This window comes from Canibacter zhuwentaonis, from assembly GCF_018531145.1.
GTDB classification, from domain to species: Bacteria; Actinomycetota; Actinomycetes; order Actinomycetales; family Microbacteriaceae; genus Canibacter; species Canibacter zhuwentaonis.
In genome coordinates, this window is sequence record NZ_JAHDSZ010000010.1 from 1 (window position 1) to 57,671 (window position 57,671).

Annotated in this window: 52 protein-coding genes, 1 tRNA gene, 1 other RNA gene and 1 pseudogene (1 of these 55 running past the window's edge); 18 read left to right on the forward strand and 37 right to left on the reverse strand. The window is 53.5% G+C overall.

All coding sequences use genetic code 11. The features are described 5' to 3' along the window. The 3 genes from KJY78_RS05015 to KJY78_RS06810 form a co-directional block, all read right to left on the reverse strand. Positions 1-897: hypothetical protein (locus KJY78_RS05015; protein ID WP_214337517.1), on the reverse strand; the 897-nt coding region annotated here is incomplete at its 3' end. Positions 898-1,228: 331 nt separating this feature from the next. Beyond that, the gene (locus tag KJY78_RS05020; RefSeq protein ID WP_284676001.1) at positions 1,229-2,584 is read right to left on the reverse strand and encodes a SpaH/EbpB family LPXTG-anchored major pilin; all 1,356 of its coding nucleotides are present in this window, start codon (positions 2,582-2,584) and stop codon (positions 1,229-1,231) included. Positions 2,585-2,689: 105 nt separating this feature from the next. Next, on the reverse strand, positions 2,690-4,369 hold the full coding sequence (locus tag KJY78_RS06810; RefSeq protein WP_214337519.1) for an LPXTG cell wall anchor domain-containing protein: 1,680 nt from the start codon (positions 4,367-4,369) through the stop codon (positions 2,690-2,692). Between the two features lie 239 nt (positions 4,370-4,608). Between KJY78_RS06810 and KJY78_RS05030 the strand changes: the two genes are divergently transcribed. From KJY78_RS05030 to KJY78_RS05050, 4 genes and pseudogenes are all read left to right on the forward strand, one after another. Then, entirely contained in the window at positions 4,609-5,964 is a 1,356-nt protein-coding gene (locus KJY78_RS05030; protein ID WP_214337520.1) for a SpaH/EbpB family LPXTG-anchored major pilin, read from the forward strand. Between the two features lie 654 nt (positions 5,965-6,618). After that, positions 6,619-6,783: a helix-turn-helix domain-containing protein gene (locus KJY78_RS06600; RefSeq protein WP_250544733.1), complete on the forward strand. Its 165-nt coding sequence runs from the start codon at positions 6,619-6,621 to the stop codon at positions 6,781-6,783. A 13-nt stretch (positions 6,784-6,796) separates the two neighbouring features. Next, on the forward strand, positions 6,797-7,651 hold the full coding sequence (locus KJY78_RS05040) for a DNA adenine methylase (protein WP_214337521.1): 855 nt from the start codon (positions 6,797-6,799) through the stop codon (positions 7,649-7,651). A gap of 18 nt (positions 7,652-7,669) precedes the next feature. Next, positions 7,670-8,947: pseudogene (locus tag KJY78_RS05050) on the forward strand (type II restriction enzyme); the annotation flags it as partial. Positions 8,948-9,315: 368 nt separating this feature from the next. Here KJY78_RS05050 and purD read toward each other — a convergent pair. Beyond that, positions 9,316-10,563 (reverse strand): phosphoribosylamine--glycine ligase, encoded by a 1,248-nt coding sequence (gene purD, locus KJY78_RS05055; RefSeq protein ID WP_214337565.1) that lies wholly within the window; start codon positions 10,561-10,563, stop codon positions 9,316-9,318. A gap of 38 nt (positions 10,564-10,601) precedes the next feature. Further along, the gene (locus KJY78_RS05060) at positions 10,602-11,750 is read right to left on the reverse strand and encodes an SRPBCC family protein (protein WP_214337524.1); all 1,149 of its coding nucleotides are present in this window, start codon (positions 11,748-11,750) and stop codon (positions 10,602-10,604) included. Between the two features lie 65 nt (positions 11,751-11,815). On the opposite strand from KJY78_RS05060, the gene KJY78_RS05065 reads away from it, so the two are divergent. The 3 genes from KJY78_RS05065 (at position 11,816) to purQ (ending at position 13,847) form a co-directional block, all read left to right on the forward strand. Continuing rightward, positions 11,816-12,697 carry a phosphoribosylaminoimidazolesuccinocarboxamide synthase gene (locus tag KJY78_RS05065; RefSeq protein WP_348771202.1) on the forward strand — a complete coding sequence of 294 codons (882 nt, stop codon included), beginning with the start codon at positions 11,816-11,818 and terminating at the stop codon, positions 12,695-12,697. Between the two features lie 191 nt (positions 12,698-12,888). Further along, the gene (locus KJY78_RS05070; protein ID WP_214337525.1) at positions 12,889-13,140 is read left to right on the forward strand and encodes a phosphoribosylformylglycinamidine synthase subunit PurS; all 252 of its coding nucleotides are present in this window, start codon (positions 12,889-12,891) and stop codon (positions 13,138-13,140) included. Next, positions 13,140-13,847, forward strand: a complete 708-nt coding sequence (purQ, locus tag KJY78_RS05075; RefSeq protein WP_214337526.1) for a phosphoribosylformylglycinamidine synthase subunit PurQ — start codon at positions 13,140-13,142, stop codon at positions 13,845-13,847. The genes KJY78_RS05070 and purQ overlap by 1 nt, the downstream gene beginning before the upstream one ends. 141 nt (positions 13,848-13,988) lie before the next feature. Here the strand turns inward: purQ and KJY78_RS05080 are convergent, their stop codons facing one another. Next, positions 13,989-15,137 (reverse strand): hypothetical protein, encoded by a 1,149-nt coding sequence (locus KJY78_RS05080; RefSeq protein WP_214337527.1) that lies wholly within the window; start codon positions 15,135-15,137, stop codon positions 13,989-13,991. Between the two features lie 273 nt (positions 15,138-15,410). Here KJY78_RS05080 and purL point away from each other — a divergent pair, with 273 nt between their 5' ends. Then, a complete protein-coding gene (gene purL, locus KJY78_RS05085) occupies positions 15,411-17,717 on the forward strand; it encodes a phosphoribosylformylglycinamidine synthase subunit PurL (RefSeq protein WP_214337528.1) in 2,307 nt (768 codons plus the stop codon). 132 nt (positions 17,718-17,849) lie between these two features. Here purL and tmk read toward each other — a convergent pair whose 3' ends face one another. From tmk to sp36, 9 genes are all read right to left on the reverse strand, one after another. Then, positions 17,850-18,488 (reverse strand): dTMP kinase, encoded by a 639-nt coding sequence (gene tmk / locus KJY78_RS05090; protein WP_214337529.1) that lies wholly within the window; start codon positions 18,486-18,488, stop codon positions 17,850-17,852. Between the two features lie 8 nt (positions 18,489-18,496). Continuing rightward, a complete protein-coding gene (topA, locus tag KJY78_RS05095) occupies positions 18,497-21,265 on the reverse strand; it encodes a type I DNA topoisomerase (protein WP_214337530.1) in 2,769 nt (922 codons plus the stop codon). A 213-nt stretch (positions 21,266-21,478) separates the two neighbouring features. Beyond that, entirely contained in the window at positions 21,479-21,787 is a 309-nt protein-coding gene (locus tag KJY78_RS05100; protein ID WP_214337531.1) for a helicase, read from the reverse strand. Between the two features lie 135 nt (positions 21,788-21,922). Continuing rightward, positions 21,923-22,375, reverse strand: a complete 453-nt coding sequence (locus KJY78_RS05105) for a TadE/TadG family type IV pilus assembly protein (RefSeq protein ID WP_214337532.1) — start codon at positions 22,373-22,375, stop codon at positions 21,923-21,925. Positions 22,376-22,380: 5 nt separating this feature from the next. Continuing rightward, complete coding sequence (locus KJY78_RS06815) at positions 22,381-22,767, reverse strand: DUF4244 domain-containing protein (protein WP_348771203.1); 387 nt, start codon at positions 22,765-22,767, stop codon at positions 22,381-22,383. Positions 22,768-22,914: 147 nt separating this feature from the next. Continuing rightward, the gene (locus tag KJY78_RS05115; RefSeq protein WP_214337533.1) at positions 22,915-23,787 is read right to left on the reverse strand and encodes a hypothetical protein; all 873 of its coding nucleotides are present in this window, start codon (positions 23,785-23,787) and stop codon (positions 22,915-22,917) included. After that, a complete protein-coding gene (locus tag KJY78_RS05120; protein WP_250544201.1) occupies positions 23,784-25,244 on the reverse strand; it encodes a TadA family conjugal transfer-associated ATPase in 1,461 nt (486 codons plus the stop codon). The genes KJY78_RS05115 and KJY78_RS05120 overlap by 4 nt, the downstream gene beginning before the upstream one ends. Before the next feature lie 294 nt (positions 25,245-25,538). Beyond that, the gene (locus KJY78_RS05125) at positions 25,539-26,018 is read right to left on the reverse strand and encodes a RidA family protein (RefSeq protein WP_214337534.1); all 480 of its coding nucleotides are present in this window, start codon (positions 26,016-26,018) and stop codon (positions 25,539-25,541) included. A gap of 2 nt (positions 26,019-26,020) precedes the next feature. After that, the gene (gene sp36, locus KJY78_RS05130) at positions 26,021-26,179 is read right to left on the reverse strand and encodes a Sp36 family protein (protein ID WP_214337569.1); all 159 of its coding nucleotides are present in this window, start codon (positions 26,177-26,179) and stop codon (positions 26,021-26,023) included. A gap of 273 nt (positions 26,180-26,452) precedes the next feature. On the opposite strand from sp36, the gene KJY78_RS05135 reads away from it, so the two are divergent. Both KJY78_RS05135 and KJY78_RS05140 read left to right on the forward strand, forming a co-directional pair. After that, the gene (locus tag KJY78_RS05135) at positions 26,453-29,017 is read left to right on the forward strand and encodes a transglycosylase domain-containing protein (RefSeq protein WP_214337535.1); all 2,565 of its coding nucleotides are present in this window, start codon (positions 26,453-26,455) and stop codon (positions 29,015-29,017) included. An 81-nt stretch (positions 29,018-29,098) separates the two neighbouring features. Then, a complete protein-coding gene (locus tag KJY78_RS05140) occupies positions 29,099-30,127 on the forward strand; it encodes a metallophosphoesterase (RefSeq protein WP_214337536.1) in 1,029 nt (342 codons plus the stop codon). Between the two features lie 45 nt (positions 30,128-30,172). On the opposite strand, the gene KJY78_RS05145 is transcribed toward KJY78_RS05140, so the two are convergent. The 4 genes from KJY78_RS05145 to KJY78_RS05160 all read right to left on the reverse strand — a co-directional run bounded on the left by KJY78_RS05145 (position 30,173) and on the right by KJY78_RS05160 (position 35,775). Then, a complete protein-coding gene (locus KJY78_RS05145) occupies positions 30,173-31,225 on the reverse strand; it encodes an aspartate-semialdehyde dehydrogenase (protein WP_214337537.1) in 1,053 nt (350 codons plus the stop codon). A 36-nt stretch (positions 31,226-31,261) separates the two neighbouring features. After that, positions 31,262-32,542, reverse strand: a complete 1,281-nt coding sequence (locus KJY78_RS05150; RefSeq protein WP_214337538.1) for an aspartate kinase — start codon at positions 32,540-32,542, stop codon at positions 31,262-31,264. Between the two features lie 279 nt (positions 32,543-32,821). Next, positions 32,822-33,415: a recombination mediator RecR gene (gene recR, locus KJY78_RS05155; RefSeq protein ID WP_214337539.1), complete on the reverse strand. Its 594-nt coding sequence runs from the start codon at positions 33,413-33,415 to the stop codon at positions 32,822-32,824. 14 nt (positions 33,416-33,429) lie between these two features. Then, positions 33,430-35,775, reverse strand: a complete 2,346-nt coding sequence (locus tag KJY78_RS05160) for a DNA polymerase III subunit gamma and tau (RefSeq protein WP_214337540.1) — start codon at positions 35,773-35,775, stop codon at positions 33,430-33,432. Between the two features lie 101 nt (positions 35,776-35,876). On the opposite strand from KJY78_RS05160, the gene pta reads away from it, so the two are divergent. Together pta and KJY78_RS05170 are read left to right on the forward strand one after the other, a co-directional pair. Further along, the gene (gene pta / locus KJY78_RS05165; protein ID WP_214337541.1) at positions 35,877-38,030 is read left to right on the forward strand and encodes a phosphate acetyltransferase; all 2,154 of its coding nucleotides are present in this window, start codon (positions 35,877-35,879) and stop codon (positions 38,028-38,030) included. 95 nt (positions 38,031-38,125) lie between these two features. Continuing rightward, positions 38,126-39,319, forward strand: coding sequence for an acetate/propionate family kinase (locus tag KJY78_RS05170; RefSeq protein WP_214337542.1), 1,194 nt, complete (start codon positions 38,126-38,128; stop codon positions 39,317-39,319). Between the two features lie 111 nt (positions 39,320-39,430). Here the strand turns inward: KJY78_RS05170 and ffs are convergent. The 7 genes from ffs to KJY78_RS06735 all read right to left on the reverse strand — a co-directional run bounded on the left by ffs (position 39,431) and on the right by KJY78_RS06735 (position 43,691). Beyond that, positions 39,431-39,527: signal recognition particle sRNA small type (ffs, locus tag KJY78_RS05175), an RNA gene on the reverse strand. 112 nt (positions 39,528-39,639) lie between these two features. Next, positions 39,640-40,380 (reverse strand): M15 family metallopeptidase, encoded by a 741-nt coding sequence (locus KJY78_RS06605; RefSeq protein ID WP_214337543.1) that lies wholly within the window; start codon positions 40,378-40,380, stop codon positions 39,640-39,642. Positions 40,381-40,563: 183 nt separating this feature from the next. Beyond that, positions 40,564-40,636: transfer RNA gene (locus KJY78_RS05185), tRNA-Arg, on the reverse strand. Between the two features lie 77 nt (positions 40,637-40,713). Next, entirely contained in the window at positions 40,714-41,403 is a 690-nt protein-coding gene (gene rplA, locus KJY78_RS05190; protein ID WP_214337544.1) for a 50S ribosomal protein L1, read from the reverse strand. Between the two features lie 11 nt (positions 41,404-41,414). Beyond that, entirely contained in the window at positions 41,415-41,846 is a 432-nt protein-coding gene (gene rplK / locus KJY78_RS05195; RefSeq protein ID WP_214337545.1) for a 50S ribosomal protein L11, read from the reverse strand. Positions 41,847-42,008: 162 nt separating this feature from the next. Continuing rightward, a complete protein-coding gene (locus KJY78_RS05200) occupies positions 42,009-42,728 on the reverse strand; it encodes an NlpC/P60 family protein (protein ID WP_214337546.1) in 720 nt (239 codons plus the stop codon). 252 nt (positions 42,729-42,980) lie between these two features. Continuing rightward, complete coding sequence (locus tag KJY78_RS06735; protein WP_214337547.1) at positions 42,981-43,691, reverse strand: metal-dependent transcriptional regulator; 711 nt, start codon at positions 43,689-43,691, stop codon at positions 42,981-42,983. Between the two features lie 110 nt (positions 43,692-43,801). Between KJY78_RS06735 and KJY78_RS05210 the strand changes: the two genes are divergently transcribed. The 3 genes from KJY78_RS05210 to KJY78_RS05220 are packed head-to-tail and all read left to right on the forward strand — an operon-like array spanning position 43,802 to position 46,849. Then, the gene (locus KJY78_RS05210; protein ID WP_214337548.1) at positions 43,802-44,995 is read left to right on the forward strand and encodes an aminotransferase class V-fold PLP-dependent enzyme; all 1,194 of its coding nucleotides are present in this window, start codon (positions 43,802-43,804) and stop codon (positions 44,993-44,995) included. A gap of 22 nt (positions 44,996-45,017) precedes the next feature. Next, the gene (locus KJY78_RS05215; protein ID WP_214337549.1) at positions 45,018-46,454 is read left to right on the forward strand and encodes an NAD(P)H-quinone dehydrogenase; all 1,437 of its coding nucleotides are present in this window, start codon (positions 45,018-45,020) and stop codon (positions 46,452-46,454) included. A 20-nt stretch (positions 46,455-46,474) separates the two neighbouring features. Continuing rightward, positions 46,475-46,849 (forward strand): cupredoxin domain-containing protein, encoded by a 375-nt coding sequence (locus KJY78_RS05220; RefSeq protein WP_214337550.1) that lies wholly within the window; start codon positions 46,475-46,477, stop codon positions 46,847-46,849. Positions 46,850-47,106: 257 nt separating this feature from the next. Here KJY78_RS05220 and KJY78_RS05225 read toward each other — a convergent pair whose 3' ends face one another. The 5 genes from KJY78_RS05225 to proC all read right to left on the reverse strand — a co-directional run bounded on the left by KJY78_RS05225 (position 47,107) and on the right by proC (position 50,830). Continuing rightward, positions 47,107-47,430: a glutaredoxin family protein gene (locus KJY78_RS05225; protein ID WP_214337551.1), complete on the reverse strand. Its 324-nt coding sequence runs from the start codon at positions 47,428-47,430 to the stop codon at positions 47,107-47,109. A 51-nt stretch (positions 47,431-47,481) separates the two neighbouring features. Further along, positions 47,482-47,580, reverse strand: a complete 99-nt coding sequence (locus KJY78_RS05230) for a 30S ribosomal protein bS22 (RefSeq protein ID WP_005504750.1) — start codon at positions 47,578-47,580, stop codon at positions 47,482-47,484. Between the two features lie 124 nt (positions 47,581-47,704). Next, positions 47,705-48,652 carry a nucleoside hydrolase gene (locus KJY78_RS05235; protein WP_214337552.1) on the reverse strand — a complete coding sequence of 316 codons (948 nt, stop codon included), beginning with the start codon at positions 48,650-48,652 and terminating at the stop codon, positions 47,705-47,707. A gap of 7 nt (positions 48,653-48,659) precedes the next feature. Further along, positions 48,660-49,187, reverse strand: coding sequence for an ArsR/SmtB family transcription factor (locus KJY78_RS05240; protein ID WP_250544202.1), 528 nt, complete (start codon positions 49,185-49,187; stop codon positions 48,660-48,662). 752 nt (positions 49,188-49,939) lie between these two features. Next, positions 49,940-50,830 (reverse strand): pyrroline-5-carboxylate reductase, encoded by an 891-nt coding sequence (gene proC, locus KJY78_RS05245; protein ID WP_214337553.1) that lies wholly within the window; start codon positions 50,828-50,830, stop codon positions 49,940-49,942. A gap of 64 nt (positions 50,831-50,894) precedes the next feature. Here proC and KJY78_RS05250 point away from each other — a divergent pair, with 64 nt between their 5' ends. Next, positions 50,895-51,206: a hypothetical protein gene (locus KJY78_RS05250; protein WP_214337554.1), complete on the forward strand. Its 312-nt coding sequence runs from the start codon at positions 50,895-50,897 to the stop codon at positions 51,204-51,206. 122 nt (positions 51,207-51,328) lie between these two features. Here the strand turns inward: KJY78_RS05250 and KJY78_RS05255 are convergent, their stop codons facing one another. Further along, positions 51,329-51,814 (reverse strand): nucleoside deaminase, encoded by a 486-nt coding sequence (locus KJY78_RS05255; RefSeq protein ID WP_348771204.1) that lies wholly within the window; start codon positions 51,812-51,814, stop codon positions 51,329-51,331. Between the two features lie 195 nt (positions 51,815-52,009). Here KJY78_RS05255 and upp point away from each other — a divergent pair, with 195 nt between their 5' ends. Next, complete coding sequence (upp, locus tag KJY78_RS05260; RefSeq protein WP_214337555.1) at positions 52,010-52,645, forward strand: uracil phosphoribosyltransferase; 636 nt, start codon at positions 52,010-52,012, stop codon at positions 52,643-52,645. Positions 52,646-52,664: 19 nt separating this feature from the next. After that, positions 52,665-53,003 (forward strand): PGPGW domain-containing protein, encoded by a 339-nt coding sequence (locus KJY78_RS05265; RefSeq protein ID WP_214337556.1) that lies wholly within the window; start codon positions 52,665-52,667, stop codon positions 53,001-53,003. A 129-nt stretch (positions 53,004-53,132) separates the two neighbouring features. Here KJY78_RS05265 and KJY78_RS06820 read toward each other — a convergent pair whose 3' ends face one another. From KJY78_RS06820 to KJY78_RS05290, 5 genes are all read right to left on the reverse strand, one after another. After that, positions 53,133-53,831, reverse strand: coding sequence for a winged helix-turn-helix domain-containing protein (locus KJY78_RS06820; protein WP_214337557.1), 699 nt, complete (start codon positions 53,829-53,831; stop codon positions 53,133-53,135). A 335-nt stretch (positions 53,832-54,166) separates the two neighbouring features. Next, complete coding sequence (locus KJY78_RS05275) at positions 54,167-55,363, reverse strand: hydroxymethylglutaryl-CoA synthase (RefSeq protein ID WP_348771205.1); 1,197 nt, start codon at positions 55,361-55,363, stop codon at positions 54,167-54,169. A 1-nt stretch (position 55,364) separates the two neighbouring features. Beyond that, positions 55,365-56,414, reverse strand: a complete 1,050-nt coding sequence (locus KJY78_RS05280) for a hydroxymethylglutaryl-CoA reductase (RefSeq protein ID WP_214337558.1) — start codon at positions 56,412-56,414, stop codon at positions 55,365-55,367. After that, positions 56,411-57,520 (reverse strand): type 2 isopentenyl-diphosphate Delta-isomerase, encoded by a 1,110-nt coding sequence (gene fni / locus KJY78_RS05285; protein WP_214337559.1) that lies wholly within the window; start codon positions 57,518-57,520, stop codon positions 56,411-56,413. Before fni ends, KJY78_RS05280 begins: the two co-directional genes overlap by 4 nt. After that, positions 57,510-57,671 carry the final stretch of a phosphomevalonate kinase gene (locus KJY78_RS05290; protein ID WP_214337560.1) on the reverse strand. 924 nt of this gene lie beyond the right edge of the window, so only the last 162 of its 1,086 coding nucleotides appear in the window; its start codon lies beyond the right edge, outside the window — the gene reads right to left on this strand; its stop codon occupies positions 57,510-57,512. The genes fni and KJY78_RS05290 overlap by 11 nt, the downstream gene beginning before the upstream one ends.

Sequence of the window (57,671 nt, forward strand, 5' to 3'; positions counted from 1 at the left end):
AACATCACCCCTTACAACAACCTGTCCTTCAGTAAGCCCCACAGGCTGAAACGAAGCCTTCAACACCGTTTTACGAGAAACAATTGTAAACATGGCTTGAGAGGGAGTGGCGGTGAAAGATTCTGAATGGGCAACACCACCAAGTTTGCCGATAGGAAACTCAATCACTCCGTCAGCGGTAGTCCTAACCGTGTGAGACCCAATATGGTTTGTTGCAGTACCTTTTATTAGAACAGTGTCATCAAACAACTGTGCCGCGCCGTCGTCCTTACTGTGATAAGAACGTAAACTACCAGTTAGCGTACGTGACTGTTGGTTATAGTTCCATTGAAAACCAGACAATGTGCAAGCAAGCTGGTTTGTGCAATTCCTCGTTTTGAAGGGGCCTTTGGTGAGTGTTTCTTGTGATATTGTAAACCCGGTGGGTAGTTGAACACTGAAGTTAACGTTAATAGTATAAAAACTTGATGCATCATTTATCTGCTCAACCATCCGGTACGCCGTATTGTTATACCTGAATGACACTTGGATGCTAGCTGCTTCACCGGGGTAGTATTCTGTTTTGTCGGTTGTTGTTGTGGTTGTGACTAGATCCGTGATGGTGGTGCGGTTTATTCCGGCTGGTAGTTGTGTAGTGTGCGGGGGGTTTGTTGCTGGTTTGGTTTTGCTTGTGTTGTTTGCACCAGTGTTGCCTGGTTGTAGGCTGGTGGTAGTTGTGGTGGGTTTAACAGGTTTATCACCTGCTACTTGCAGCAGCGTGTTTTGCCCTGTTGCAACACCCACCCCAACGGTTTGACCTGTTTGTACGCTAGCTAGTGTGCTGAACACCAGCGCTAGTGTGAGAATGTTTGAAACAACACCCCGTGCCTGCAACAGCAAAGAAACCACACCAGTCAAAACAACCTCCAAACAAACACCCCTAAAACCCCCTATATAAGATATAAGAGCTTCAGACCCTAGCATCCAAAATAAACCACCATTAAAACTACCCCCCCCCCCCCCGGAAAAGTCAAACCAAACAACCCCCTACACACCACCAACACCCCCCAAACCCACTAAAACAAAACCCCCAATACACGCAAACAGCAAAATAAACACTAAACCGACACAAAACCACACCGTATAAAGTTTTAACTCCACGAAAACTAAACCCCGAAAGAAACCTTTTAACACCAAAGAACCATGCAATCCAAGCAGTTCCAACCTATTAGTGAGTATAGGAAGTTTGTTAATGTTGCATATTGTTTTTGTTTGCGGTGAGTTTTCGTTTCCTGTGTACTATAGCAACGGTTATTAGGCCTGTAGCTATGAGTATTCCACCGGTTGTTAGCATGATTGTTTGACCTTGTGCGCCGGTTAGAGGAAGCGCAGGAACTGTGACTTTGCTGTTGTAAACAGTTACTGTTGCAGGGTTAGTTAGAGTGTTATTTTCACCCACGGTAACTGGCATACATGTATCGTTAAGCACGTATCCGGTTGGGGCTTTAATTTCTTTTATGCTGTATTTGCCGGCTTTAACCGCAATGGGTGAAACCAGTTTACCCGTATCGCGTGTTACAAGCATTTCTTGTAGGTCTACTTTAGTTGTGCAGTCGTTACCGGTGTAGAGTTCGAAGGTTGCGCCTGATATTGCGATCATGGTGTCTTTAACATATTTTTGAATATCAAAATACCCGTAGATGAGAGTTGGTGCGCCACCCGGACCACCACCCGGCACAGGGTCTGGTGTTGACTGTGTGGTATCTCCTCCACCAGAGGTTTTGATTCTAACGTTGGCGGTGTTTACAATCTTCCCGGGATCGTTTACTGTGGTTGTGATTTTGAATGTAACAGTCTGACCTCCTCTAAGGGTTGTTGTGTCATCTAAGCTGCCTGCTAGGGTTCGGTTTCCGTTTCCTGTGGCGGTAACGGTTACACCAACCTCCATGCCGTTAACCTGCGCGGTAGTTTCAACGTAGCCTAGGTTTTCGGCAAGCTGGTCTGTGAAGCTTACCTCTGTGAATGTTTCACCATTTTGGAGTTCTGGTAGTACTTGTGTGATAGTCCAGGTGACACTATCACCGAGTTTTGTAGCACCCTTATCGTCTAGGGTTTTAGTTGGTTTAGCGCTAACAGTGTTTTTTGGGTAGACGTGTACGTTATAGTTCCACGCGTTGCCGTTTGGGTGGGGTACGGTAACAATAAAAGGCGCAGCCTTTTTAACCACACCAGCAGGAGCATTGGTTTCTGTAACCAGATAAGCACCAATATCAAGATCACTGAATGTGGCTTCCCCGTTATCGTCTGTTGTTCGGGTAGTTTCAGACCCCGCTGCTACCCTGTTTTTAGCTTGATCAGCGGTTAGGGTTTTAAGCGTCATCCAGTCGGTGTCTTGTGTGAGATCAAGATTGAGTTTTTGAATCTTAAACTCTACCCCAGCAATCGCAACCCCCGCAGGGTTTTCAATCTGTCCTGTGCCGGGGTTGCCTTGAAGGGTTTGCTGTTTGTGTTTATGCACAATAATCGAACCCCGCTGGCTTGTGTCAATATCACCGGGCGCGGCGGCGTTAGCCGGTTGTGTAAGGATCAACCCACCCGCAACCAACAGCTTACTAAAACAACCACACCACCCGCCGGTGTTAGCCAGCCTGCAGGGGCTGACACCCGAGCGGTGAAACCACTTGCCGCCTGTTGCTTCTGCTTGTGGGTGTTACACGCGAGCCCGTAGCCGTCTGCGTGCTACAAGCCCCGCCGCAACACCAACTATCAGTACACCTGCTCCTGCTAGATATAGCCAGTCGGTTGCGATTCCGCCGGTGAGTGGCAGCGGTGGTGCTACGGCCATGAATTTGCGTTGTAAACGAACTGTGTGTTGAACTGTTTCGTCCATCATAACCTGTTGCAGTTGATACACCGACGGGGTTTGGCTGGTGAACTCCCAACCATCAGGGGCTGTCATGTTGCGTACTGTTACTGTGCAATTACTGCCAGCCCATACTATTTTATGTATAACTTGGGGCGCTCCTGCGCCGTTAACAAGCGCAGCGTAGTTTAGCGTGTACGTGAACGTAGCGTTATGCTTAAACGGGGTAACACAGTTGATACTACCCGACACTGTCACAACACCACTAGCGGGGTGTTCTCCTTCGGGTTTTACAATGAGTGAGACTGTGACCCTTTTGTTTGTGACATTAAAACTTGCTCTTGAAGTGTTATTGTTTTGGTTAGCGTCTGTAAACGTCGCGCTGGTGGTTGCAGTGAAACTACGGCTGTTAGCATCAAAGAACCCTGCTTTGCCTGTAACGGTTACTTTAATGCTGCCTCCGGCTGGAATAACCGGTATTGTTGCTGTTACCGTGTGACTAGCTGCGTTGTACACCCACTGGGCAGGACACATAGCACCACGCCCTGTGGTGGTGCATGTTGAGTTTACTGTGGCGGCAGTGTTTACAAACCCGCCCTTTGGTAGTTGGATTGTGACGGGGATGTTACGCGCCTCATAGCCGCTGGCTGTGATTGTTGATATTACCTGTACCGGCTGGCCTGCGGCTACTGTTGGTGTGGGGGTGGTTGTTTCGGTGGATACTTCGATTGGTATTTTTTCAACCTCCAGCCGTATTGTGCTGGTGCGTGAGCTGGTGATGTTTGATTCTGTTTGGGTGATACGGTCGGGTGTTTTCCATCTCCAGCCTGCTGGAACAGCGCCCTTAACAATGGTTATCACACAGGTGCTACCTGCATCAACCATGTTGTTTAATTCTCTGTTCCATTTGCCGCCTACTAGCTGGTTGTGTTTTAGAGTAAACCTAAGATTAGTACGCCTGTCTGATTGGCCTTGGGGGTTAATGCATAAAACCTCGCCTGTTACAACAACCTGTCCTTCGGTGAGCCCTACAGGCTGAAACGAAGCCTTCAACACCGTTTTACGGGGTACAATCCGAAACACCGCTTGAGAGGGAGTGGCGGTGAAAGGTTCTTGCACATCATTAACACGAGAATTGGTTTTGTCGATGTAGGTAAAATCTAAAAGCCCGTTAGCGGTAGTCCTAACTGTGTGGGATGTGTTGGGTGTGCCTGTTACTGTTCCTGTTATGTTAAGTTCCTCAAAAAGCTGGTACTCACCGCCGTACTTATAGTGGGGGGTGGGTGTGGGGAAACTACCGGTGAGCCTGCGTGACTGTTGATTGTAACTATATTCAAAACCATCCGCCATACATGCCCGCTGATCAGTGCAGTCTCTTGTGAAGGGGCCTCTGGTTAGTGTGTCTGGTGAGATTGTAAACCCGGTGGGTAGTTGAACCCTGAAGTTAATTTTAACAGTATACGAATCCTGATCGGATTGAATATACTGCACCTCCTGGTATGCCACCTCGTTATACCTGAATGACACTTGGATGCTAGCTGCTTCACCGGGATAGTATTCTGTTTTGTTTGTTGTTGTGCTTGTGACTAGATCCGTGATGGTGGTGCGGTTTACCCCGGCCGGCAGCTGTGAAATATGTGGGGGTTTTGTGTTTGTTGCTGGTTTGGTTTTGCTTGTGTTGTTTGCACCAGTGTTGCCTGGTTGTAGGCTGGTGGTAGTTGTGGTGGGTTTAACAGGTTCACCACCAGCTACTTGTTGCGGGTGGGTTGATCTTTACACAACCGGCTAACGCCGCCGCGCCCGGTGATATTGACACAAGCCAGCAGGGTTCGATTATTATGCACAAACATAAACAACAAGGCCCTCAAGGCAACCCCGGCACAGGACAAATTGAAAACCCTGCGGGGGTTGCGATTGCTGGGGTAGTGTTTAAGATTCAAAAACTCAATCTTGATCTCACACAAAACACCGACTGGGAAACGCTTAAAAATTTAACCGTTGATCAAGCTAAAACCAGGGTAGTTATGGGGTCTGAAACTACCCAAACAACAGACAACAACGGGGAAGCCAGATTCAATGGTCTAGCTGTTGGTGCTTATCTGGTTACAGAAACCAATGCTCCCGATAATGTGGTTAAAAAGGCTGCGCCTTTTATTGTTACCGTACCCCACCCAAACGGCAACAACACGTGGAACTATAACGTACACGTCTACCCAAAAAACACTGTTAGCGCTAAACCATCTAAAACCCTAGACGATAAGGGTGCTACAAAACTCGGTGACAGTGTCACCTGGACTATCACACAAACACTACCAGAACTCCAACAAGGTGAAACATTCACAGAGGTAAGCTTCACAGACCAGCTACAGGAAGGCCTAGAATACGTTGAAACTACCGCGCAAGTTGACGGCCGTGAGGTTGGTGTAACCGTTGCTGCCACAGGAAACGGAAACCGAACCCTAACAGGTCACTTAGATGACACAACAACCCTCAGGGGAGGTCAGACTGTTACATTCAAAATCACAACCACAGTAAATAAACCCGGGAAGATTGTAAACACCGCAAACGTTAGAATCAAAACCTCTAATGGAGGGGACACCACACAGCAAACCCCAGACCCAGACCCGAATGGTGGCCCAGGTGGTGGCCCGGGTGGCGCACCAACTATCTTTTTCGGGTATTTTGATATACAAAAATATGTTACAGGCACCATGATCGTAATATCAGGCGCAACCTTCGAACTCTACACCGGTAACACCTGCACAACTAAAGTAGACCTACAAGAAACCCTTATAACACGCGATACGGGTAAACTAGTTTCACCCATCCCGGTTAAAGCCGGCACATACAGCATAAAAGAAATTAAAGCCCCAACCGGATACGTGCTTAACGATACATGTACGCAGGTTACCGTGGGTGAAAATAACACTCTAACTAACCCTGCAACAGTAACTGTCTACAACAGCAAAGCCATTGTTCCTGCGCTTCCTCTAACCGGCGCACAAGGCCAAACAATCATGCTAACAACCGGTGGAATACTCATAACAGCTGGAATAGCAGCCGTTGCTATAGTACACAGGAAACGAAAACTCACCGCAAACAAAAACAATATACAACATTAACAAACTTCCTATACTCACTAATAGGTTGAACCAAAAAAGCAAGTGGGTGCTGTGTGATTAGATTCACACAACACCCACCCTTTCACACCCACCACCAAACACCCATTTTTTGGGTGTTTAAATCGCCTGGTTCTCTAGCGTTAAAAGATTTCTTTCGAAACTTGTGTTCTCGTGTGGATGGGTTTTGCGGGTTTGAAACTGTCTGTAATGTCTGGTTCTCTAGGGTTAAAAGTTTCTTTCGAAACTTAGTTCTCGTGGAGTTAAACTTTATACAGTGTGGTTTTGTGCCGGTTTAGCATTTATCATGCCAGTTGTACAAGAGTAGTGAGGTTGTGGGGTTTAACGCTCCAGGAGGAGTGATAGAACACCACACCAATGATAAAATAAGTATATAGAAAAAGTTGTGTCCACGGAGCAACAGTAGGAAGACAGGGAAATAATCGAAGAAACAAGTCGATGTGTATTTTAATTTTATAGGCAACTGTTAAGTACCACAGAATAAAAAAATAATACCTAAAATTTTATAAAAATAACCTTTTGAACCACACTTAAAACTTGTGATTTTACAAGTTTTTTGTTATTGTTAATTAAACTTGAGGGGTATAAAATAAATGCATCTTATCAACCGTTTCGGAAGATTTTAGGAGATAAAAAATGAAGAAAAAAGGCTTGATTGAGATAGTAAACATTTCAAGGAATTGTGCTGCTCATATGGGTAATAATAAATATATTTCAATGGCAAATATTAACCGTATATGTGAAGCTTTAGAGTGCATCCCAAATGATGTATTTCAGTTCTGTGTAAGTGATAAAAGATAAGGAGAATAAGACTATGACTAAAAATTCAAGAAAAAAGAATGTCGTTCTTTCTCCTGTAGTAAAGTGGGTTGGTGGCAAAAGACAGCTACTAAGTGATATAGTTCCACTTATTCCAAAGACATTTTCCACTTATGTTGAGCCTTTTGTGGGTGGAGGAGCAGTCATATTTGATATTCAGCCTAAAAAAGCAGTTATAAACGATTTTAATAGTGATCTGATAAATATTTATAAGGTAATTAAAGACAAACCTAATGAATTAATTTCAGCTTTAGAAAATCATGAACGACTTAATTCAGAGGAATATTTTTATGAAGTTAGGGCATTAGATAGAAATGAAAACTATAGTGTAATGACAGATATAGAAAAAGCCGCAAGAATTATCTATCTAAATAAAACATGTTTCAATGGGTTATTTAGAGTAAACCAAGCAGGACAATTTAATTCACCTTATGGAAAATATGAAAATCCTAATATAGTTAATATGCCTGTTGTATTAGCCATGTCAAAATATTTTAATGAAAATAATATAAAAATAATTAATGGGGATTATAAAAAACCTTTAAAAAACTTGACAAGAGGTGCATTTGTATATTTTGACCCACCATATATGCCGATTTCATCTTCATCATCTTTTACGGGTTACACGGAAAATGGATTTGATAAGAAGCAACAAATCGAACTAAAGGAAGAATGTGATAAATTAAACTCTAAAGGGATTAAGTTTTTATTGTCTAACTCAGATCATCCTTTTATTAGAGAGTTATACAAGCATTATGAAATTATTACTGTAAAAGCAAAACGTTCAATAAATAGGAATGGAAATAAACGTGGAGAAATAAATGAAGTGTTGGTAAAGAACTACGCATAAAATGAATATTGATGAAGCTTGGACTAAACTTTTTGAAAAATATGATATTTTTAGCGAAATTAAGAGCGAAGGAGCCTTTTATATTACTGCTAGTCAAATAAAATTTTTTAAAGAACCAAGATTAATGGCAAAATGGGATAGCTCCGAAAATTTACCGAGTATTTTCAAAAAACACAATATCAACATCTTACCCATTAGCCGAACAAAATATATTTTAAGTGATTTTAAGTTGTATGAACCAATTCCAGAATTGGGAGAACATATAACTGAAATGCAAAAAGTGGAAATTCCTGAATATGAAACGATTGATATTGGAAACATATCATCAGAAGCAAATGCAATTAATGTTCTAATGCTTTCAAAAATATTAGATGATTTTTAGATGAAGATAATAATATTGCTACATTTAATGGCAGAATGGGTACAGGTGTTTTCAGTTTTCGTGTAGATAGACATCGAGGAACTGCATTTCAAGTTGATGTTGAAAATGCACAATGTGAAATTGATGGAGGAATGGAAAATGATAATTCAGTTGTTATTTTAGAAGCAAAAAATGTTGTTCATCCAGATTTTCATGTAAGGCAACTTTATTATCCGTATAGATTATGGGCAAGTAAAGTTAATAAGCCTATTAGACTTGTTTTTTCTATTTATTCAAACCAAATATATAGATTATTTGAATATGAGTTTGAAGATAAAAATAACTATTCATCAATAAGATTGGTAAAATCTAAAAACTATTCTTTACAAGATACGGATATTTCTTTAAATGAGATTTATGATGTGTATTCTAATGTAGAAGTTGTTTATGATGATAATCAAAATAAAACCGATATCCCTTTTATACAAGCTAATTCTTTTGAAAGAATTATATCGCTTATGGAATTACTTTTCGAGGAAGAAAGAACGGCGGAAAATATAGCTGAAAAAATGGAATTTGATTTAAGGCAATCTGATTATTATCACAATGCAGGTAGGTATCTTGGATTATTCGAGAAGAAAGCTGTTAAAGAAGAAGATGGAAAAAAAGTAAAAAAAGTTTTTTTATCTAGATTGGGGAGGGACACAGTAAAACTTAGATACAAAGAACGTCAATTGAAATTGGTTAGTTTGATTTTAGAGCATGAAATATTTAATAAGCTATTTCTAAAGGTTTATAATGGTGGAGAGTTGCCTACCAAAGAGGAAATTCAAAATATTATGAGAGAAAATAATGTGTGTAATGATCAACAGATAGTTAGACGTTCCAGTTCGGTTTATTCATGGCTTAAATGGATATTTAACTTACAAAATATATAAACCACAAAAGTGTATTTTTATGTAGTACATACAGAAGTTTATTGTCGAGATAGCAGAAATGTTATCTCTTTTTTTGTTGTTCAAAACAGAAAAGGGAAACAGAAAATGAAAAATATATAGAAAACTTTTAATGACAGAAGAAGAAATCAAGCAGTTACAAAACAAAAAGAAAGGCACATCATTCAGCAGCAACAGGAAGTAAACAAAAGAGCAAGAAACACCTTTATGAAAAGGAGCAGTCTTTGAAAGTATCTTTAATGAAAGCAGTATTCTACCAAAAAGTAAAATTGGCAATAGCAAAAATCACGCACAAACAAAAGGAGGGTGCGAGCTAAACCAAGCTCGCACCCTCCTTAAAAACAGTCTCAGCGCCCAGCCGCAATATCTGTACGATACTGCCCGCCCGCAACTTGCAGCTTGGCAATTCCCGCATAAGCGCGCTCCCTAGCAGCTGCAACATCCGCCCCTAAACCAACAACGCCCAAAACACGCCCGCCAGCCGTGCGCCAAACCCTGCCGCACTTGCTCACAGTTCCCGCATGTACCAGGTGCACTCCCTGCTGCTGCACAGCCTCTTCAAGCCCCTTAATCTCATCGCCGGTGCGCGCCTCCGCCGGATACCCCGCGCTAGCTAAAACAACAACCACCGCCGCTCTATCGGAGGCAAACTCTGGCTCCGGCAAGCTCTCAAGCTCACCACGAGCGCTCGCCAACAGATACTCGCTGAGCGGGCTAACCATACGCGGTAACACAACCTGAGTTTCGGGGTCACCAAAGCGGGCGTTAAACTCGATTACTTTTAAGCCCGCATCAGTGACTATCAGCCCGCAGTAGAGCAACCCAATAAAAGGCGTGCCGCGCGAAGCAAGCTCACTCACAACCGGTTGCGCAACACGCTCGGTAACGGTGCTCACAAAATCTGCTGGTAGCCAGGTAAGCGGGCTGTAAGCACCCATGCCGCCCGTGTTTTCGCCCCTGTCACCGTCAAAAATGCGCTTGAAATCTTGCGCTGGCGTGAGCGGTTTCACGGTTTTCCCATCGGCGAAAAAAAACAGTGAGACCTCTTGCCCCCAAAGGTGCTCCTCGATAATCACTCGCCCGTGCGGCTGCCATTTTGCAATGTGCGCTATTGCCGCCTCGGTGTCAGAGGTAACCAGCACGCCCTTGCCAGCGGCGAGCCCATCGGCTTTAATCACGTACGGCGCGCCAAACTCATCGAGTTTTTGCCGCGCGGTTTCAACCGTGATTATAGCTGATCGCGCCGTAGGCACCTGTGCGCTCTGCATAATCTCTTTTGCAAAATTTTTAGAGCCCTCGAGCATTGCAGCGCTCTTATCGGGGCCAAAAACCGCAATGCCGCGTGCGCGCACCGCGTCAGCAACGCCCGCTATTAGCGGCGCTTCAGGGCCTATAACGAGCAGCTCAAAATCTGCTTGCTCCGCATACTCGGCAACGGTCTGCGGGCTGGTGTAGTCGAGCGGCACTGTTTGGATTCCTGCGGCGGATATTCCCGCGTTGCCGGGCGCGCACACAATATCGTGCACCCCTTCTGCTGTTAGCGATAGTGCGATAGCGTGCTCACGCGCACCAGATCCTAAAACAAGTATTTTCACGGTGTCACCAATTCTATAAATCAACTGCCGGGTTGTGATTACAGCTTCCACCACTTGCGTTTGGGAAGCTCTTTCTGCACGGGCTGCGACGCAGTGGCGCGATCGTCGAGAATCTCTTCGAAGAGTTGCTCAAAGTCTTTTGCGGCGGATGTGTCTGCCGCGGGTTCTATCGCTGTGGGTGCTGCAAGTGTTTCTGCCGCAGACCCCGCCTCGGGCGCTGTCAGCGTCTCCGCCGCGCGCTCTGTCCGGGTTTCTGCCGCAGGATCTGCCACAGGTTCTGCCGTGGACGCGCTCTGAGCCTGCCCAGCCTGAACACTCGCACCCTGCTCGCTATCAACAAATTCCTGCGCTGTTACCACCAGCGGAACATTAGCCTCGCCGAAATCCTGAGTTACCTGAGTCACAGGCTCGTCACTCTGCAACTCTGCAGCCGGATGCTGCGCGGCATCCGGCGCATCTACAACTCGAACCTGCTCGCCAGCACCCACAGCATCCGCCGCACTAGCACCCCCATCACAAACAGCAACTGCTGCAGCGCACGATTCCGCGCCTGTCACGCCCGGAATCGGCTCTGCCGCAGCCCCGCACTCAGAATCGCGCGTTAGCGCCGCTTCTTGTTCTTCGAGTTCTCCTGAGCTTTGTTCTTGTCGCCCCGGTTCCCGAACCAGCGAATCACTCGCTCTGAAATCAGCTTGACTACCCACACCAGCACAACCCGGCGAATCCATACCATCATAGTTACTTCCTCTTTCTGACGCTGTGGCAGCAGCGCTCGTCTCGCACTGCTGCAGTTCAGAAAAATCATACCCGCTCAGCCTGGTTAAAACATTAGACCAAAACTTTTGCGACGCGGCAGCCCGATCCGCCCCATCAATAACGCCGTCAAAACCGGTTTCGGTGACCGTCACCAGCACCTCATCACCGCGCGAGCGCAGGGTCACCAGGGTTGCTGTGCTCGGCTCGCCATCGCGCCGCACCCGATAGCCAAACACGTGCCCGGGCACCCACACATCGAGTTCGCCCGAGATGTCAAAAAACCACACCTCACCGCCGCGCTGCGGGTCAAACCGCAGACTCGTACTATCCGACAGCTCGCTCAAAATTGCCTCGCTCGTGAGCGCCTGCCACACCGAATCTCGCGGCTGCTCGATATTCTGGCGGACAATTACCGGTCCGTGCGTCACCATGCTGATCTCCTCGTGTTAAGACTCTATAGTATTAGCCTATCCGTTTTAACTGGCAAAATAGTAGTGTGAGCATAACAAATATTCCTCCGCAAATACCCGGCTGGCAACACATCGCGTCTGGCAAAGTGCGCGAAATCTACCAGAGCGCCGCTGGCGGCGCGCACCTGTTGCTGCTGGCGAGCGACAGAGTGAGCGCTTTTGACAGGCTGCTTGACCCGCCAATTCCAGGCAAGGGCGCGCTACTAACGCAGCTTTCAAGCTGGTGGATGAGCCAGCTGAAAACCCCAAACCATCTCACCGGCGCAACCCCTCCCGCCGCGCACAGCAAAAACGCGGTAATCGTGAAAAAACTCGAAATGCTGCCGGTTGAGTGCATTGTGCGGGGCGCGATTACCGGCTCCGGTTATCAAGAATATCTAAGCCGCGGCGCGGTGTGCGGCATTAAGCTGCCAGCGCTGCTCGAAGATGGTGCGCTGCTACCAGAGCCGATTTACACCCCCGCGTACAAAGCACCGCAGGGCGAGCACGATGAAAACATCAGTTACGAGCAAACTGTCGAGCTGGTAGGTGCGGATGCTGCTGCGCAGCTGCGCGACACGTCGCTCGAGATTTTCACGCACGCGCAACGAGTCGCTGCCGCGGCGGGGCTGATTTTGGCGGATACCAAGTTTGAGTTTGGTTTTGACCGTAATACCGGCGAGCTAACTTTGGCGGATGAGGTGCTCACAAGCGATTCTTCGCGCTACTGGGATGCGACAGCTTATAACACCGGCGAGGGGGCTGCCCGGCTGGTCAGTTTTGACAAGCAGATCGTGCGTAACTGGCTGCTTACAAACTGGGATCGCACGGGGGCTGCGCCAACGCTGCCCTATGCGATCGTGGAGCGCACCCTGCAACAGTACCGCACCCTGTTTAGCAGGCTCACCGGTGAAACTGCGCCGGCCTAACGGGTCCGTTGTAGGTGTTAGCGCTCCGGTGAGCGAGTTGCCGACCCCACGGTATGCTGGGCGCTAACGCAGCGACAAAATCTGCTCGCACAACGGAATGCACACCGTTTTACAAGCTCCCCAGAAAACCCCATCCGCCTAGCGATAAAATGGAAACAAGCACACATTGTTAGAAACCGTAAGGAGAAGCTGTGGCTAAAATTATCGTTGAGGTCATGCCGAAGGCTGAGCTGCTTGACCCGCAGGGCAAAGCTATCGCCGCGGCGCTCGCTCGTAACGCCGCAAACCCGTTTACCGCTGTGCGAGTTGGTAAGCGTTTTGAGCTTGCAGTTGCCGGTGAGGTTACCGCCGAAACGCTCGCGCAGGCGCAGCAAATCGCAACCGAGGTGCTGTCAAATTCGGTTATCGAAAACGTTGTTGCCGTGTTTGAGGCGGGCGCATAATGTCCGCGCGCATCGGAATTGTCACGTTTCCCGGGTCGCTTGACGATCGCGACGCCCAGCGCGCGGTGCGACTGAGTGGCGCAGAGCCGGTTGCGCTCTGGCATCGCTCGCAAGATCTTGCAGACGTGCAGGCAATCGTATTACCCGGCGGATTCAGCTACGGCGACTATCTGCGCCCGGGTGCAATTGCGGCGATTTCTCCGATTATGACGGCGGTTATTGAGGCTGCGGGCAGGGGAATGCCCGTGCTGGGTATTTGCAACGGCTTTCAAATTCTTGTTGAGTCGCGGCTTTTGCCGGGCGGGCTGATCCGCAACTCACACCAGCAGTTTATTCGCCGCGATCAGCGGTTGCGCGTGGAAAACACTGCGACCGCGTGGACAAACCGTTTTACCGCCGGTGAGGAAATCACGATTCCGCTTAAAAACGGCGACGGTGGTTATATTGCGGATGCCGAGACCCTGCTCGAGATTGAGGGCGAGGGGCTTGTGACTTTCCGCTACAGCGGTGTTAATCCGAACGGCTCTCTTAACGACATTGCCGGGTTGCGCAACCACGCGGGCAATGTTGTTGGGCTGATGCCTCACCCCGAGCACGCTGTTGAGGCAGGTTTTGGTCCGGACACTCCCGCCGCGATGCGCTCCGGGCTTGACGGTCTGCGCCTATTCCAAAGCGCAATAGCGGATATAACCGCTAACGTACTTTAACAGCCAGGCTTGTGCGGCGTTTGCTCCTAGCGTCTAGTTAGTCTGCACCGATTTTTGGACGCGCACTAACAGCGCGCTAACTAACCACCCCGACCGACTGCCGAGGTTTAACAATCCCGCGCTTAGCCGCTCGGCGTCTCTTTATCCGCTCTGCGTCGATTTTTGCGCGCGCAGGTGTGGCGGATACGGCGCGCCTGGCACGCTGAAATCTGGTGAGCCATCCGGCAGCTGCGGCAGCGGCGTGCCATCTGCCAGCGTTGGCCATGCAAACTGCCCGTTTTCGTCCGGTTGCACTTCTTGCGTCGGGGGAGACTGCTCAGCCGGTACAACCTGCGAAGTTTGAGCGGGTGCAGCTGTAGCAGGCTCGATCGGCGCAGGCTCAGCAGCAGGCTTTGTAGCCTCTTGTAGGCTTACCTGCTCTGCCTGCTGTTCTGCTCGCTCCTGCGCAACAGAATGTTTTGGGCTTGCACAAACTTGCGCCGCCGTTTGCCCCTGCGCTGTCACAGTTGCTGCAGGCCAGACTGGTACTGCTGCAGGAGCCGCGCTGGTAGTTGGCGCGGGCTGTTGCCTCCGCCTCTGTTGCATCCGCCTTTCCCAAAAACTACCGGGGCGCGGGAGAAACTCTGGCAGCGTGAAAGCTAGCAGCACGCTCATAACGGCAGCGATACCGCTGAATAAAAATAAGGCCATGGCTGCGTTCAAGAACAGACCTATCGGCTCCAACCCGAAATTGCTGATAATCGGTCTCGCTGTCACCAAAACAGTGAATAAAAAGCTCAGCCCGGCCGCCACGAGCGCGAAAATTGCCGCCATCGATGGTTTGCCGTCGCGCGTGCACGATCCGCGCTCTGACAGCTTAATTATCAACCACGACCACCCCAGAGCGAGCAAAAACCAGCTGTACGTGCTGGCAACATAGGAGACAACGCTCGCCGAGGTGTAACTGCTGTAGTAGAAAAACTCGTATGACCAGGTGTTCAAAAATGCGACACCCAGTACGTACAGGTTGGTGCACAGAATCACCGGCAGAATCCAGCTATTGCGGCGCGATTTAACCCGAGCGCTCACAATCGCAATCACCGTGAAAATCGCGAACAGCATAAATGATGCAAAAATGCGCGTGCCAACGTGCTGCAGATTTGGCACGGTCAAAACCAGCAGCACAGAAACCACGCCCAGCACGGCAACCGCAGCGATGTTAATCCTTAAAAATAGAGCGCGACTCGGTATATATTGCTGCAAATTTGCAGCAATACTGGGCTGGTGTTCTTGCGGGTTATTCATGCGCATAAGTATTTCATTTTTACCTGAATAAAAAACTGAGTGCGGGCGGCGACTCGTAGCGGGTTACTAGCCCATCACAGCCCGCACGCGGGTGACTGGCTTCCGCTTGCTGATTGCTTGTCACCGCCCGAATACGGGTGGCGAATCGTGACATCCTAATTGTTTATCACAGCCCGCACAAAATCGAGTTATCAACAATTAGCGGCGGGCTATAAAATCTCAGCTAAAAACGGCTAAAATTGAGGCAGTTGCAACTCTAAAATTACCCGAGGAGTCATTATGTCTACCCTTTTACCAGACACCGTCGCAAACGCCATCGCGACTCCTGATAAAACACAGCCGTATGATCAACTCGGGCTCACGCTCGACGAGTACAACAAGATCCGCGAGATTCTTGGGCGACGCCCGACCTCTGGCGAGCTTGCGATGTACTCAGTTATGTGGTCAGAGCACTGTTCTTACAAGTCTTCTAAAAAGTATCTGCGCCAGTTTGGGCAGAAAGTTACCGATAAAATGCGCGAACGGCTCATGGTAGGCATGGGCGAAAACGCCGGCGTAATCGATATTGGCGAAAACTGGGCGGTAACCTTCAAGGTTGAAAGTCACAACCACCCCTCATATATTGAGCCTTTCCAGGGCGCGGCAACGGGTGTTGGCGGCATTGTGCGCGATATTATTTCAATGGGTGCGCGCCCGGTTGCGGTGATGGATCAGCTGCGCTTTGGTAAAATTGACGATCCCGACACTGCTCGTGTTGTGCATGGGGTTGTATCGGGCATTAGCTCGTACGCGAACTGCCTGGGGCTGCCAAACATCGGCGGGGAAACCGTTTTTGACAGTGTTTACCAAAAGAACCCGCTTGTTAACGTACTCGCCATCGGCGTTATGAAACACCAGGATATTCGGCTTGCGAACGCGAGCGGCACCGGCAATAAAGTTGTTCTGTTCGGCGCCCGCACGGGCGGTGACGGTATCGGTGGCGCTTCAATTCTCGCGTCTGACAGTTTTGACAGCGCGGGGCCGGTGAAACGCCCCGCCGTGCAAGTTGGCGATCCTTTTGCAGAAAAACTGCTCATTGAGTGCTGTCTGGAGCTGTATCGGGCAAAGCTCGTTGAGGGCATCCAAGATTTGGGCGCTGCGGGTATCTCCTGCGCAACAAGCGAGCTTGCCGCAAACGGTGACGGCGGAATGCTTATTGAGCTTGATAACGTGCTGTTGCGCGATCCGTCGCTAACTGCGGAAGAAATTCTCATGTCGGAGTCGCAGGAGCGCATGATGGCCGTTGTTACTCCCGAAAAGCTCGACGCGTTTTTGGCCGTAACTCAAAAGTGGGAGGTTGAAACCAGCGTTATCGGCGAGGTTACAGATACCGGACGGCTTGTTATCAACTGGCAGGGCGGTGAAATTGTGAATGTGGATCCGCGCACTGTAGCCGTTACCGGTCCTGTTTACGATCGCCCAGCAGCACGCCCGGCGTGGCTTAATGCGGTGCAGGCAGACAGCGCCACAAAACTTGCTCGCCCACAAAACGGCGCGGAATTGCGCGAGCAACTGCTGCAAATTTTAGGTCACCCAAATCAAGCGTGCCCGGCGTGGATAACCAACCAGTATGATTCTTACGTTTTGGGTAACACCGCCCTCACTTTCCCTGATTCTGCGGGAATGGTGCGCGTTGATGAAAGTTCTGGCTTGGGGGTTGCCTGCTCCACAGATGCAAACGGGCGTTACAGCTACCTTGACCCCTACGCGGGAGCACAGCTCGCGCTCGCAGAGGCGTATCGCAACGTGGCAGCTTCGGGCGCTGTGCCAACGGCTGTTACCGACTGTCTAAACCTCGGCAGCCCTGAGGATCCAAACGTTATGTGGCAGTTTGCACAAACCGTTGAGGGTTTGAGCGACGCCTGCTTGGAGCTTGCAGTGCCCGTCACCGGCGGCAATGTTTCGCTCTACAACCAGACCGATCAAACCCCCATCCACCCAACCCCTGTTGTCGGTGTGCTTGGAATTATCGACGATGTTGCCCGCCGCGTGCCGAGCGGATGGCAAGATCAAGGCGAAAATCTGTATCTGCTCGGGGTTACTAAAGACGAACTAGACGGCTCTGCATGGGCTGACGCGGTTCATAATCATCTGGGCGGCACGCCTCCAAAAGTTGATCTTGCTGCGGAATCTCAACTCGCCGGGCTGCTACACTCGGCCAGCGTAAACGGCATTATTTCGGCAGCAACCGATCTTTCTGAGGGCGGTCTTGCGCAGGCTCTCGCAGAGGGCGTGCTCAGGTTTGGCGTGGGCGCGCGCGTCTGGATTTCAGAGCTGACACAGCGCGACGGCATTGACGTAACCGCAGCTCTCTTCAGCGAATCACAGGCTCGCGCACTGGTTGCTGTGCCGCGCGAAGAGAACGTTAAGTTTCAAGGGCTGTGCAACGGTCGCGGCGTTAGTGTGCTACGCATCGGTGTGACCGACGGCACGGGTAAAAACGCTGTTTTGGAGGTGCAGGATCAGTTCACCATCCCGCTTACCGAACTGAAAAACACGCACTCACGCACTCTGCCCACACAGTTTGGATCGCTAGTGGGTGAATAAGCCCGGCGGTAGCTCGCCACTGGGCTTGCGATAATTTCGCGCGGCGCAAACCCACGGTAAGAACGCACACAGCTCGCTGCGCGCCAATCCGCGCTGCAATGGTGCGCGCAAGCCCGCAGGGTAAGTCCGCCGCTAGCTGGTCGCTAAAATATCGTTTACTTTAGCGACCACAAGCCTGTTAATCTCTGCAATTGGTGCTGTTGCGTCAACAAGCAGATACCGCTCAGGTGCTTTTGTTGCAAGCCGCCTAAAAGTTTCTGCCACCGACGTGTGAAACGCTAGTGTTTCACACTCGATGCGATCCTCTGCCTCTTCACGATGTGCAATGCGCTCACCGCGCAGCGCCGGATCAAAATCAAGCAGCACGGTTAAATCCGGGGTTGTGCCTTCTGTAACCGCCGCGCTAAGCTCGTAAATCCACTCTTCTGAAAGACCTCGTGCGCCCGCCTGATAGGCAATTGACGAGTCAATATAGCGATCCTGCAACACTATCGAGCCCGCAGCGAGCGCTGGCATGATCACCTCGGCGTAGTGCTGCGCGCGATCCGCCGCATACAGCAGTGCTTCTGCGCGAGGCGCAACATCAGACCCGTGCAAAAGCAATTCGCGGATGCGCGAGCCCAGAAGTGTGCCCCCCGGTTCGCGCGTGCAAACTATCTGCTGCTGCGGCAGCTGCTCCCGCAGAGAGTTCGCCAGCAAGCGCAGCTGCGTGCTTTTACCCGCGCCATCACAGCCCTCAAAAACTACAAACAGCCCGCTATGAGATCGCATAGTTTGTGCTACTCGCCCCGCTCGACGGCTAGTCTTGCTTCGCGATTGGCTTTGCGCGTCTCCGCTGCTTTTTTTGCAGCGGCTGAACGAACCTGATCCACCTCTTTTTTAGCTGCCGCTCTTTTAACTGCCGCTTTCCTCGCTGGCGCTTTTGTGCCCCATTTTTTCGCCGAACCTTTCGCCCGTTTAGCAGCGAGCAAATCAACAACTTGCTCGTATGTGAGCTCTGGTATGCCTTCGCCGCGTGGCACTGTCACATTGGTTGACCCGTCGGTTATATACGGTCCGAAACGACCGTCTCTAACAACAATCGGTCTTCCGGTTACCGGATCAACATCAAAAACGCGCAGCGGCCCTGTCACTTTGCGTTTACCGTATTTAGGAGAGGCAAACAGTGCCTGCGCACCCTTAACGTCAATGCTGAAAATCTCAGCCTCGCTGCTCAGGCTGCGGGTTTCTATACCGCGCTTAATGTACGGCCCGTAGCGTCCGTTTTGTGCGTATATCATTTCGTCACCGTGCTCGGTATCTACGCCCACTTCGCGCGGCAAACTCAGCAGTTTTATTGCGGTTTCAAGATCAACGGTTTCCGGATCCATAGTCTTAAACAGTGACGCAATCGGCAGTTTTTCGCCTTTGGGCAGCTCTTCGCCGTCTGCCAGCTGTTCTGCGACATACGCCCCAAAGCGACCCGTTTTGGCTATAACATTGCGCCCACTCGCAGGATTTACGCCCAGCACCCTGTCTGAGGCAGGTTCCGCGGCAGCAAGTTCGGTTGCTTTTTGCTCTGTTAGCTCATCGGGAGCGAGATCCGCCGGAATAGAAACCGCGCGCGGCTTCCGCTTGCCCGTGTTATCATCTCTCTCGCATTTTTCGTCTAGAACCTCAAGGTAAGGGCCGTACCTGCCGTTGCGCAGCGCAATATTTTTAGAGATCTGCACCGTGTTAATAGCGCGCGCATCGACCTCTCCAAGGTTGTCAACAACCCGCCGCAATCCGGGATGGGTGGCGGATCCAAAATAGAACTCGCGCAACCAGTTTTCGCGGTTTTTTGTGCCCGCAGCGATATCATCGAGATCCGCTTCCATCGTGGCGGTGAAATCATAGTCAACCAGCTCTGCAAAGTGGTTTTCGAGCAGCCGTATAACGCTAAACGCGATCCAGTTGGGAACAAGCGCGTTACCGTTTTTAGCAACGTAGCCGCGGTCTATGATCGTGGACATAATAGTCGCGTAGGTTGAGGGTCTGCCCACTCCCAACTCTTCCAGGCGTTTGGTGAGGCTCGCCTCGGTGTATCGCGCGGGCGGTGTCGTGTTGTGCTCTTTCACTTCAGCGCCAGTAATTTGCACAGCATCGCCAGCTTCAAGCAGCGGCAGGCGCTCCATTTTTTCCGCTCGCGATTTGTCATCGCGCCCTTCTTCGTAGGCGGCTAAGAACCCGGGGAAGGTGATTACCGTGCCGCTAACCTTGAACTCCAGCTGCGCGGATGTGCCCGACAAGCTGGCGGTGTCCGCGATTGTGATGGTGTCGGTGGATCCTGTAGCGTCTGCCATTTGGCTGGCCACGGTTCGCTTCCAGATGAGGTCGTAAAGCGCAAGTTCTGAACTGGTGAGCTGGCGTTTGAGGCTCTGCGGCTGCGCAAAAACCTCACCTGCGGGGCGGATCGCCTCGTGTGCCTCCTGCGCGCTCTTGTTCTTTTGCGCGTAAACTCGCGGCTGCGGAGCGACCGAGTTGCCGCCGTAGAGTTGCGCAGCGGCGGTTCTGGCGGCATTAACTGCCTGCGCAGAAAGGTTGCTCGAGTCAGTACGCATATAGGTTATATAGCCTTTTTCGTACAGCGACTGCGCAACCGACATTGCCTGCCACGAGCTGAGATTAAGCTTGCGTGATGCTTCCTGCTGCAGGGTTGAGGTTGTGAAAGGCGCGGCGGGGCGACGCCTATAAGGTTTTGTTTCACGATTAACAACCTGCGCCTGTTTTGCCAGAGTTGCTGCTATTTCTTGCGCGGCTTCCGCGTTTAAGATGTGAATTTCACCGACGTTTTTAGCTGATAGCTCGCCGTGTTCGTTAAAGTCTGCTCCCGTAGCAACTTTTTTACCGTTCACGGTGTTCAGTCTGGCAGAAAAATCGCTTTCGGCAGAGTTGAACTGTGCGGTCACGCTGCAATAATCAACGCTGATAAAGTCCATCCGCTCACGCTCACGGTCAACAACCAGCCTGGTTGCAACGGATTGCACCCGCCCAGCAGACAGTTTTGGTCCGACTTTCCGCCACAGCACGGGCGAAATATCGTAACCGTATAGCCTGTCAAGGATCCGTCGGGTTTCTTGCGCGTCAACCAGGTTAGTATCTATTTCACGGGTGTTTGCGACCGCTTCATCAATTGCCTGTTTGGTGATCTCGTGAAAAACCATACGGCACACGGGAACTTTAGGTTTTAACACCTCGAGCAGATGCCACGCGATTGCTTCTCCCTCGCGGTCTTCGTCTGTTGCTAACCAAAGCTCGTCAGCGTCTTTTAGCGCTCGTTTCAACTGCGCTACGGTTTGTTTCTTGTTGTCGCTAACAACGTAATACGGCGCAAAATCATTTCCAACATCAACAGCAAACTTGCCCAGTTCGCCGTGCTTCAACTCTGCCGGTAATTCTGACGGTTCAGCAAGGTCACGGATATGCCCCACAGAAGCAACCACTTCGTACTCTTTGCCTAAAAATCCTCTGATAGTGCGGGCTTTTGTAGGTGACTCCACTATAACTAGTTTTTTTGAGGCTGCCATCTGGCTCCTTCTAACACTGTGTGTAAACATTTAATCTCTCCGATTAAAGCAAAACTTGCATAATCTATTACCGAGATTAGCTACACGATTCTGTCACATAATAACCAATTGAACACTATAACACTAAAAGTTTTTAATCTTTACTCAAAAACTCTTAAACCTCTCCCTAATAGTAATCATAATATCCCACGATCCTTGATATCCCACACGCCTTTACTCGCTCCCCGCCCGCGCTCGCGCAACAAGCGCAAAACCCGCAAACTGCGCGGCACACTCAACCTGCACGGTTGTTGCGGCGAGCTCACACTGTGTCAGTGCGGCTCCGTGTGCGGCGGCAACATCAGACGCAATCCGGCATGGCGGATCCCCACGCAGTCCGAATAACGCATCCGCCGCGGCAAGCGCAGCATTATCAGCGGCAGCTGTGACCGTGTGCTGTTTCTGCACCGCCGCGCTAACTCCCAGCACGGCTGCGCCGACCGCCAGTGTTACGGCTATTAACACCGACATTAGAAAACTCATTTACTCACCTCATTAATACCCCTCAAACAAAACACAATCACGCCCGCACAGTGTGTTGCAACGCTCTCTGCTGCTCACACAAACGCCAGCCCACTCGCACAACCACCCCAATTGCATTACCCCCTCCCTTACTCATTAGGTCACGTCCGTTTTTGCCGCGCAGCTGCGCGCCTCAATCGCAAACGCTCTTAACACCGTAGTGTTTTTATGCGTGCGCAGAGTGACGCAGTGCAGCGCTGCATCCGCTGCCACCGCCCGATATTCAACGCCCTCGCCTAAATCGCCGCGATATTTTGCCGCTTGTGCAGTGTCTCCCCGGGCTTCGAGCCGCGCGATTTCAGCAGCGGCGGATATTAGTTTTATTTTCTGCGCGCTAACGGATAAGCCGCCAACAATCAGCGCGAGAGTAACCACCACAACGGGCAGCAGGATCGCAAATTCGGCGGTAACTCCCCCTTTTTCGCTCCGCACCAATTTCGCAATGGAAGTTAGTTCCATTTTTCCGTTGCGCGCGAACTTCGCAACTAAGGTTAATCCCGATTTTTTGCTCCACATTAGCCCTGCAATGGCGGTTACTCTGCGCAACACGAGAGCTACCCTGCGCTGTTGAGGGCGTTTTCTATTAGCCGCGTGAGAGCCGCACGAACTTCGCCGCTGCGCATAATAACAACGAGAAGACCCGCAAAAGCAACGGCTGCGATAATCACAATTGCGTACTCAGCCGTCACTCCGCCGCGTTCTGAGCTCAGCAGTTGTTGCGCTCTGTGCAAACGCCTGCACCGCTCTTTGTAGCTTGTGCGCCCGCGCATTAGATTTACAAACAGCAAATACCTGCGCGCATTCGCAACATAAAATCGGTGCAACCATAAATATAAATAAACGTCTAAAAATCTAAACCCCGAATACGAGACCGAGTTAGATTTATTACGCGGTTGCGCACAAGCTGAGATCCGCTCACGGATGCTATTTAGTGTGAACATTTTTACTCCTGTTCTAGTATGTGAGACTTCAATTATCACGGCGTTGCAGGGGTGCACCGCCTAAAAATCAGATACCTGTTGATAACCGCGCAGCTGCTCGTTTTACAGGGGCTGTGGATAACGTTTTAATCCGCAACCACCCGCGGTTTAATCCCCAACCCCCTGCAACATCGCAACAACAAGCGGAATCACACCCGTTAAAATAAACGCTGGAAGCACACAGCACGCTAACGGCAAAAGCGCTTTTGTGCCCAGTTTTTCCGCCGCGGTCTCTAGTTTTTCGAGCTGCTTGCGACGAGCTTCAAGCGCCACCTCCTGCAGCGCCGTGTTAAAACCGGCTCCCGCGTAACGCATTTTTGCCAGCACCGAATCAACAGACCCGTCCGCAGCAAGCTCGTCCGTGTTCAACCACTCTGCATTGTTGCTGCAGATTGCATCCGCCACCAGTTTTTTAGCCTGTGCCGCGGCAAAACCCCCGCACATAGCAAGGGCGACCAGCTCGCTCTCGTAACCGGCAAGGCTCTCCAGCCGCGCAACCTGCGCAGTCATGCGCCGCAACCACAGAACACCAACAAGCATCAAACAGGCGGCGGCAAACAGCAGCAATACGCCGTATCCGCGCAGCAGCACGCGGAGCGGATCAAACCCAACCAGGTAGCCCATCGCAACGCCAAACAACGGCAGCGCTGCAACCAAAGCCATGCTAGCTTTAATACCGCTGAGCAGCACCCGTCTGCGTTTGCGAGCTTCTAGCAGGGCGTCAAACGCACGCGCCAGGCTTTGCAACCCCCACGCATAGGGAGCGCCCGTTGTGATGGCAATATCTTGCACAACTCGCAAAACGCTCGCCGCACGGCTGTTTTGCTCTAGTGAAACGGCAGCCGAGGCTGCAACCCCTGCGCGCAGGCAAGCCGCCGCGCTCTGCAATTCCTGTTTGTATTGTGCAAGTTCGGCGTCGAATTTGCTTTCGCTATCACCCGGCATAATCGCGGCTATTTTGGACAGATAGCGCGCTTTCATGATCTAACAAGCTGTGTTTCTGTGTTCTCAAGCCAGGTGTCGTTAACCCCCGCGAATCCAGTGGTTGATATTTTCTCGTACCCCGCCGCGTCCGATACAGAAAAGCTTGTGCCGCCCGCAGGTCCGCCATCCACAACCGCGGACGCGTCGCTAACCGCACCCGCAACCCCCGCATCAACGCTAATCTGCAGCTCACCGTTTGCGCCTAGCCGCGGCGCACCCAGCTGCGCAATCCGCAATTGCCCGTTACCATTGCGCCGCAACTGCACAACCAGATGCACCGCCGCAACAACCTGTTTTGCAAGCGCCACCGCACCCATTCCAGCGAGCGCTCCAAGCGCCTCCAGGCGCGCAGGAAGCTCACCCAGCCCGGAACAGTGCACAGTGCTCATTCCACCGCTGTGACCGGTGTTAAGCGCGTTTAACATAGTGGCAAGCTCCGCACCACGGCACTCGCCAAGCACTAGCCTGTCGGGTCGCATCCGCAACGCCTGTTTCAAAAGTTCATCAAGGCTCACCGCTCCCCCCGCCTCGCTGTTTGCAGCGCGCGATTCAAGCGCCACATGGTGCGGATGCTCTAGCACAATTTCGGTGACATCCTCGATTGTGATAATCCGCTGATTCGCTTCAGCCGCATCCAGCAGCGCCCGCAAAAGCGTTGTTTTGCCCGTTGCGGTCCCGCCGCTAATCAGAATATTACGCCGCGCAGACACAGCAGCGAGTAGCTGCCGCGCAACTTGCTCACTGCACGTTCCGTTATGCACCAGGTCACGCAGTGCTAGGCGCTGCAGGTTTGGCACGCGGATCGAAATCGCCGCCCCGTGCACCGCTATCGGTGCCAGCACCGCGTGCACTCGAATTCCCGCGCCAAGCCGCACATCTTGCGCCGGGTGCAGCTCATCAAGCTGACGCCCGCCCGCTACAATCAGTCCGCAAGCAAACTCGCGTAGCTCGCGCGCATGGCGGATCGGCGGAGTGAAGCTCTGCATTGCGCCGTCAATATCTGCCCACAACTGCACTCGCTCACCCCGACTCTGGACGAAAATGTCGCGCACTCCCGGCCTGTCAAGCAGGGGCAGCAGCCACGAAAACGCCCTTTTTTGGTGCAACAGAAGCGTCTCGCTGATCACCGTCAGAGGCGGCAGGTTTTGCGCAGCACCGCGCACATTCACGCCCGTACTCCCGCGCGCTCTTGAAGCCGGTGCGCCAGCACTCGGCACGCCAACGGCGCTCAGCAAACTCCCGTGCACGCTCCCGCGCGTGCTTGAGTCCGGCGATCCCGCGCCCGCAAAGCTCACAGCACCCGGCACGCCCACGCCAAAAGCGCCCGGCATAAACTCCGCTGCGGGCATAAAGGCAGATTCTAGCTGCGGCGGCATAAAAGCATTAAGCGGCGGCGATGCGCCGCTGGTTTGCCGATCAAGCGATAGCGCGTGTTTTTTCGTAAAAAATTTCATGCAATAATTTTTAGCTGCCACTGACGCTATCGAGTCTAAAACCGTGAAACCTGTGCAAAACCTGGCTTATCTCAATCTGTCGAAAACGTAATTAACCGCACCAGAGAAAACCCGCGTACAGCAACCGCGCTCAACCCCAAAATCCGCGCACCCAAAGCCAGCACAACACAAACGCCACAACCCGTAAAAACAACCCTTAACAGAGCCACACGCTCAACAGATCCGCTAAAAATCAGCCCGGAAACAATAACAGAGCCGCGCACCCAACAGGATACGCAGCTCTTAGCACGTAGTTTATTCCGCTATTTCAAAAACAAATTCCGCCTCAACGGGAACATCAAGCGGCAGCACAGCAACGCCCACGGCAGAGCGCACGTGAACGCCGCTCTCGCCGAAGATTTTACCCAGCAGCAGCGATGCGCCGTTAGCAACAAGCGCCTGATCCGTGAACTCAGGGTCAGAAGCAACAAAAACGGTTACTTTAACAACCCTTTTAATCTTGTCGAGCGAACCCACAACACCCTGCACTGCCGCGAGCGCGTTCAGAGTGCAAACCTCAACAAGCTTTTGCGCCTGCGCGAGCGAAACAAACCCTGCTTCGTTGGTGTTTTTAACCTTTCCGCATCCCGCAACTTTACCCTCAACCAGCGGAATCTGTCCGCTGGTGTAAACAAAGTTACCAACCTGAGTTGCTGGCACATAAGCCGCGACCGGAGCTGCGATCTCGGGCACGGTGTAGCCGAGCTCTGCGATTTTTTCTGCAATAGTTGACACTGTTATTTTGCCTTTCGTTTTAGATATGCCACGTTGCCGCCAGCTGGACCGGTGATTATCTGCACCAGTTCCCAGCCTTGCGCACCCCAATTATTGAGAATTTGAGCCTCGTTGTGCAACAGCAGCGGGGTTACAAAGTACTCCCATTTAGCGTGCGCCAGCGTCGCAGTTGTTTCCGCCGCTGCTGTTGCTGCGGATGTTCCTGCACACGTTCCTGTAACCACAGCCGCATCAAAGTCAGTTCCCGTGGCAGCTACCGCGCAGTTGCCTGCCGCGTCCGCAGCATCCGCCGTTACTGCGCACATTCCCATAGCATCCGCTGCTGTTTTTGAACCGTTATTCACCGTGTTCATTCGCCTCTTTTCTGTGTGATTTGAGATCTCTAAAAATTGTACTGTTAAACACCTTTCAGAGTTTTGGCATATGCTAATTTTATGAGTTCTATATCAAAAACGCCCCGCAAGGTTTACAGTTTTAAACCGCGCACCCCAGGCGGACGCATTGGTGCACTAATCGGCGCAGCCGTGATGAGCGTTATTGCGGGCGTGTTGCTAACTGTGGCGGTTACCCCGGTGGTGGCTCTGAGCGGCGCTACCGCATCCACCGCGATCTCACTTTTTGAGAACCTGCCCGGCTACATCGACCCGGGCAGACTGTCGCGCCCGTCAGAAATATACGCCAAGGGCAAAAACAATGAAGAGGTGCTGATCGCCCGTTTTTACGCGCAAAACCGGCAGCTGGTGAAGTGGAATCAGATTGCGCAGTCGGTGAAAGACGCCGCAGTCTCTGAGGAAGATCCGCGCTTTTACACCCACGGCGGCGTTGACGTGCTGGCCGCAGCCCGTGCGGTTGCGCAAAAAGTCACCCGCAGCGGGCACTCCGGCGCGTCAACAATTACAATGCAGTATGTGCGCAACGTACTGGTGCAAGAAGCTGAACTGATCGCCGACAAAGAAGAGCGCGAGAAGGCGTACGTCAACGCCACCCGCGAAGATATAGACCGCAAACTCAAAGAAATGAGGCTGGCTATTTCAATCGAAAAACGCTATTCCAAAGACGATATTTTGTTAGGCTATCTCAACATTGCTAACTATGGCGGGCGGATCTACGGAATCCAGGCCGCAGCGCACGCCTACTACAGTAAAAACGCTGATGAGCTCAGCATTGCCGAGGCCGCCAGCCTGGTTGGCATAGTGAACTCGCCGGCGACTTTGAACCTGCGCAACCCTGACAACTACGAGGCAAACGAAAAACGCCGCAACAGAATTATCGGATCGATGCTGCGCGAGGGCAGAATTACTCAGGAACAGCACGACGAGGCGATCGCAACCCCCGTTGAGCCGAAGCTATCAGACACCACAGCAGGGTGCTCCATGGCTGAAAACCGCAAACTCGGTCACTTCTGCGACTACATCGTGAACTACCTGCGCAATGACTCCCGATTTGGCGATACTCCAGAAGAACGCTGGTTTCGCCTCCAAAACGGCGGCTTTAAGATTATGAGCACAATCGACCTTGACCTGCAGCAGGCGGCAACAGACGGTATGGCAGAGTATATGCCAGCAACGCGACCCGGAATCGACTACGGCGGTGCGGCGGTGTCGGTATCCACTAAAACGGGTGAAGTGCTCGCCATGACTCAAAACCGGCCGTTCAGCGATGTGCCAGAGTTTGTCGAGGAGCACCCCGAGTACACGAGCATTAACTACAACACCGACTACGAGTACGGCGGATCGCACGGCTTCCAGTACGGCTCGGTTGCAAAAGCGTTCACCATGGCTGAGTGGCTCAACAGCGGGCACAACATCCGCGAGCGCGTGAACGTTGGCGGTCGCACCGTGAACTTCTCAAGTTTCCGAGCCAGCTGCCTGCCTAACGGCGTCTACGGCGGCGGATCATTTACCTTCCGCAACCACAACCTCGCCTCGGGAGTGAACACTGTGCTGCACGCGATGGACAACTCGCTCAACGGCGGTTTCGTCTCGATGGCACAGAAACTTGATCTGTGCAAAATCTTTGACGTGCAAAAAGCGATGGGCGTGCATCGCGCGGCCGCGCAGAACACAGAACCCAGCCTGTCAAACTACGGCACAAAAAATCTCACGATCGTGCCCGCGGGCGTTTTTAACGGCAACGATGAGGTGTCTCCGCTCACAATGGCAACCGCGTACGCCGGATTCGCCAACAACGGTAAAGTGTGCAAGCCCTCCCCGATCGCGTCAATACACGATTTTGAAGGCAAAGAGGTTGCGTTCACCAAAGCCAGCTGCAAACAGGCCATCCCCGAAAACGTTGCGCACGGAGTGCTCTACACGCTCGAGCACTACATCACCTCGGGTATTGGCGGGTTCGGTCGCGGCAACACCGGAGTGCCACGCTACGGCAAAACGGGAACAACAGACAACAACAAAGACAACTGGTGGGTTGGCGGATCAACCGAGGTTGCAACCGCTGTGTGGCACGGTAACGTGACGGGTAACACCGACCTGATGGACCTTGGAATCTACCGCAACTCAGGCAAAGTCTGGCGCGATATTATGAACTCTGCCGATCGCAAGTACAAAGGCGAGGCGTTTCCGCGCCCGAGCGAAAGCACCCTGCAGCCACGCCAACAGCAGGTTCCTGACATCACAGGTCAGCAGTTTGAAGAGGCAAAGCACGTGCTGGAGGCCGCTGGCTTTATCGTAGAGCAGGCTGGCTCTGAGCACTCTGACAAGCCAGAGGGTCAGGTTTTGCGCATGGAGTCAGACGGCGACACCGTACGCCTAATAGTTTCAAACGGTATTCCGGGCACGCCTAGGCTGCCCGGTGAGCTAACAGGGATTAGCGCGCAGGAGGCGGCTAACAGGCTCGGCGCGGCTGGTTACTATGACGTTGTGATGCAGTGTTCGAGTGGCGGAAGCCCGCACCCGCGCCGCGAAGTTACCTCGGTGTCGCCCGCTCCGGGAACAGAGGCAAACCACAACACCAGAATTACCCTCACGATTAAGTGTAGGTAACCGACCGGGTGGGTGGTGTGCCCAAGCGCCACCACCCTTCCTCCCACTCCCAAGAACCACTCCGCACAAAGGATGAAATAAGTGGCTAAAAACACCCTCACCAGTTTTCGTAACGCGGCAATTATTGCAGGCGTGGCGAGCGCATCCGCACTCGCCTGGGGCATCCTGGTAGAGCGCCACCTGTACACGCTGCGACACGAGTCGCTGCCGCTGTTGGAGACGGGCAAAAAACCCGTGAATGTGCTGCACCTGTCAGATTTTCACCTGGCACCGTGGCAGGAAAGGAAAATCGCGTGGCTGAAATCATTGGCAGAGCTTAACCCCGACGCTGTTGTGCTCACCGGAGATCTGCTCGGACACCGCGACGCTTTAGCTGCGCTGCTGGAGGCGCTGCTGCCGCTCGCCGAAACTAACGCAAAAATATTTTTTACAAACGGATCGAACGACTATTTTGGCCCGGTAGCAAAAAATCCGCTGCAATACCTGCTGCGCGCCAGCAACGCTAGTGGTAAGCGCTCAAAACACCCCAGTGTGTCGCTTTATAATGAGCGGCTAATGCTCCAGCTTAAAAACGGTTTGGGTGCAATCGACCTCAACAACAGCGCAAAGCAGGTCACGATTAAAGACTCTACAATGCTCTGGTTTGGGCTCAACGACGCTCATCTTAAATACGATGACCCGGCAAAAATGCACGCCGCAATCGCTGCCGAGCGGGGCGCAGCAGCCAGCGCCGAGTCGGGCATCAAAAACAACACCGAACAGAGCACTGCAAACGGCGGCGAACAAAACACCCAAAACAGCACTGTGCCGCTGAGTCTGGGTGTCACACACGCACCGTACATAAAAACGCTGAACACCCTCACGGATGCTGGCGCAGAACTGATTTTTGCCGGGCACACACACGGCGGACAAGTGCGCGTGCCGTTCGTGGGAGCACTCACCTCAAATTCCGATCTACCGCTGCCACAGGCGCGCGGGCTCTCCTCCTGGCACACCGCAGACAAACACTCGTTCTTGCACGTTAGCGCCGGAATTGGGCACTCGATTTATGCGCCCATCAGGTTTGCCTGTCCGCCAGAAGCAACGCTACTCAGGCTAGAGCCTAAATAAGCGCGGCTCAACCGGCGAGCTGTTCAGATCGCAACCGGCAAACAACTATGCTCGCAGCTGCCGGGCAACAATTTCCGCCAATTGCACCGCGTTCAGAGCTGCACCCTTGCGCAGGTTGTCGTTCGCAATAAAAAACACCAGCCCTTTGCCATCGGGAACGCTCTGATCATGCCGCACACGCCCCACAAAGCTCGGGTTTTTACCGGCGGCATCCCGCGGATTAGGCATATCGCACAGCTCAACCCCGGGCGCTTTTGCGAGCAGCTCCTGCGCTTCCGCCACATCAACCGTGCGCTCAAACTCAGCGTGCACCACCAGGGAATGCCCTGTAAACACGGGAACTCGCACACAGGTTCCCGCAACTAACAGCTCTGGAATCTCAAGGATCTTGCGGCTCTCATTGCGTAGTTTCTGCTCCTCATCGGTCTCAAGCGACCCATCATCAACGAATCCGCCCGCAACCGGCACAACATTTGCGGCAATAGCGGCCGCATACACCTCGGGCTGCGCGTGCGGTATCGCCTGCCCGTCGCGCACAAGATCAGCTATTCTGCCGCTCTTCACAAGCTCCGTCAGCTGCCCGGCAAGCTCCGCCACCCCGTGCACTCCCGAGCCTGAGGTTGCCTGATAGGTGGCTATTTTAAGCCGCGTCAGCCCGTATGCGTCGTGCAAAACTCGCAGCGGCGGCATGGCCGCCATCGTCGTGCAGTTTGGGTTGGCGATAATGCCTTTTTTTGCGCCCGCTATCGCATACGGGTTAACTTCGCTCACAACCAGCGGCACCTCGGGATCCAGCCGCCAATGGCTTGAATTATCGATCACAACAGCTCCCGCGGCGGTAAACTTTGGTGCGTAGCTGGCGGATGTCGCTCCCCCGGCAGAAAACAGCGCAATATCAATGCCGTTAAGATCTGCTGTTGCAAGATCTTCAACGGTAACTTCCGCGCCCCGATAAATAACAGTTTTGCCCGCCGAACGCGCGCTCGCGAAACACCGCACACTGTCGGCATTCACTTCGCTCTGCGCGAGAAAATCAAGCATCACCGCGCCAACCTGCCCGGTTGCGCCAACAACTGCAACGGTTATTTTTCTAGTCATTGTAAAATTTTCCTGGTGTATTAGTTTGTACGTATTTTATCGACCGCTGCCAGCGTAAACGGTTGCCGCTTCTGCCGCGTCAAGCTCAAGCGCTGTGTGCAGCACCTGCTGGGCGCGGGCTGCCACATCCGCTCTGGTCACAACAGAAATGCGGATCTCGCTGGTTGAAATCATCTCAATATTGATCCCGGCCTCGTAGAGGGTGTTGAACAGCAACGCGGACAGTTCGGTGCTGGTGCGCATACCGGCACCAACAACCGCTATTTTCGCAATTTGGTCGTCGTACTGCAGCGACTCGAAGCCGATGCTCACTTCCGCTGCCTGCAGCGCGGCAACAACCTTTTTGCCCTCGCTTATTGGAACGGTAAAGCTAATATCGGTGCGGCGCGAACCGGCCGCCGAAACGTTTTGCACGATCATATCAACGTGCGCTTTTGTTGTGGCAACAATCCCGAAAATTTGCGCCGCGCGGCCGGGTGCATCTGGCACGCCAACAACTGTGATTTTAGCGTCGTTCATTTCGGCGGCAATGCCGCTAATAATTGGCTGTTCCATATCCGCTATCTCCTCTGGAATCTCCCTGTTTGGATCGTAAACTAAAGTGCCTGGGGTGTTAGAAAACGACGAGCGTACGTGCAATTTAACCCCGTGCCGACGCGCGAACTCAACCGCTCGCAGGTGCAGAACTTTTGCGCCGCTCGCTGCCAGCTCGAGCATTTCTTCGCAGGTGATCGCATCGAGTTTACGTGCCAGCGGCACAACTCGCGGATCCGCCGTAAAAATACCGTCAACATCGGTGTAAATCTCGCACCAGTTGGCGTTTAGCGCGGTGGCCAGCGCGACTGCGGTGGTGTCTGATCCGCCGCGCCCGAGCGTTGTGATGTTGCCGGTACCGGTTGCGAACCCCTGAAATCCGGCGACGATCGCGATCGCTCCCGCGTCGAGCGCCGCTTTTACGCGCCACGGCTCGATCGCCACGATTTTCGCCGCCCCGTGCGTCGCGTCGGTGAGCATCCCTGCCTGGCTGCCGGTGAAGGAAATGGCGTCAGCTCCCATGCTTTTAATCGCCATCGCCAGCAGCGCCATCGAGATTCGTTCGCCCGCTGTTAGCAGCATATCCAGCTCGCGCGGCTCTTGAATGGGGGTAATCTGATCGGCGAGATCTAGCAGCTCATCGGTGGTATCGCCCATTGCGCTCACAACAACAGCAACGTTATTGCCGGCTTTGCGCGCAGCCACGATTCGTTTTGCAATGCGTTTAATACTGGCGGCATCCGCGACCGATGAACCCCCGTACTTCTGCACTATTAGCGCCATAAATTCCCCCTGTTAAAAACCTATCTGTCTATCCTAGCGCGCTGCATTCCTACGGTCGCAACATATATAACGGATTTCACAGCCCCGGTGTAATTCGACCCCGGGCGATTTTCAGCTCGCGCAGCTCCGGGTCGGTGCGCAAAACACGACGCTCCCACTAAGCCTTCGCGGGGGCATCCGCGAAAATCCCGCGCCACCGCACAACACGCCGCCGCACACATCCTTTGCCCACGCATAAGAACCCAGCTAAACCGCAAAACACCCGCGCAAAACCTCGCATTACAGCTGTTTGCGCCCTTCAAAAGCACGCCCGAGGGTGATTTCGTCGGCAAACTCAAGATCGCCGCCAACGGGCAAGCCAGACGCGAGCCGACTCACTCTCACGTCTATTGCGTGTAGCGTTCGAGAGAGGTAAGCGGCGGTGGCCTCGCCCTCAATATTTGGGTCCGTTGCAATAATCACTTCTTGCACGGTGTTGCCGCTAAGCCGCTGCATTAGCGCGGCTATGCTGAGCTGATCTGGCCCGATGCCGTCAATCGGGCTGATCGCGCCGCCCAAAACATGATATTTGCCGTTAAACTGGCGAGTGCGCTCGATTGCGATAACGTCTTTTGGCTCTTCAACAACACAAATTGTGCTGTTTTCGCGACGCGGATCGCTGCATATCGTACAGGTTTGCTGCTCGCTCACGTTGCCGCAAACGTCGCAGAACTTAATCCGCTCGCGCACTTCGCCCAGAATCTGCGCCAACCGGCTCGGGTCGTAGCTCTGTTTCTGCAAAATGTGAAAGGTTATTCGCTGCGCCGATTTTGGACCGATCCCGGGCAGCCTGCCGAACTCGTCAACAAGCTCTTGAATTATTCCCTCGTACACTGTTTTTATCCGCCCTAATTCTGATCCATGCTGAATCCATAACCCTCACTAGCGCCGCCGTACGCCTGCTCGTCGGTTTCTGCGGACGCATTCTCGCTGGGACGCTCAAAGGGTCCCTCTGATATTACCTTCGCCGCGGGAAACACGTTCTGCACAACACTGTCACCGTAGCGCTCAACCTCTGGAAGCTGATTTTGGAGCGGCGCATCCTGCGCAGGCGCGGTCTGCGCAGCCGGTGCTGGTTGCTGCGGGGGTTGCACACTAGCTAAGGTTTGTGAGGCGTGAGCGCCTCCGCTCACTGCGGGCGATGTGCTCTCTGGCGTTACCGCAGAGCACGACTCGTTTTGCGGCGGAGACGCCCCCTGAAATACTGGTGATCCCGGAGAAGTCGGCGCGTTTTGCGGCGCAGGAGAGCCCGATCCGCCCATCGACTGCTGCGGCACAGGAACGTTTTCAGCAGCTTGCCGGGCTTGTCTGTGCAATTCTTGCTGGTGCTCAAACTGCGCGTCGGTGATCTGTTGTGCCTTGTAGCGAATCTGCACACCAAGCACCTCTTGCAAAACTTCTCGCACAGAAGCTGCTCCGTGCTGTTTAAAGCGGTCAAGGTCGCTGTCGCTGCGCACGCCAACGCTGAACAACGCGCCATCAAGCTTAAGCGGCACAATCAACAAGCTCGCCTGCAGGGCAAGCGCGTTTTCTTGAATTTCGCCGAGCAGTTCTTGCCAAAGTTCCTGCATTTCATCGCCCGCTATAGTTTGGTTTTGGAGGACTGACGCGGTGTTTTGCATGGCGTCTGAGACCTTACCCGGCAGCTGCCCACTATCTTGCGCACCCGCTGGAGTACCGCCAGATAGCTGCTCACCATCTTGCACGCCCGCTGGAACACCGCCGGGAATCTGCCCCGACACCGGCACAGTAGTGCCATGCGTCTCACCCGAGTTTACGCGCTGAGGCGCGGACGGCACACGCTGCGCGGTCTGTGCTACAGGAAGTACACTCTGAGCACTCTGCACGCCAGGCTGCACAGAAGCTGCCGGAGCGGGAGAGTCCGCTAAAAATTTGGTTGAGGGCGCGGATGTTTCAACATTATGAATCTGCTTTCGCAAGAAATCTTTAATCTCGCTAATAGACACCTGATTCTGCGGCTTTTGCTCACCTGCCGTCTCGTTTTGCACCGCACCGAACTGCGCAGGCACACCAGACTGCTCGGGCGCATCAGACTGAACGGTCGCATCAGCACCCCGCACAGGCTTCACCCCAATCACAACAAGCGCTTGCGCCATCATCAGCTCCAACTGCAGCTGTGGCGCAGTTGCACCGCCCATGCTGTTGAGCGTATCGTTCACAATAAGCGCAACCTGCGACAGCTTCCCCTGCGCAAACAACCGCGCCTGCGCACGCATTTCAGGCACAGCACCCTGTGGCAAATCCCTAAAAACACTTTGCGCGCCATGCTCATCAGTCGCCGCAACAACGATTAAATCACGCATACGCAAAAGCAAATCCTCGGTAAACCGGCGCGGATCCTGCCCAGCCTGCACAACCTGCTCAACCATCGCAAACACCCGCCCGCTATCGCCCGCGGCAAGCGCGGCAATAACCTCAGTAATCAACTCCGCACTGGTAAACCCGAGCAGCGCGGTAGCCAACTGCAAAGTTACGCGCCGCTCAGCAGACCCCGCTATCAGCTGATCTAAAATTGACAGCGTGTCTCGCGCCGATCCGCCGCCAGCACGCACGAGCAGAGGCAGCACCCCGGCTTCGAGCGCCACCGACTCGCTCTCACACAAAGCGCTCACGTAATCAGCGAGCATCCCCGGCGCTATCAGCCTAAACGGATAGTGGTGGGTGCGCGATTTAATAGTGCCCAAAACCTTCTCGGGCTCGGTTGTGGCAAAAATAAACTTCAGATACTCCGGCGGCTCCTCAACAATCTTCAAAAGCGCATTAAATCCGTGCGTTGTCACCATGTGCGCTTCATCGATAATAAAAATCTTGTAACGATCCCGCACCGGAGCAAAATTAGCGCGCTCCCGCAAATCACGCGCGTCTTCAACGCCGCCGTGGCTCGCAGCATCTATCTCAACAACGTCCATCGATCCGCCGCCATTGCGCCCCAGCTCAACACAGCTCGCGCACTCTCCGCACGGCGTGTCCGTCGGGCCCTGTGCACAGTTCAGGCAGCGCGCCAGCACCCGCGCCGATGTTGTTTTACCGCACCCGCGCGGGCCGCTAAACAGGTAGGCGTGCCCGATTCTGTTACTGCGCAGCGCTGTTACCAGCGGCTCGGTAACGTGCGTTTGCCCAATCATTTCGGCGAACGTTTCGGGACGGTATCTGCGGTATAAAGCTATTGCCATAGCATATATCCTACTGGCTGCGATATAAGCCCGCACTAAGCTATAAGCGCTTGTGAATAATTCACACCCAATTTAATGTTTCACCCAATATTATTAGGTATGTGTCAGCTAGAATATATATCACCTCAATAGAAGGCAACTCGGGCAAAAGCTCGGTTGCCCTCGGCGTTGTTGATACGCTGCTCTCGGAAGCTCCCAAGGTCGGAGTTTTCCGCCCGCTCGTGCGCACTCACAAGGAGCGCGATAGAATCCTCACAATGCTGCTCAAACACTCACGCTCACAGCTACCCTACGAGGACTGCGTCGGGGTGACATACGAGAAAGCGCACCAGAATCCGCGCCAGGCGTTAAGCACGATCGTTGAGAAATTCAAGCGGCTCGAAGCAAAATGTGACGCCACGGTGATTGTTGGCAGTGATTTCAGCGACGTCGCATTCCCCACAGAACTAACTTTTAACGCCCAGATCGCCGCGAATCTCGACGCCCCGGTGCTGCTCGTTTTGGGTGGGCGGATCAACCAGCGCTCAGAACAGCGCCTGGGTCAGCTAGCACCGCGCACCCCGCAGGAACTCGCGCAGGTAGCGGATCTCGCTCGCGGGCATCTATCGCAGACCCACGCCAGGCTGCTCGGGGTTATTGTAAACAGAACCGACCGTGAAAAACTGGACGAAACCGTATCCGCTATCCAAAAAGTGCTGCCGGAACACGTGCCCACGTGGGCTATCCCTGAAAACCAGCTGCTCGTGGCGCCCCCTGTCGCGGCGGTGCTGGAGTCCACCGGCGGCGAGCTGGTGCGCGGCAGTGTTGACCTGCTCGATCGCGAAGTGCTCGGGCTCGTTGTCGCGGGGATGTCGATGGAGCGCGTGCTACCCCGCCTGCAAGAGGGCGCGCTGCTGATTATCGCGGCGGATCGCTCAGAAACCCTGCTCGCGGTCACAATGGCGCACGAGGCAACGACTTTTCCCACAATCGCCGCAATTATTATTAACGGCGATTTCCCGCTCTCCAAAGACGTGTCGCGCCTGCTCGACGGCATCGACTCGAGCCTCCCTGTGATCCGCGTTAAAACCTCAACTTTTGATACCGTGCTGGGCGTGCTACGGGCGCGCGGCGTGATCTCGCAGGCGTCCCCACGCAAATTTGATATTGCGCTCTCGAGCTTTCACACACACGTTGATGCCGAGCTGCTGCGCAGCAGAATGCAGGTGGATCGCGGCACCGTGCGCACCCCGATTATGTTTGCTTACGAGCTGTTTGAACGCGCTAAGGAATCGGCTTCCCATATTGTGCTGCCGGAGGGGCAAGACGATCGCATTTTACGCGCGGCGAGCAGCATTTTGACGCGTAAAATCGCACAGCTCACAATTTTGGGCGAGCCAGGCAGCATCCGCAAGCGTGCCGCTGAGCTGGGTCTGCACATTGAAGATGCCACGATTATTAACCCGACAAAATCTGCGCTGCTACCGCAGTTCGCGAGCGAGTACGCGAAAATACGCAAGCACAAGGGCATCACCTACGATCAGGCACACGAAAGAATGCAGGATGTGAGCTATTTTGGCACGATGATGGTGCAGCTCGGGTTCGCCGACGGTATGGTTTCGGGTGCCGCGCACACAACAGCGCACACGATCAAGCCGAGTTTTGAGATTATTAAAACCAAGCCCGGGGTTTCTGTTGTTTCCAGTGTTTTCTTCATGGCACTGGCCGATCGCGTGCTTGTGTACGGCGATTGCGCGGTAAATCCCGACCCGAGCGCTGAGCAGCTTGCCGACATCGCGATTTCTTCGGCAGAAACTGCGGCGCAGTTCGGAGTGGATCCGCGAGTTGCGATGCTCTCGTACTCGACCGGCACATCCGGCTCGGGAGCGGATGTTGATAAGGTGCGCATTGCAACCGAACTGGCGCAGCAGCGTCGCCCAGATCTGCCCTTTGCCGGACCGATTCAGTATGATGCCGCCAGCGACCCGAACACCGGCAAGTCAAAGCTGCCCGGTTCGCGGGTTGCCGGGCGCGCCACGGTCTTTATTTTCCCCGATTTGAACACTGGAAATAACACGTATAAGGCGGTGCAGCGATCCGCCAACGCGGTTGCTGTGGGACCGGTTTTACAGGGGCTCAACAAGCCGGTTAACGATTTGTCGCGCGGCGCGACGGTCACCGACATTATTAACACGGTCGCAATCACCGCAGTGCAGGCGGGCATGAGCGCCGCCGAGCCTACCACGCCAACGGCAGGCACAGATGCGCACGACTAACCCGCATCAGCAACGGACAAGCAATGTCGGGCAGCCCAGCAACGACTCACCGCAAACGCGACTCCCCAATCCATCCCCGACAGCAAAGGCATAGTATGAGCACAGTTTTAGTTATTAACAGCGGATCCTCCTCCCTCAAATACCAGCTCGTAAACACGGTCGACGGCTCTAAAATCGCCGCCGGACTGGTCGAGCGGATCGGTCTGCCGGGCGCCAACATCGCACACGAGCAAAACGGTATCAAAACGCAGCACACCCGTGAAATACCAGATCACACATTCGCTTTTGCCGCTGTCACAAGGGTTTTTGCCGAGCAGCAGATGCCTTTTGAATCGCTGCAACTAACCGCCGTCGGGCATCGCGTTGTGCAGGGCGGTGAAAAGTTTATTGAGCCAACCCTGATCACCGACGAAGTTGAGCGGGCAATCGCCGAGCTCTCAGCGCTCGCGCCGCTGCACAACCCCGGGCAGCTTGCCGGAATCCGCGCGGCTCGCAAAGTTTTCCCCAAAACCGCCCACGTGGCAGTTTTTGATACCGCTTTTCACCAGTCAATGCCGCCGGCCGCCTACGAGTATGCACTCGATCAAAACACCGCCCGCCAATACAGCATTAGGCGCTACGGCTTCCACGGCACCTCGCACAGCTATGTTGCACGCCGCGCCGCAGAATTCTTAGGGCGTCCCGTATCCGATCTAAAACAGGTGGTTTTGCACCTGGGCAACGGTGCGAGCGCCTGCGCTGTGCAAGGCGGCACCTCGATCAACACCTCAATGGGGCTAACTCCCCTGCAGGGGCTGGTTATGGGCACGCGCACGGGCGATATTGACGCCTCTGTGGTGTTCCACCTGCACCGTACCGCTGGTATGAGCATCGACGAAATCGACACCCTGTTCAATAAACAGTCGGGACTTTTGGGGCTAAGCGGATCAGCGGATATGCGCGATGTCACCGCCGCCGCTGCCGCCGGTGACGCGCGCGCAACGCAGGCGCTTGCTGTCTATACGCACCGTATCAGGCACTATCTTGGCGCGTACGCTTTTGAGCTGGGCGGACTTGACACGGTTATTTTCACCGCCGGAGTTGGTGAAAACGTGCCGCAGATTCGCGCGGCTGTGTGCGCGGATCTGGCCGCGTACGGCATTGTGTTAGACAGCGCTCTAAACCAGCAGCGTTCGCGCAAAGTGCGCGAAATTAGCGCGGCTGAAAGCCGCGTACGCGTGCTGGTTGTGCCCACAGATGAAGAACTCGAAATAGCCCTGCAGGCGCAATCACTCGTGGCAAGCCTATAAAAAAAACTTGGCGCTGCGGTAAAAACGTCGCTAGTTGCAGCAGATAAACCGCCGCGAATAGTGGCGAATCAAGCCCACACCGTTTACCGCCGGCGTTCGCCACTAGCGGGTATTAAAAACTCCCCACGCACCCGCGAGAGCCCGGTTACCCTTGCTGCATTTCTGCCCTGGGGGAGTTAGCCAGGATCGCGCCGCGTGAGGAGCAACCTTAAGCATACCGCAAATCACAAAGCGTATGCAAACAGCGCTCTTAGACAGCTCTCGGCTAAAACCGCTATCGCTCCGCGCAGGCGATTTCAGCCGCTATAAGTTAGAAGCTGCTAATCAGCATAGTCGGGCGCATACGGCAGTTCAAAAAGCTCCTCGAGCGTTTTAATGCCTTTGTCGTGCATCCACTTTGCCCGATCCACTCCAACATAGCGCCAGTGCCACTCCTCAGCGGCAAAGCCGACAATATGCTGTAGATTCTCCTGATAGCGCAGAATGAACCCGTACTTATAAGCGTTTTCGCGTACCCATTTGCCCGCCGGAGTCGCCGCATACGCGCTGCCCAGGGCGCAGTTATTTTCCGGCTGATCGCCCATAATATCCATCGCATAACCGAGCTGATGCTCGCTGTGCCCGGGGCGCGCCACATAGGCCTCGCCCTGCGCAAGACCAAACTCGGCTACCTCGCGGTCGTACAGCCGCTTCTGCAGGCTGTAACTGCGGTATCCGGAGCATATAGTGAAGCCCGCGCCCGTTGCCTTGCGCACATCCTGATACATCTGGGAGGCAGCGGATGCGGCCACAGGCACAAGCATCTGCTCACCAGAGTGCGGCACGCCCTCTGGCTTCGCCAGTTTGGCCGGCACGTAATCTATGGGATTAACCGGGCGTAGTTTATTAACAACAACGCCAGGAGAAACCGGATTGTCAATCAGATTACGCCTTGCCTGCAGCGCAAAAGCAGATTCTAGCAGACGGTGGTGAAAATCATCAACAACCGCTGTCTGCTGCTCTCGCGCTATCTGCATTTCCTGAGCCCGTTTTGCTGCGGCGATTTGATTGCTTCTGCTCACGAGAAGAAACGTGAACAAAGCAAAAATCAGTAACAATCCAACAGCCAGAGCAAGTCTCGTGGCAAATAGTTTACGCTTCACTATTAACTACCTTAATTTATCTAATAATAATGATAACGATATTCTAACACCTGCGCAGCCGCTGTGTCAGGCGTATTTCACTAATACCGCTAGGAGGAAAAGTGCCCCAGATAGGAATCGAACCTACGACACCTTCTTTAGGAGAGAAGTGCTCTATCCACTGAGCTACTGGGGCATACAGCGCAGTTTTGCACCGTTTAAAACAAAGTGGGCAAACCCCCTATTCAAGATTTGCCCACCCGTTAAAACACACTAGATAGCGTTTATGTCAAGCGGAATACCAGGACCGAATGTTGTTGAAACAGCACCTTTCACAAGGTATTTACCCTTAGCCGAAGCTGGTTTTAGACGCACAATCTCTTCAAGAGCCGCGTTAATGTTATCGGTGAGCTGCTCGGCGCTAAACGACACCTTACCAACGATAAAGTGCACATTAGCGTGCTTATCAACACGGAATTCGATTTTACCACCCTTAATGTCGGTAACGGCTTTAGCCGCATCGGGTGTTACCGTGCCGGTTTTAGGGTTGGGCATCAGACCGCGCGGACCAAGCACCTTACCCAAACGGCCAACTTTACCCATCATGTCTGGGGTTGCAACCGCAGAGTCAAACGCTGTCCACCCTGCTGCAACCTTAGCGATAAGCTCGTCGCCACCAACCTCGTCAGCGCCAGCAGCAATTGCTGCCTCAGCTGCCGGACCGATAGCGAACACGATAACACGAGCGGTTTTACCCGTGCCGTGTGGCAGGCTAACGGTGCCACGCACCATCTGATCTGCCTTGCGCGGATCAACGCCGAGCTTCACGGCAACTTCAACAGTGCTGTTGGTTTTAGCAGAACCTGTTTCACGTGCCAGCGCAACAGCTTCTGCGGGGGTGTAAAACTTGCCGTCTTCAATCTTTGCGGCGGCGGCGCGATACGCTTTTGATTTCTGTGCCATAGTAATCGCTCCTACTCTACCGTAATACCCATTGAGCGAGCAGTGCCCGCAATAATCGACTCTGCCGCGTCAAGATCGTTAGCGTTCAGATCCGCCATTTTCTGCTCGGCAATCTGACGCACCTGATCGCGTGTCACCTTCGCAACTTTAACGGCGTGCGGGGTGGATGAGCCCTTCTGCACACCAGCTGCTTTTTTAATCAGCTCAGCTGCGGGTGGGGTTTTGAGCACAAACGTGAACGAGCGATCCTCGTAAACGCTGATTTCAACGGGCACAATGTTGCCGCGCTGTGATTCTGTTGCGGCGTTATAGGCCTTGCAGAACTCCATAATGTTAACGCCGTGCTGCCCCAGAGCCGGACCTACCGGAGGTGCTGGGTTAGCGGCACCAGCAGGAATCTGAAGCTTAATCAGACCCGTGACTTTCTTTTTCTTGACTGCCATTTTTTCCTTTCTAACGAGATCTGTAAGATCTCTCCCACTTGCAGACGTTCTGCAGTGGTTTAGCGCTTAAATAAGCGCAAGCCGTATAATTTTACTCAAGCTCGGCTGTAAATATCAAATAACAGCTTGCCGCGCCCGCTTATCCGCAAGCAAAGCCCGAAACTACTGCAAACGCACTATATAAGCGTAAGTATCAGGGTTTGAATCGCGCCAGCTGTTTTCAACCGTGTTGCCGCCGCTGTATCCGCCATGCACTGCTGTGTTGTTACCGGCGTAAATAGCAACGTGGAAACCCGGGGCAATCATAATATCACCCGGCTGTGCATCAGCGTGCGGCACAACAACGCCGTAGCGCAAGAATGCCATAATGCCGTGATCATAACCGCCCTGGTCTCTGCGAGTTGTGTACCCGATAGCCGCCAGCGCGTTCTGCACCATGTCGGTGCAATCCTGGCGCACTCCCAGCTGCGCACGAGCGGCAGCCAGCAGGGCTACGGACGCAGAACCGGCAGGAGCAGCATTTACCGCAGCGGCGATCCGCGCGCTCTGTTCAGCTGAGGAAAGACCGCGCGGAACTCCCGCATTACGAACCGGAGTTTGCGCCACCTGCGCCACAACGTCGAGCGAGTAAGCGCCAACCTCGGCGATATCAGAAACGCCATCCGCATAGGAAACAAAAAATTCTTGCACCGCACCGCGCTTAACAGAATACAACGCGCCCTCAGAGTTAGGTGTTACAGCGTGTGCGGGAATGGCAACCGTTGCCGCAAATAAGGAAACGAAGAACACTGCTGTTGCACGCCAACCAAGACCGCAAGCGCGCTTTTTGCGCGAAACCTGCTGGGTCAAAACAATTTCTGTGCTCGGAGAAAATATATTCACTATTTACTCTCTACTCGATTGCAAAAACGAATAACGGTTAAATAACCGTTCTGACAATCATAACCAAAATATATTAAAAGTCATAGCCCAACGCCCGCCCCGTAAATCGGAGGCAAACGATGTCGAATCTGAAAATCAGCTGAACGCACAACAGGCAGCGCCCGCTAAAACGCTATCTTAAGACGGCAAGCGCTGATCTGCGCAAGCAGTCACCGCTCCGCAGCAGCAAGCACTGCCCTGCAACGACAAGAGCTACTCCGCAATAGTATCCGTCAGCACAAACACATGAGCGGCCTCGTCCTTAGCCAGCAGCAGCACAATCTCAGATTTCAGCGCAGAAACCCGCACCCCCTCACTGCTAAGCTCGAATTCCACAGTCGCTCCGGGCATAATCTGCGCCTTTCTAAACTCGGTTAGCACCTCCGAATGCACCTGTAAAGGCTCTGCAAACCGATCCACCTGCGCCGCATACTTCAGCAAATCCTGCGTCGCAAAAACCTCAACCGCGCTCTGCACCGGCATAATAAAAGCCCCCCGGGTTTTCACGCCCAGCCCGTCTAGTGCGGGAATCGGGTTGCCATACGGCGACCGCACCGGCGTCTCAATCAGCTGTATGATCCGCTTTTCAACCCGCTCGCTCATAACGTGCTCCCAACGGCACGCCTCGGCGTGCACAAACTCCCACTCAAGCCCGATTACATCGTGCAAAAGCCGCTCTGCGAGGCGGTGCTTGCGCATCACCAAAAGCGCTTTCTGTTCGCCCTCGGCGGTGAAAACAAGATGCCTGTCGTTGCTGACGGTCACCAGTCCGTTGCGCTCCATGCGCGCAACCGTTTGCGATACGGTCGGGCCGGAGTGCCCCAGCCGCTCAAGAATGCGAGCTCGTAAAGGCACAATTCCCTCTTCCTGCAGCTCGAGAATTGTGCGCAGGTACATTTCGGTTGTGTCAATCAGGTCAGTCACTTATCACTCCCATAGATAGCTTCTTTCCCAGCATACCCGCGTAATTCTGAGCTTTTACCACACACCGCAGCAAATAACCAAGTAACCGCTAGCAGAGTAGAATAATATGCATGACAGCGATTAAAATTCCACGGGAACTGCTCCCCGCAGACGGGCGGTTTGGATGCGGACCATCAAAGATCCGCCCCGCACAGCTCGAGTTTTTAGCAAGCCTGCAACCACAGGTGCTGGGCACATCGCACCGGCAGAGTCCAGTTAAAAATCTGGTTGCCAGTGTGCAAGAGCAGCTGCTAGAGCTGTTTGCCGCGCCTGAGGGTTACGAGATTATTCTGGGCAACGGCGGCGCAGCAGTGTTTTGGGATAGCGCTGTGCACTCGCTCATCCGGAATCGCAGTCAGCACGCGAGTTTTGGCGAATTTGGCGCAAAATTTGCCAGTGCCGCTCGTAATGCCCCGTTTTTGGCGGATCCACAAATAATTACGGCAGAACCCGGGCAGTATGCTGCCTGCCGCACCGCGAATGCCACAATAGACGTGTACGCGTATCCGCACAACGAAACCTCAACCGGGGTGATGAGCGATGTGAAGCGGTATGGCACAGATGTGACAACCGAAGCGGATCGCACCCGTAACGCGAACAGCGCGGGCAGCGCAAGCGGCGCAGCGGGCGCGAGTGACGCACTAACGGTTGTTGACGCAACGAGCGCGGCGGGAGGTCTTGCATTTGATGCGAGCGAGGTTGATGTGTATTATTTCTCACCGCAAAAGAACTTCGCGAGCGATGGCGGGCTCTGGTTTGCGCTCGTATCTCCCGCAGCCGTTGCTCGAATTGCCGAAGTTGCAAGCAGCGGGCGCTATATTCCGGAGACGCTGTCACTGCAGGTTGCGCTAGAAAACTCGCGCAAAAACCAGACTCTCAACACGCCCTCTGTTGCAACACTCGCGCTCATGGATGAGCAGCTGCGGTGGATTATCAGATCCGGCGGCATGAAATTTGCCGATTCACGCACACAAGAGTCGGCAAATATCCTATACGCGTGGGCGGCAGAACACAGCAAAATAACGCCTTTTGTAGCGGATGTGGCGCACCGCTCGCAGGTTGTTGTAACTCTCGATGTTGCACCCGAAATAAACGCCGCTCTAGTCTCGAAAGCCCTGCGCGAAAACGGTATTGTTGACACCGAGTCGTACCGTAAACTGGGACGCAACCAGCTGCGCATAGCAACTTTCACAGCGATTGACCCCGCTGATGTACGCAAACTCACCGCGTGCATAGACACGGTTCTTAACAGCCTCGCCGCATAACCCTACAGAAACACGAAACAGCATGAGCAACACTATAGAACGTAAGCACCGCATTGTGATCCTTGGCGGTGGTCCTGGAGGGTACGAAGCCGCACTTGTTGGCGCGCAGCTCGACGCAGACATCACGCTCGTTGAAGCAACCGGCATTGGTGGATCCGCCGTGCTCACCGATGTTGTACCCTCAAAAAGCTTGATCGCAACCGCGGATGCGGTGGCTGCCGTGCGCAACGCGAGCGAGCTGGGCGTTTGCACCGTAACAGAATCTGGCGAGAGCTGCGAGGTTACAACGGTTGTCGACTGCGCAGCGCTCAACAAACGCCTTTTAAGAATGGCGCAGACACAGTCACAAGATATGCTCAAGAAGCTCACATCTGCGGGAGTGAAGGTTATTTTCGGGCACGCAAAACTTGCTAGCCGCAGCGCTGTTAGCATCAGCACGAACACCGGTGAAACACAGCTTATCGAAGCGGATACGATTGTTATCGCAGTTGGCGCGAGCCCGCGCAAGCTGGTCAGCGCCAAGCCCGACAACGAGCGCATTCTCACCTGGAAACAGCTTTACAACCTAACCGAGCTACCCGAGCACCTGATTGTGGTTGGCTCGGGTGTAACAGGGGCAGAGTTTGCAAGCGCCTATAGAATACTTGGCTCTAAAGTAACGCTCGTGTCGAGTCGCGAGCGGGTGCTTCCGGGAGAAGACAAAGACGCCGCACAAGTGCTAGAAGAGAAGTTTAAGCAGCTCGGTATGCAAGTGCTCAGCAAAAGCCGAGCGGATGCGGTGATCCGCACCGCAGACGGGGTGCGTGTTGAGCTTGCAGACGGACGCGCAGTAACTGGCTCGCACTGTTTAATGGCAGTTGGATCCATTCCAAACACCTCCTGTATTGGGCTTGAAAACGCGGGAATTAAAACAACAGACAGCGGGCATATTCGCGTAAACAGGGTTGCTTCAACATCTGTTCCATCGATATACGCAGCGGGAGACTGCACGGATTTTTATCCGCTCGCCTCTGTTGCTGCAATGCAGGGCCGCACCGCAATTATGCACGCACTGGGCGATTTTGTGCGCCCAATTGAGGTACGCAATGTTACATCTAACGTGTTTACCTCGCCAGAAATTGCGACAGTTGGCTTTAGCGAAAAAGATATTGAAGAAATCCCAGAGCTCGCAGCAACTTCGAGCGTGCATATGCTGCCGCTGCACGAAAACCCGCGCGCTAAAATGCAGGGTGTTAAAGAAGGCTTTGTAAAAATTATTGCCTCCAAGCTCAACGGAGCCGTGCGCGGCGGGGTGATTGTTGGCCCGCGTGCCAGCGAGCTAATTTTTGCGCTCGCGGTCGCGGTCGAACACCGTCTCACCGTTGATCAAATAACTGCCGCATTCACTGTTTACCCCTCCATGACAGACTCAATTTCTGATGTTTCCCGAGATCTTCATGTACGACCAAAAATCAAGTAACCAACCACAGAAAGCGAACTATGAAAACCAGATCTAAAACAGCAACCGCTATAGCCTCCCTTGTGGCGACGCTATCTCTGTTAGCATCCCTCACAGCGTGCGGCTCCAGCAAACCTGCGCCGACCCCATCAGCTGAGGGCGTAAGCCCCGCAGCGGTTGTGCAGGCGTACGATAACGGATACAAGCCAAAAACGGTGACGGTTAAAGTAGGTGAAGCTGTTAAGTGGGAGTTTACCGGCACGGCAAAGCACGATGTGATCGCCGCCGACGGCAGTTTTGTTAGCGAACTCATGCAAACGGGCAATTATACGCACGTTTTTGCAAAGGCCGGCACCTACGAGTATAAATGCTCAGTGCACCCGGAAATGCGCGGCACAGTGGTTGTTACCGAGTAGCAAACGGCGGATCGACCCGGTAAAGGTGACCCGTGCCTGCGCGGTGCTGGTCGCCTGAGTCGCGTAACCTTCATTACTGAGTCATGCTGCGTTCACTACTTGGTCACGCGGTATTCATTCCTGAACAGCGCAGCATCCACTGCGGAGCAGAGCGCAGAGCTGTTCTTTGTCAAACCGCACCGCATTCATTGCCGCCAATAAAACAGTGGGTGTCAGCACAGCTGACACCCACTTAATTTTATAGTCACGCTTTAGAGTTATTTCTTGCCGCGCCGCCACCAGGCACGGCGATTTGCTTTAGCTCTCATCTTGCTCCGCTCGTGCAAAATGGCGTACGCTAGTTTGTCTTCATGCACTTGGAAAGAAGCGTAGGGCATATCGTTGATCAAAACCACCGGGATTTCGTCGCCGTATTTTTCCGCCAACTCATCGTTTTCAAAAATATTAATCTCGTCATAGTCAATATCTATTTCTCGTTCAGCGGCGGCATCTAGCACCCTCTGGATAACCTGTTGAGCTTCAACGCAGAGATAACACTCGGGCTTGCTAACAAGCGTTAATCTAACAGCTGGGGTATACATTTGTGATAAAGCTAAGGAACAGCGCTCTAGCGCCCCACATCAAACAAGATGCTACTTTTTATTACGACGCTGGTGACGAGTTTTGCGAAGCAGTTTACGGTGCTTCTTTTTCGACATTCGCTTACGGCGTTTTTTGATTACTGAACCCATAGTGTTTCACCTCTAGTAAGTATAAATACACAAGACAGCACCCTGCGTGCATCTTGACCATATCCAACAAGTTTACTAATAAAAAAATATGAACGTCTCACAATCTACTGAAAAGAGTAGAATACTAGCCGTGCACCCTTTCGGCAAGAACGCCGAGCCGCTCATTGAGCAAACTTCTAAACCGCTCAACATCCGCGGCAATTGCGACCTGCGCGTTAGGATCCGCTGATTTTCGATCCACCAAGGTCATCCCGCGAGTGTGCTCGCCGGTCACCTCAACCAGCACCCTGGCGGGCACAAATTCGAGTATCTCACTATCCACCAGCGCGGACATCGTGAGCGCGTCGTGTTGCGCAGTTTCGCCCGCAATATCTGGGGTGTCCTGATAGGCGGGCAGCATTTTGCGCAGCCCCTCGGCGATAATTCCCCCGGCGGCAGTAACTCTCGGCAGGTGGCGCAGACCGAGAGTTGTTGTCTCTGTCACGTTAAGCCCCACCATCCGCACCGGCACTCCCGAGTTGAACACCAGCGCAGCCGCCTCAGGGTCGGTATAAATGTTGAACTCTGCGGCGGGGGTGATATTGCCCAGGCGCGTGCCGTAGCCACCACCCATTATGACTAATTCTTTGATCAGCTCACGCGCGGCAGCATCGGCTACCAGCAGCTGCGCCACATTTGTGAGCGGACCAAGCGCCACTATCGTTGCCAGCTCTCCCGATTCTGCAACCTCGCGCAGCACCTGCGACATTAGCGGCAGCGCGATCAGTTCGCTACGCCCGGTGATATCCGGGATCTCCGGATGCCAGTTGCCAAGACCGCCCGCGCCATGCACTTCGGCGGCGGTGACCGCAAGGTTTCTGTTGAGCGTGCGCCAGGCTCCGGCGGCAACCGGACACTGCAGCCCCAATAGGTCGCGCAGCCCGAGCGCGTTGGAAGTTGTAATGTCAATTCCCACGTTGCCAGCAACGGTGGTGATTACGCGCACATCAAGCTCGCAGCTGGCGGCGGCCAGCATAATTGCTACAGCATCGTCAATGCCCGGATCGGTGTCGATAATAACAGGTTTTGCCATCGCACCGCTATCCGCGCAGTTTAATTCTTGCCACCAGTTCTTTTACCGGCACTGTTGCTTTTGCCGCGACCCTGCCAACGGACTCTGCCGCGTGCAGAGTTTTGTCGCCAACTACCGAGTCTTTTGCTGCGGCGTGCAGCTCTCCGCATTTATTGCACACCTGGTAAACATCCCTGTTTTTATAGCTGTCTTCGGTTATGTACTCAACCGATATTTCAGTGTCGATGCCGTTTGCTAAAAATCGCAAAAGAAAATCTTCCGCCTCGTTAAAAGGCTCAATGTTGAGCTTATAAAACCGAAACGCACCCTCCTCGCGCACCCGCACAACATCAGCATCGCGCATTATTTTAAGATGTTTTGACACCGTAGGCTGATTTACACTTAGCTCTTCAACAAGATCAGAAACGCTTTTTTCAACTGACGCGACGGCTCCCGAACCTAACAGCGCCGTTAAAATATCTCGGCGCGTCGCATCAGCTAGTACATAAAAAATGTCAGACATATTCTCAAGAATACCCGCCCAATCTGAAACCATGCAGACTAGGCAAGTATTTTAACCGGCTACTGAGCTATCTCAGTGTGCCGCCACAGCTAATTCCGGTTTCAATAGTTGCGATAAGCGGATCACTCACCCTCTCCGCCCCGGTTATAGCAGCGGTCTTTTTAATCATGTAGCTTATCTTTTGACCTATTGGGAACACCCGGTAACAAATTCCGGACTCAATCTTATTTACCTTACATATGACAGATTCAGTGGGCAGCTCAACTCCTCCGGAGAGCAGTTTAAGCACCCTGTCAGATTAGCGCCGAACGCTGTTTCAGCCTGGTGTTGTGGCTTAATAGAAACATCCAAAGAACACTCTCCCTCAGTTGCGTTTGCACAGAGCTGCGTGCATGCTCCCGCTGTATCGTTATAGTATCTTTGCTTTTCCAAAATAACTATCCCGTATTTTTAACGGTAAAATACTCTCGTTATTTTCGGTCTCTCTAAACTGTATTCTGCGGCAAACGTAAAAATGTTGTAACAATAATCGTAATCGCCGCGATAACACCCGGCACTACCAGCAGCGTGCTTTTCCTCTCCTGCATAATTACCCCCTCAGTAGTCTTATCTCGGTGACTTGGAGAAACTATCTATTTCACAGTGCACCAGATATTTTCTTAGGTTGCGCACCGTGAGGGTTTCGCTCGTTTCAGTGCGAAATATGTTTTATGCAATATCAGTGACCTCCTTTAACAACTGCAGAACTACGCACTTAACACCGGTTAGCAAATCTTAATAAACTCCTAATTGGTTTTCTTGGCAAGCTCGGCAGCGCGGTTTTTTACCGCACGCACAACACCGTCAAAAATCGCCTCCGGACTGGCGGCGTTAAAAACCTCAAGCGCTTTTTCTGTTGTGCCACCCGGGCTTGTTACCTCACGGCGTAATTCCGCAGGAGACTTGTCGCTGCTGTGCAGCAGCGCGGCAGCGCCGGTCACGGTACCCTCCCCCAGCACGCGAGCCTGATCCGCTGTAAATCCGGCACGCTCAGCCGCCGCAGTGAGCTGCTCAGCAAACCAAAACAGATACGCGGGACCAGACCCGGAAATCGCACTCAGCGCGTCAATCTCTCGTTCGGGCACGACCAGCACCTCGCCCACGCACTCAAACAGCGCCACGCCAAGCGCGGTTGCCCGCTCACTGGCAGCAGCCGCAGCTAGCCCCGTAACACCACGCCCAATCAGCGCAGGAGTATTTGGCATCGCGCGCAGAATCTGCACGTCATCGCGGCTTCCCAGCGCCTCCCGCATAAGCTCGGTTGTGATTCCTGCGGCAACGCTCACAACCGTTGCGCCGAGCGCCAGATCTTGCGCAATCTCGCGCAGCAAATCAGTGATAGCCCATGGCTTAACCCCGAGCACCACCAGCTGCGCGCCCGTAACCGCACGCTTGTTCGCATCCGCGCACTGCTCAACGCTCAGCACCTCGGTGCGGGGCAGGTCACTGTGCCGCTGCGCACTGCGCGCAGAATTGGTTGTTGCGGTGACTTTGAAGCGCGCATTCGCCGTGTTTCTAAGCAGGCCTTCCAAAATAGCGGATGCCATAGAGCCCACGCCCAAAAAACTAATATGCTCAATATCGTGCAGGAGTGTGCTAGTTTTTTTGTTACTGTTGCTTGTGTGCTGTGAGTTCATAACAGTTATTCTAAGGCATATGTGCAACTATAAATAGGTGTCACCTAAATATTCAGGAGCGGACATGAAAAACACAACCAACACCAAAAAAATTGTGCACGCCGCAGAGCAGGCACTGTTAGAGAACTCGGACATTGCGCAGGTAATTCGCGTTAGTGCCGCCGTAACCCCGAGCGCGGAGCTGCTCATCGGCGCGAAAATCTCACTGCCGGCGGATATGAAAATGTGGCAGGTTTCGCGCGTAATCGCCTGCGCGGAGCGCGCTGTGGCGGTCGCATGCCCAACAGCGGCGCAGGTTTTCATCAGTCCCGATGTTTACCTGAACCTGCACGATGCGCCAACAACATCGGCGATTGTAACCCTCAGCTACGACTAGGTCGCGTGACTGAAGTGCGCGCTTAGGTCGCGCAGTTAGATTTGCGCGCCGCTAGATTGAGTGCGGATAAGAAAGCTCGCCGGTAGCGATGCGCGCCGCTAAAACGCGCTAGTTGCAGCTGATCAGCGCTTGTGCGCAAAAAAATCTTGCAGCAGACGCGCTGATTCGCACTCTAAAACGCCCGCAATAACCTCGGGAACGGGATGCGGCAGCCTGCCGTCGCGCAACAGATCATAGACGCTTCCGGCCGCGCCGGCTTTTTCATCCCACGCTCCAAAAACCACGGTGTCGACGCGCGACGCAAGAATAGCACCCGCACACATAACGCAGGGCTCAAGCGTAACAACCAGCGTGCAGCTGCTTAAGATACGCTCACCCAATTGCTGAGCTGCCGCGTTTAGCGCGATGATTTCTGCGTGTCCTGTTATTTCGGGCAACTGCGCACGGGCGTTGTGCGCCAGGCTGATAATCTCGCCGCTGCTGTCTAACACGGCGGCGGCGACCGGCACTTCACCAGCCTGCCCGGCACACTTCGCGAACTGCAGCGCGCGCCGCATTGCCCGCATATGCGCGGGCTTGACCGGAATTAAAGGAGATTTTAAGGACACCCCTACATTGTATATTCTTGCGCAAAATTGCGCGCCCCTCGTCGCTTACCGCACCCGCCCAAACCTATCACGCGCCTACCACCAACCAACAGCCGCCCACGCCCGACATCCACTACCGACCGCACCCGCGCGCCCAGAACCTGCCGCGATTAAAGTTCTAGGCAGATTTTATCCGCTAGGCAGTAGAATTAAATTATGGAAATTTTTGTTGCCAAACACCCACTAATAACTCACAAGCTCTCCGTGCTGCGTGATAAAAATACTTCACAGCCAATTTTTAAGCAGCTAATAGAAGAGATAATGACGCTGTTAGCGTACGAGGCAACCCGCGAGGTGCGTGTGAGCGAAATCACAGTAGACACGCCCGTGGCGACAACAACCGGCGTAACCCTCAAAACACCCCTGCCACTGGTAGTGCCGATTTTACGCGCCGGTCTCGGCATGCTCGAGGGCATGATGCGCCTTGTGCCAACCGCAGAGGTTGGGTTTTTGGGCATGGTGCGCAGCGAAGAAACCCACCAGCCAACAACCTACGCAGAACGCCTGCCGCAAAACCTCACCGGCAGGCAGTGTTTTGTACTGGATCCGATGCTCGCAACCGGTGGATCTCTTGCCACCGCAATTGAGTTTCTGTTCAAGCGCGGGGCGGATGATGTCACCGCAATATGCGTGCTGGGTACTCCCGAGGGGGTCAAACAGATTCAAAAAACCGTCGGCGATAAAAAAGTTAAGCTTATTTTAGGGGCGCTCGACGAGGGTCTTAATGAGCAGGCCTTTATTGTACCCGGGCTTGGTGACGCGGGCGATCGACTCTACGGCACAGCAGTGTAAGACGCAGGCAGGTTGCATAATGATCCCGCACACAAACAGTAACCCTGATAAAGAGATTCAACTGACCGAAACAAAAGCGGCATATTTTGTGCAACAGAGTTACGTGAGAAAAAAACTGGCGAAGTTCCCTCGGCTGTTATTTTTACATAAAATATTTGTGTTTTGCGTCGGTAGCATCGTTATTTTTGCGGGTGTTTTAATGCTCGCACTGCCCGGTCCGGGGTGGCTCACTATTCTGCTCGGTCTCGCGATTATGGGCACAGAGTTTACCTGGGCACAAAAAACGCAAGCCTGGCTAAAAACAAAACTCCTTACGGCTCTCACAAAGTTCCGCAACCGCAAAAAGGGCACTGACTAGTCACGCACTTATTAACAAGCGGATCAATTCACGCAGCACAGGCTAGCTGTCGCGGTTAGATACGCTGCCCTGTGCACTAACGCAGCCACCCAGCGCCGCCTTACCCACAGCTCACCCACGCCCACCGGCCTATATTGCACGCAGGTTTTTGGTCGCTGCCTGATTGCTAATAATTTTCACTCCGGGCACTGACTCAAAGCGGTATCCAGCGCCGCGCACGGTACAGATCAGCTCCTGATAGCTGCCGAGTTTTGCGCGCAGTCGCCTCACGTGCACGTCTATTGCGCGGGCGTTCGGAGCGGCAGCGGCGTCAAGATCCGCCCACACATTCTCGATAATATCCTCGCGGCTAACAGTAATCCCCTCGCGCACAACAAGATAACGCAAAAGGGCAAACTCGCGGAATGTGCAGCTCACAGATTCACCGTTTATGATTACGCGACGGCGGCGCAGATCCACCACCAGCCCGTGCTCAGCCTGCCCGCGAGAGCGCTGCTGGTATCTGGCACAGGCTGTAGGCTCTCCCAGCGCAAGCCGCGTCACATCGACGTTGTCACCCGTTGCGCCCTGCGGCGCAAGCGCCACCGCGGTATAGCTCTGCGCACCGGGCGCAAGCTCTGCGAGCTGTGTTTTTAGCTGCGCCACGAGTTCGGCGAGTTTTGTGCCGCCCGCCGCAAGCTGCTCGTCAGTGATGCCGACATACAGCGCAAATCCGCGCACCTCTTTGGGGAATGCAACCGCCTGCAGGTGCGGTTTTGTGCGCTCGGGCGTGGCTATTTCGGAGCTTATTTGTGCGGGTGCTGGGGTTAGTAGTGCAAGATTAGACACGGGTATAAAACTTTCAGGGCACAGGTCACAGGTTTAGTGACCCGGTAATTAGCATCCGCTATATGGGAGCGGATAACACGCGCAATTTTAGAGCAGCCGCGCGATAGGGCTACAGAATATGCCCGTAATCAGGGGTTAAAACCCTCAGAGCAAGATGAGAATTAAGCCAAAAAATTTATTAGGCGCACATTTTGGAACGCATCACACTACGGCGGCACATCATCATGCCCTTAACTCCTGCAGTCACCTCGCGGATCAACTGAGCAGTGCCAAAATTGTGATTCATAGTAAATATTAAAGCGCAAAAAACGCTAAAGCGCAAATCAAGTCGGCGCTTAGTGCCCCTCGTGCACATTCCAGGTGCCGGTTACAATCGGTAGCGTGCTATCGGCATACACTCGCGCACCGTCACGCAACCCAACAAATCTGTATGGTGCGCGCGTTTTTCGCGAGTTTGAGTAATTCACAGCGCTGCCCCGCTCGTGAGCAACGTGCAGGTCTCGATACTCTTCAAAACTAAGCTCTGTGCGCCCCGCAATTTCTTGCGCCGCAATATTAGGGTGCAAAAACCGCTCGTAACCGGGCTGCACAACACCCGTAAAAAACTCTCCCTCGGCACCGGATCCGTAGCTGTAGCAACCGATACGCTTACCAGATAGTTCTCGCTTAAAATGCAACAGCGACAGCAAGCCGATGTAGAGCGAAGCCGTGTAACAGTTGCCCAGGTAGGGGGTATAATTCAGGCTTGGCTCAACCCGTGACTCCTCAACGTTTTTGCCCGTGTGCTCAACCAGCCTGCGATGCCCCTTAATCGCCATTTTCGTAAACGGCTGATGGTGCACAAAAAAATCAATCTCCGCAAGCTCAAATCCGCCGCGCGCACGGTAATCTTCCCAAGCCCCCGTGAACGCACCCAAATAGGCATCCATCGAGCGCTCGCCATCAACGAGCGGGGTTGACAGATCGTTCGGCCGCCAAAAATCATCGATGTGAGCCGACCAGATACCAGAAACCGGCTCGATTTCGAGCAGCGCCGGATCCGCCCCAATAATCATCGCAACAGCGCCCGCACCCTGCGTTGGCTCGCCAGCGGACGCGACCGCATACCGCGCGATATCGCTTGCCACAACAAGCACCCGCTCGCTCGGGTTGCGGCTCACCAGCCCCAGCGCCAGCTGCAGCGCTGCCGTGCCCGCATAACACGCCTGTTTAGTCTCAATAACTCGCACCGCGGTGCTCAACCCGAGCAGTGAGTGCACAAACATACCCGCCGATTTTGACTGGTCAACCCCGCTTTCGGTGGCGAAAATCAGGGTGCGGATCCCCTCCTGCCCGGCACGCTCCAGCACCCGCGCAGCGGCGGTTGCGCCGAGTGTCACAGCGTCTTCATCAAGCGCGGGAATAGAAAAAGCCTCCTGACGCAGTCCGAAGCGATACTTGTTTGGGTCAACTCCTGTTGCTTTTGCGAGCGTGTCCAGCCTCACAACGTAATTAGCGCTGGCTAGCTCCATGTCTACAATGCCGAGCTTCACTTTACACCCCGTGCTTGCGCTCAATTGCGACGTGCGTTGCCATTAGTTCTCCGGGATTGGTTTGCGCGGCGAGCAGGCTCAGCTCCCCGCAGAGCACCGTGGCGGCGGTAATTGCCGCTAGACGCCGCGCATTTTCACCGGGGTCACGCGCCTCGGCGCAGCCCATCCGCCGCAAATTCTCGGTGATCCTGCAAAGGTTTTTGCCGTTGCCAACCGTGCCCATAATCAGGTTGGACAGGGTGCATGAAAAATACAGTCCTCCGAGGCGTTCTTGCGCGTAAGTGATGCCCTGCGAGCCCTCCACGATGTTGGCCGCGTCTTGCCCCGTTGCCAGATACACTCCCAGCAGCATATTTGCGTAGTGCGCGTTAGCCGCGCGCACAGAACCCGCAAGAATTGAGCCGACCAGGTTTTTTTGGGTTGAAAGCTCGGTAATTTTTGCTGCGCTCGAGCGCAGGCGACGCGTTACAATCTCGTGCGGCAGGAAAATCTCGGCGATTGCCGCTTTGCCCCGACCTAAAATGCTGTTCACCGCAGCAGGTTTTTTATCGGCACAAACATTACCCGAAATTGAGCCGTAACTGAGCCCTAAATCCCAGCTTAAAATCTCGTTCATAAGTTTTTCCGCCGCGGCGGTGACCATATTATGCCCCGACGCATCTCCCGTTGTGAACGCAAACCGCACAAACAGCAGATTACCCACAATCTCAGTGCTAATCTCGGTGAGCTGTGCAAATCGGCTCTGTTGCACCACAAGCTCTGCCAGGTTTGCGAAGCACTGCTCGATCCGCTCTGCCGCAGCAACAGCAACAACCGCAGAATCTGCGGTGAAAATAACCGAGCGAGTCATTTTTTCGCCGGTGATTGTGACGGTTATACCACTGGCAACCTCGCGTGAGATGCTAGCGCCACGCCCCACAGAAGGCCATAGCGGAGTCTCGTAGGTGGCAAGCGGCACATAAACTTCCTCCTGCAGCACATTACCGCTAATACGCAGCGGACCTATCCACTGTGTTGGAATGGGGGTAATTAGTGTTTCTCGCTCGCTCATAGTTCGATCCCTTCTGCGGCAGTGCTCAACTCAACGTGAGCGCTGTTGCTGCGGCGCGTAAAACTCGTCAGGTCGATTCCGCGCAGCTGACAGTACTCCCGCACGCTCCCGCGAATGAGCAGATCGGTGCGGGCTAGTTCAGCCACGCTGGCCGCGCCCAAAAGCGCGCTGATCTCGTGCAATCGCGACACCCACCAGTCTACTCTCTCTATTAGCAACTGCGGATCATCGGCAGCCGCGACCGTAAGAAACGCCCCGGCAACGCCCACGCCGCGCGCGCCGAGCGCCAAAAGTTTAATCGCGTCGAGCGGGCTTTTCACCCCACCCGAAGCCAGCAGGGTGTGGAACTCTGGCGCGTCAAGCAGACTGCAGACGGCTGATTGCCCGAACTCGGCAAGATCCGCGTACCCGTCGGCGCGCCGCGATGCCTCTATTTGCGCGAAATTTGTGCCGCCTTTGCCGCTCACATCCGCTATTTGCACCCCGATATTGCGCAGCGTGCGCAGCGTGCGGCGGCTCAGCCCGCACCCAACCTCTTTCACAATAACCGGCACCTGCACGCGGTTCACAATCTCCTCGAGCCGCGGCAGCCACGTTTCAAAATCGCACTCGCCCTCTGGCATCACGGTCTCTTGCACAGCGTTCAGATGTATTTGCAGCGCGTTTGCGTGCAGCATTTCAACCGCGCGCTTGGCGTCGTCCAGGCTGCGCCCGGCTCCGATGTTTGCGCACACAAAACCGTGCGGGTTTAACTCGCGCAAAACGGTGAATGTGCGCCTGGTTTCTGGCAGGTCGAGCGCCATACCGAGCGAGCCGGAGGCCACCGCGATCCCGGTTGCAGCGGCAGCCTCAGCAATCACTTTGTTAATTTTAGCGGCCTGCTCAATACCACCCGTCATTGCGTTAATATACAGCGGATGCTGCCACACGCTGCCGGCAACCTCGGTGGTTAAATCAACACTCTCGCGGTTAATTGCGCCCAGCGCATGGTAAATGAACTCCACATCATTATAATCGCGTGCGCTGAGCGGATCGCGCTGCTGTTCGAGCGCAACTCTAATATGGTCAGCTTTACGCGCCGCAGCGCCGTTTGGTTCAGTGCTCAAAATCTTCCCCGCACCCTTCAGAAACCGCAAGTTTAAGCGGTGTTATACCAGCTTCTACCCATAATTCTAAAACTTTTTGCGCTATTTCGTGCGTTGACGCAAACGCGATCCCACAGTCGCCACCACCAGCACCACTGGTTTTTGCCGCGCA

What these genes read in the sequence shown, in the direction of transcription:
- KJY78_RS06600 (WP_250544733.1), top strand. Translation starts at nt 6,619, where the DNA reads ATGAAGAAAAAAGGCTTGATTGAGATAGTAAACATTTCAAGGAATTGT.
- KJY78_RS05040 (WP_214337521.1), top strand. Translation starts at nt 6,797, where the DNA reads ATGACTAAAAATTCAAGAAAAAAGAATGTCGTTCTTTCTCCTGTAGTA.
- KJY78_RS05060 (WP_214337524.1), bottom strand. Translation starts at nt 11,750, where the DNA reads ATGGTGACGCACGGACCGGTAATTGTCCGCCAGAATATCGAGCAGCCG.
- purQ (WP_214337526.1), top strand. Translation starts at nt 13,140, where the DNA reads ATGTCCGCGCGCATCGGAATTGTCACGTTTCCCGGGTCGCTTGACGAT.
- KJY78_RS05080 (WP_214337527.1), bottom strand. Translation starts at nt 15,137, where the DNA reads ATGCGCATGAATAACCCGCAAGAACACCAGCCCAGTATTGCTGCAAAT.
- purL (WP_214337528.1), top strand. Translation starts at nt 15,411, where the DNA reads ATGTCTACCCTTTTACCAGACACCGTCGCAAACGCCATCGCGACTCCT.
- tmk (WP_214337529.1), bottom strand. Translation starts at nt 18,488, where the DNA reads ATGCGATCTCATAGCGGGCTGTTTGTAGTTTTTGAGGGCTGTGATGGC.
- topA (WP_214337530.1), bottom strand. Translation starts at nt 21,265, where the DNA reads ATGGCAGCCTCAAAAAAACTAGTTATAGTGGAGTCACCTACAAAAGCC.
- KJY78_RS05100 (WP_214337531.1), bottom strand. Translation starts at nt 21,787, where the DNA reads ATGAGTTTTCTAATGTCGGTGTTAATAGCCGTAACACTGGCGGTCGGC.
- KJY78_RS06815 (WP_348771203.1), bottom strand. Translation starts at nt 22,767, where the DNA reads ATGTTCACACTAAATAGCATCCGTGAGCGGATCTCAGCTTGTGCGCAA.
- KJY78_RS05115 (WP_214337533.1), bottom strand. Translation starts at nt 23,787, where the DNA reads ATGAAAGCGCGCTATCTGTCCAAAATAGCCGCGATTATGCCGGGTGAT.
- KJY78_RS05120 (WP_250544201.1), bottom strand. Translation starts at nt 25,244, where the DNA reads ATGAAATTTTTTACGAAAAAACACGCGCTATCGCTTGATCGGCAAACC.
- KJY78_RS05135 (WP_214337535.1), top strand. Translation starts at nt 26,453, where the DNA reads ATGAGTTCTATATCAAAAACGCCCCGCAAGGTTTACAGTTTTAAACCG.
- KJY78_RS05145 (WP_214337537.1), bottom strand. Translation starts at nt 31,225, where the DNA reads ATGACTAGAAAAATAACCGTTGCAGTTGTTGGCGCAACCGGGCAGGTT.
- KJY78_RS05150 (WP_214337538.1), bottom strand. Translation starts at nt 32,542, where the DNA reads ATGGCGCTAATAGTGCAGAAGTACGGGGGTTCATCGGTCGCGGATGCC.
- KJY78_RS05160 (WP_214337540.1), bottom strand. Translation starts at nt 35,775, where the DNA reads ATGGCAATAGCTTTATACCGCAGATACCGTCCCGAAACGTTCGCCGAA.
- KJY78_RS05170 (WP_214337542.1), top strand. Translation starts at nt 38,126, where the DNA reads ATGAGCACAGTTTTAGTTATTAACAGCGGATCCTCCTCCCTCAAATAC.
- rplA (WP_214337544.1), bottom strand. Translation starts at nt 41,403, where the DNA reads ATGGCACAGAAATCAAAAGCGTATCGCGCCGCCGCCGCAAAGATTGAA.
- rplK (WP_214337545.1), bottom strand. Translation starts at nt 41,846, where the DNA reads ATGGCAGTCAAGAAAAAGAAAGTCACGGGTCTGATTAAGCTTCAGATT.
- KJY78_RS05210 (WP_214337548.1), top strand. Translation starts at nt 43,802, where the DNA reads ATGACAGCGATTAAAATTCCACGGGAACTGCTCCCCGCAGACGGGCGG.
- KJY78_RS05215 (WP_214337549.1), top strand. Translation starts at nt 45,018, where the DNA reads ATGAGCAACACTATAGAACGTAAGCACCGCATTGTGATCCTTGGCGGT.
- KJY78_RS05220 (WP_214337550.1), top strand. Translation starts at nt 46,475, where the DNA reads ATGAAAACCAGATCTAAAACAGCAACCGCTATAGCCTCCCTTGTGGCG.
- KJY78_RS05225 (WP_214337551.1), bottom strand. Translation starts at nt 47,430, where the DNA reads ATGTATACCCCAGCTGTTAGATTAACGCTTGTTAGCAAGCCCGAGTGT.
- KJY78_RS05230 (WP_005504750.1), bottom strand. Translation starts at nt 47,580, where the DNA reads ATGGGTTCAGTAATCAAAAAACGCCGTAAGCGAATGTCGAAAAAGAAG.
- KJY78_RS05235 (WP_214337552.1), bottom strand. Translation starts at nt 48,652, where the DNA reads ATGGCAAAACCTGTTATTATCGACACCGATCCGGGCATTGACGATGCT.
- KJY78_RS05240 (WP_250544202.1), bottom strand. Translation starts at nt 49,187, where the DNA reads ATGGTTTCAGATTGGGCGGGTATTCTTGAGAATATGTCTGACATTTTT.
- proC (WP_214337553.1), bottom strand. Translation starts at nt 50,830, where the DNA reads ATGAACTCACAGCACACAAGCAACAGTAACAAAAAAACTAGCACACTC.
- KJY78_RS05250 (WP_214337554.1), top strand. Translation starts at nt 50,895, where the DNA reads ATGAAAAACACAACCAACACCAAAAAAATTGTGCACGCCGCAGAGCAG.
- upp (WP_214337555.1), top strand. Translation starts at nt 52,010, where the DNA reads ATGGAAATTTTTGTTGCCAAACACCCACTAATAACTCACAAGCTCTCC.
- KJY78_RS05265 (WP_214337556.1), top strand. Translation starts at nt 52,665, where the DNA reads ATGATCCCGCACACAAACAGTAACCCTGATAAAGAGATTCAACTGACC.
- KJY78_RS05280 (WP_214337558.1), bottom strand. Translation starts at nt 56,414, where the DNA reads ATGAGCGAGCGAGAAACACTAATTACCCCCATTCCAACACAGTGGATA.